The sequence below is a fragment of the Streptomyces sp. NPDC045998 genome (assembly GCF_056430285.1).
In genome coordinates this window covers 497268-554232 of sequence record NZ_JBWKLJ010000004.1, presented here as the reverse complement: position 1 = coordinate 554232, position 56965 = coordinate 497268, and the positions used below count along the sequence as shown (strand labels likewise).

General features: G+C 69.8%; 53 protein-coding genes, 2 tRNA genes and 1 pseudogene (2 of these 56 only partly in view). 34 read left to right on the top strand and 22 right to left on the bottom strand.

The genetic code is table 11. The features are described from left to right. A protein-coding gene (gene dnaB / locus AC07FJ_RS15610; RefSeq protein ID WP_361424136.1) for a replicative DNA helicase crosses the window boundary here: on the bottom strand, positions 1 to 95 show its 5' portion. 1396 nt of this gene lie to the left of the window's left edge; the window shows 95 of its 1491 coding nt (coding positions 1-95); it begins with the start codon at positions 93 to 95; the stop codon falls past the left edge of the window. A 423-nt stretch (positions 96 to 518) separates the two neighbouring features. Here dnaB and AC07FJ_RS15605 point away from each other — a divergent pair, with 423 nt between their 5' ends. Continuing rightward, a complete protein-coding gene (locus tag AC07FJ_RS15605) occupies positions 519 to 1856 on the top strand; it encodes an MATE family efflux transporter (RefSeq protein WP_479049251.1) in 1338 nt (445 codons plus the stop codon). Positions 1857 to 1947: 91 nt separating this feature from the next. Here AC07FJ_RS15605 and rplI read toward each other — a convergent pair whose 3' ends face one another. The 4 genes from rplI to rpsF form a co-directional block, all read right to left on the bottom strand. Further along, on the bottom strand, positions 1948 to 2394 hold the full coding sequence (gene rplI, locus AC07FJ_RS15600) for a 50S ribosomal protein L9 (RefSeq protein WP_361424142.1): 447 nt from the start codon (positions 2392 to 2394) through the stop codon (positions 1948 to 1950). Between the two features lie 18 nt (positions 2395 to 2412). Continuing rightward, entirely contained in the window at positions 2413 to 2649 is a 237-nt protein-coding gene (gene rpsR / locus AC07FJ_RS15595) for a 30S ribosomal protein S18 (RefSeq protein ID WP_005315025.1), read from the bottom strand. A 79-nt stretch (positions 2650 to 2728) separates the two neighbouring features. Beyond that, positions 2729 to 3307, bottom strand: coding sequence for a single-stranded DNA-binding protein (locus AC07FJ_RS15590; protein WP_468286016.1), 579 nt, complete (start codon positions 3305 to 3307; stop codon positions 2729 to 2731). A 71-nt stretch (positions 3308 to 3378) separates the two neighbouring features. Beyond that, positions 3379 to 3669, bottom strand: a complete 291-nt coding sequence (gene rpsF, locus AC07FJ_RS15585; RefSeq protein WP_003956532.1) for a 30S ribosomal protein S6 — start codon at positions 3667 to 3669, stop codon at positions 3379 to 3381. A 271-nt stretch (positions 3670 to 3940) separates the two neighbouring features. Between rpsF and AC07FJ_RS15580 the strand changes: the two genes are divergently transcribed. The 3 genes from AC07FJ_RS15580 (at position 3941) to AC07FJ_RS15570 (ending at position 6630) form a co-directional block, all read left to right on the top strand. Then, positions 3941 to 4255 (top strand): hypothetical protein, encoded by a 315-nt coding sequence (locus AC07FJ_RS15580; protein WP_479049249.1) that lies wholly within the window; start codon positions 3941 to 3943, stop codon positions 4253 to 4255. 152 nt (positions 4256 to 4407) lie between these two features. After that, on the top strand, positions 4408 to 5526 hold the full coding sequence (locus tag AC07FJ_RS15575) for a lipid II:glycine glycyltransferase FemX (protein ID WP_479049247.1): 1119 nt from the start codon (positions 4408 to 4410) through the stop codon (positions 5524 to 5526). A gap of 72 nt (positions 5527 to 5598) precedes the next feature. Beyond that, complete coding sequence (locus tag AC07FJ_RS15570; RefSeq protein WP_361424154.1) at positions 5599 to 6630, top strand: alanine racemase; 1032 nt, start codon at positions 5599 to 5601, stop codon at positions 6628 to 6630. A gap of 73 nt (positions 6631 to 6703) precedes the next feature. On the opposite strand, the gene AC07FJ_RS15565 is transcribed toward AC07FJ_RS15570, so the two are convergent. Both AC07FJ_RS15565 and AC07FJ_RS15560 read right to left on the bottom strand, forming a co-directional pair. Next, positions 6704 to 8212 carry a glycosyltransferase family 87 protein gene (locus AC07FJ_RS15565; RefSeq protein ID WP_479049245.1) on the bottom strand — a complete coding sequence of 503 codons (1509 nt, stop codon included), beginning with the start codon at positions 8210 to 8212 and terminating at the stop codon, positions 6704 to 6706. A 167-nt stretch (positions 8213 to 8379) separates the two neighbouring features. Then, the gene (locus AC07FJ_RS15560; protein WP_479049243.1) at positions 8380 to 10770 is read right to left on the bottom strand and encodes a transglycosylase domain-containing protein; all 2391 of its coding nucleotides are present in this window, start codon (positions 10768 to 10770) and stop codon (positions 8380 to 8382) included. A 24-nt stretch (positions 10771 to 10794) separates the two neighbouring features. Here AC07FJ_RS15560 and AC07FJ_RS15555 point away from each other — a divergent pair, with 24 nt between their 5' ends. From AC07FJ_RS15555 to AC07FJ_RS15540, 4 genes are all read left to right on the top strand, one after another. Continuing rightward, positions 10795 to 10947 (top strand): hypothetical protein, encoded by a 153-nt coding sequence (locus AC07FJ_RS15555; RefSeq protein ID WP_479049241.1) that lies wholly within the window; start codon positions 10795 to 10797, stop codon positions 10945 to 10947. Between the two features lie 510 nt (positions 10948 to 11457). After that, positions 11458 to 12150, top strand: a complete 693-nt coding sequence (locus AC07FJ_RS15550) for a PadR family transcriptional regulator (protein ID WP_479049239.1) — start codon at positions 11458 to 11460, stop codon at positions 12148 to 12150. Positions 12151 to 12200: 50 nt separating this feature from the next. Next, entirely contained in the window at positions 12201 to 13283 is a 1083-nt protein-coding gene (locus AC07FJ_RS15545) for an inositol-3-phosphate synthase (RefSeq protein ID WP_479049238.1), read from the top strand. Between the two features lie 89 nt (positions 13284 to 13372). Continuing rightward, complete coding sequence (locus AC07FJ_RS15540; protein WP_479049236.1) at positions 13373 to 14641, top strand: MFS transporter; 1269 nt, start codon at positions 13373 to 13375, stop codon at positions 14639 to 14641. A gap of 100 nt (positions 14642 to 14741) precedes the next feature. On the opposite strand, the gene AC07FJ_RS15535 is transcribed toward AC07FJ_RS15540, so the two are convergent. Then, on the bottom strand, positions 14742 to 16223 hold the full coding sequence (locus tag AC07FJ_RS15535) for a CCA tRNA nucleotidyltransferase (protein WP_479049235.1): 1482 nt from the start codon (positions 16221 to 16223) through the stop codon (positions 14742 to 14744). Positions 16224 to 16385: 162 nt separating this feature from the next. On the opposite strand from AC07FJ_RS15535, the gene AC07FJ_RS15530 reads away from it, so the two are divergent. The 7 genes from AC07FJ_RS15530 (at position 16386) to trxA (ending at position 25965) form a co-directional block, all read left to right on the top strand. Further along, complete coding sequence (locus AC07FJ_RS15530) at positions 16386 to 18692, top strand: DUF6049 family protein (protein ID WP_479049233.1); 2307 nt, start codon at positions 16386 to 16388, stop codon at positions 18690 to 18692. A 46-nt stretch (positions 18693 to 18738) separates the two neighbouring features. After that, positions 18739 to 20964, top strand: a complete 2226-nt coding sequence (gene murJ / locus AC07FJ_RS15525; RefSeq protein ID WP_479049231.1) for a murein biosynthesis integral membrane protein MurJ — start codon at positions 18739 to 18741, stop codon at positions 20962 to 20964. Between the two features lie 129 nt (positions 20965 to 21093). Then, positions 21094 to 22827, top strand: coding sequence for a protein kinase family protein (locus AC07FJ_RS15520; RefSeq protein ID WP_479049229.1), 1734 nt, complete (start codon positions 21094 to 21096; stop codon positions 22825 to 22827). A gap of 27 nt (positions 22828 to 22854) precedes the next feature. Further along, on the top strand, positions 22855 to 23562 hold the full coding sequence (gene sigM / locus AC07FJ_RS15515) for an RNA polymerase sigma factor SigM (protein WP_361424187.1): 708 nt from the start codon (positions 22855 to 22857) through the stop codon (positions 23560 to 23562). After that, positions 23559 to 24467, top strand: a complete 909-nt coding sequence (locus AC07FJ_RS15510; protein ID WP_479049227.1) for a hypothetical protein — start codon at positions 23559 to 23561, stop codon at positions 24465 to 24467. Before sigM ends, AC07FJ_RS15510 begins: the two co-directional genes overlap by 4 nt. A 126-nt stretch (positions 24468 to 24593) precedes the next feature. Then, a complete protein-coding gene (gene trxB / locus AC07FJ_RS15505) occupies positions 24594 to 25568 on the top strand; it encodes a thioredoxin-disulfide reductase (RefSeq protein ID WP_479049225.1) in 975 nt (324 codons plus the stop codon). A 49-nt stretch (positions 25569 to 25617) separates the two neighbouring features. After that, positions 25618 to 25965, top strand: coding sequence for a thioredoxin (gene trxA, locus AC07FJ_RS15500; protein WP_479049223.1), 348 nt, complete (start codon positions 25618 to 25620; stop codon positions 25963 to 25965). A 78-nt stretch (positions 25966 to 26043) separates the two neighbouring features. On the opposite strand, the gene AC07FJ_RS15495 is transcribed toward trxA, so the two are convergent. From AC07FJ_RS15495 to rpmH, 9 genes are all read right to left on the bottom strand, one after another. Further along, on the bottom strand, positions 26044 to 26661 hold the full coding sequence (locus AC07FJ_RS15495) for a GNAT family N-acetyltransferase (RefSeq protein ID WP_479049221.1): 618 nt from the start codon (positions 26659 to 26661) through the stop codon (positions 26044 to 26046). Between the two features lie 304 nt (positions 26662 to 26965). Beyond that, positions 26966 to 28072 carry a ParB/RepB/Spo0J family partition protein gene (locus AC07FJ_RS15490; RefSeq protein WP_479049219.1) on the bottom strand — a complete coding sequence of 369 codons (1107 nt, stop codon included), beginning with the start codon at positions 28070 to 28072 and terminating at the stop codon, positions 26966 to 26968. Further along, the gene (locus AC07FJ_RS15485; protein ID WP_361424344.1) at positions 28069 to 29145 is read right to left on the bottom strand and encodes a ParA family protein; all 1077 of its coding nucleotides are present in this window, start codon (positions 29143 to 29145) and stop codon (positions 28069 to 28071) included. Before AC07FJ_RS15485 ends, AC07FJ_RS15490 begins: the two co-directional genes overlap by 4 nt. A gap of 254 nt (positions 29146 to 29399) precedes the next feature. After that, the gene (rsmG, locus tag AC07FJ_RS15480) at positions 29400 to 30110 is read right to left on the bottom strand and encodes a 16S rRNA (guanine(527)-N(7))-methyltransferase RsmG (protein ID WP_355352183.1); all 711 of its coding nucleotides are present in this window, start codon (positions 30108 to 30110) and stop codon (positions 29400 to 29402) included. Between the two features lie 122 nt (positions 30111 to 30232). Continuing rightward, on the bottom strand, positions 30233 to 30745 hold the full coding sequence (locus tag AC07FJ_RS15475; protein ID WP_361424206.1) for a Jag family protein: 513 nt from the start codon (positions 30743 to 30745) through the stop codon (positions 30233 to 30235). Positions 30746 to 30759: 14 nt separating this feature from the next. After that, positions 30760 to 32004, bottom strand: a complete 1245-nt coding sequence (gene yidC, locus AC07FJ_RS15470; protein WP_479049216.1) for a membrane protein insertase YidC — start codon at positions 32002 to 32004, stop codon at positions 30760 to 30762. Positions 32005 to 32007: 3 nt separating this feature from the next. After that, entirely contained in the window at positions 32008 to 32334 is a 327-nt protein-coding gene (gene yidD / locus AC07FJ_RS15465) for a membrane protein insertion efficiency factor YidD (protein WP_361424212.1), read from the bottom strand. After that, positions 32331 to 32702 (bottom strand): ribonuclease P protein component, encoded by a 372-nt coding sequence (gene rnpA, locus AC07FJ_RS15460; RefSeq protein WP_479049214.1) that lies wholly within the window; start codon positions 32700 to 32702, stop codon positions 32331 to 32333. Before rnpA ends, yidD begins: the two co-directional genes overlap by 4 nt. A gap of 20 nt (positions 32703 to 32722) precedes the next feature. Beyond that, the gene (gene rpmH, locus AC07FJ_RS15455) at positions 32723 to 32860 is read right to left on the bottom strand and encodes a 50S ribosomal protein L34 (protein WP_018846094.1); all 138 of its coding nucleotides are present in this window, start codon (positions 32858 to 32860) and stop codon (positions 32723 to 32725) included. 369 nt (positions 32861 to 33229) lie between these two features. On the opposite strand from rpmH, the gene dnaA reads away from it, so the two are divergent. From dnaA to AC07FJ_RS15400, 11 genes are all read left to right on the top strand, one after another. Further along, positions 33230 to 34978, top strand: a complete 1749-nt coding sequence (gene dnaA, locus AC07FJ_RS15450; protein WP_479049212.1) for a chromosomal replication initiator protein DnaA — start codon at positions 33230 to 33232, stop codon at positions 34976 to 34978. Positions 34979 to 35890: 912 nt separating this feature from the next. Continuing rightward, complete coding sequence (dnaN, locus tag AC07FJ_RS15445) at positions 35891 to 37021, top strand: DNA polymerase III subunit beta (protein ID WP_355352164.1); 1131 nt, start codon at positions 35891 to 35893, stop codon at positions 37019 to 37021. Positions 37022 to 37195: 174 nt separating this feature from the next. Beyond that, on the top strand, positions 37196 to 38074 hold the full coding sequence (gnd, locus tag AC07FJ_RS15440; protein ID WP_468286076.1) for a phosphogluconate dehydrogenase (NAD(+)-dependent, decarboxylating): 879 nt from the start codon (positions 37196 to 37198) through the stop codon (positions 38072 to 38074). 84 nt (positions 38075 to 38158) lie between these two features. Beyond that, complete coding sequence (recF, locus tag AC07FJ_RS15435; protein ID WP_479049209.1) at positions 38159 to 39280, top strand: DNA replication/repair protein RecF; 1122 nt, start codon at positions 38159 to 38161, stop codon at positions 39278 to 39280. Positions 39281 to 39285: 5 nt separating this feature from the next. Then, a complete protein-coding gene (locus AC07FJ_RS15430; protein WP_479049207.1) occupies positions 39286 to 39882 on the top strand; it encodes a DciA family protein in 597 nt (198 codons plus the stop codon). A 766-nt stretch (positions 39883 to 40648) separates the two neighbouring features. After that, positions 40649 to 42721 carry a DNA topoisomerase (ATP-hydrolyzing) subunit B gene (gyrB, locus tag AC07FJ_RS15425; protein WP_479049205.1) on the top strand — a complete coding sequence of 691 codons (2073 nt, stop codon included), beginning with the start codon at positions 40649 to 40651 and terminating at the stop codon, positions 42719 to 42721. A gap of 41 nt (positions 42722 to 42762) precedes the next feature. Beyond that, a complete protein-coding gene (gene gyrA, locus AC07FJ_RS15420) occupies positions 42763 to 45408 on the top strand; it encodes a DNA gyrase subunit A (RefSeq protein ID WP_479049203.1) in 2646 nt (881 codons plus the stop codon). Between the two features lie 3 nt (positions 45409 to 45411). Continuing rightward, entirely contained in the window at positions 45412 to 46035 is a 624-nt protein-coding gene (locus tag AC07FJ_RS15415) for a DUF3566 domain-containing protein (RefSeq protein ID WP_479049202.1), read from the top strand. A gap of 94 nt (positions 46036 to 46129) precedes the next feature. Further along, a tRNA-Ile gene (locus AC07FJ_RS15410) sits at positions 46130 to 46203 on the top strand. Positions 46204 to 46358: 155 nt separating this feature from the next. Beyond that, the gene (locus tag AC07FJ_RS15405) at positions 46359 to 46493 is read left to right on the top strand and encodes a DLW-39 family protein (protein WP_003958712.1); all 135 of its coding nucleotides are present in this window, start codon (positions 46359 to 46361) and stop codon (positions 46491 to 46493) included. Between the two features lie 187 nt (positions 46494 to 46680). After that, positions 46681 to 47991, top strand: coding sequence for a hypothetical protein (locus tag AC07FJ_RS15400; protein WP_479049200.1), 1311 nt, complete (start codon positions 46681 to 46683; stop codon positions 47989 to 47991). A gap of 13 nt (positions 47992 to 48004) precedes the next feature. Here AC07FJ_RS15400 and AC07FJ_RS15395 read toward each other — a convergent pair whose 3' ends face one another. Then, positions 48005 to 49264 carry a serine/threonine-protein kinase gene (locus tag AC07FJ_RS15395; protein ID WP_479049198.1) on the bottom strand — a complete coding sequence of 420 codons (1260 nt, stop codon included), beginning with the start codon at positions 49262 to 49264 and terminating at the stop codon, positions 48005 to 48007. Between the two features lie 54 nt (positions 49265 to 49318). Beyond that, positions 49319 to 49867, bottom strand: a complete 549-nt coding sequence (locus AC07FJ_RS15390; protein WP_361424242.1) for a helix-turn-helix domain-containing protein — start codon at positions 49865 to 49867, stop codon at positions 49319 to 49321. A 151-nt stretch (positions 49868 to 50018) separates the two neighbouring features. Here AC07FJ_RS15390 and AC07FJ_RS15385 point away from each other — a divergent pair. After that, a tRNA-Ala gene (locus tag AC07FJ_RS15385) sits at positions 50019 to 50091 on the top strand. 195 nt (positions 50092 to 50286) lie between these two features. After that, positions 50287 to 51417 (top strand): annotated as a pseudogene (locus AC07FJ_RS15380) (glycosyltransferase 87 family protein); the annotation flags it as partial. Positions 51418 to 51458: 41 nt separating this feature from the next. Here AC07FJ_RS15380 and AC07FJ_RS15375 read toward each other — a convergent pair. Then, on the bottom strand, positions 51459 to 51890 hold the full coding sequence (locus AC07FJ_RS15375; RefSeq protein WP_361424245.1) for an arsenate reductase ArsC: 432 nt from the start codon (positions 51888 to 51890) through the stop codon (positions 51459 to 51461). 69 nt (positions 51891 to 51959) lie between these two features. Between AC07FJ_RS15375 and AC07FJ_RS15370 the strand changes: the two genes are divergently transcribed. The 3 genes from AC07FJ_RS15370 (at position 51960) to AC07FJ_RS15360 (ending at position 53916) form a co-directional block, all read left to right on the top strand. Next, complete coding sequence (locus AC07FJ_RS15370) at positions 51960 to 52268, top strand: ArsR/SmtB family transcription factor (RefSeq protein WP_361424248.1); 309 nt, start codon at positions 51960 to 51962, stop codon at positions 52266 to 52268. Beyond that, positions 52265 to 53350: an ACR3 family arsenite efflux transporter gene (gene arsB / locus AC07FJ_RS15365; RefSeq protein WP_479049195.1), complete on the top strand. Its 1086-nt coding sequence runs from the start codon at positions 52265 to 52267 to the stop codon at positions 53348 to 53350. The genes AC07FJ_RS15370 and arsB overlap by 4 nt, the downstream gene beginning before the upstream one ends. Before the next feature lie 197 nt (positions 53351 to 53547). After that, entirely contained in the window at positions 53548 to 53916 is a 369-nt protein-coding gene (locus AC07FJ_RS15360) for a DUF6344 domain-containing protein (protein WP_479049193.1), read from the top strand. A gap of 36 nt (positions 53917 to 53952) precedes the next feature. Here the strand turns inward: AC07FJ_RS15360 and AC07FJ_RS15355 are convergent, their stop codons facing one another. Continuing rightward, complete coding sequence (locus AC07FJ_RS15355) at positions 53953 to 54642, bottom strand: DUF5324 family protein (RefSeq protein WP_479049191.1); 690 nt, start codon at positions 54640 to 54642, stop codon at positions 53953 to 53955. 179 nt (positions 54643 to 54821) lie between these two features. Here AC07FJ_RS15355 and AC07FJ_RS15350 point away from each other — a divergent pair, with 179 nt between their 5' ends. Beyond that, on the top strand, positions 54822 to 55355 hold the full coding sequence (locus AC07FJ_RS15350; RefSeq protein WP_479049190.1) for a peptidylprolyl isomerase: 534 nt from the start codon (positions 54822 to 54824) through the stop codon (positions 55353 to 55355). Between the two features lie 77 nt (positions 55356 to 55432). Further along, the gene (locus AC07FJ_RS15345; RefSeq protein WP_479049188.1) at positions 55433 to 56296 is read left to right on the top strand and encodes a rhomboid family intramembrane serine protease; all 864 of its coding nucleotides are present in this window, start codon (positions 55433 to 55435) and stop codon (positions 56294 to 56296) included. A gap of 238 nt (positions 56297 to 56534) precedes the next feature. Here the strand turns inward: AC07FJ_RS15345 and crgA are convergent, their stop codons facing one another. Beyond that, complete coding sequence (gene crgA / locus AC07FJ_RS15340) at positions 56535 to 56792, bottom strand: cell division protein CrgA (protein WP_355352097.1); 258 nt, start codon at positions 56790 to 56792, stop codon at positions 56535 to 56537. 152 nt (positions 56793 to 56944) lie between these two features. Here crgA and AC07FJ_RS15335 point away from each other — a divergent pair, with 152 nt between their 5' ends. After that, positions 56945 to 56965 carry the 5' end (the start) of a DUF881 domain-containing protein gene (locus tag AC07FJ_RS15335; protein WP_361424269.1) on the top strand. The gene runs 747 nt beyond the window's last position, so the window shows 21 of its 768 coding nt (coding positions 1-21); it begins with the start codon at positions 56945 to 56947; its stop codon lies beyond the right edge, outside the window.

The window sequence follows — 56965 nt, the reverse complement described above, 5'->3', positions numbered from 1 at the left end:
CCGCGGGCATCGCTGCCGCGCTGGCGGGTGACGGGCAGACGGTCACCGGGACCGGCGTCGGCCCAGGGGTCGTCCAAGGGCTCGGGGATGTTCACCGGCCCACCTCCTCCCGTCCGCTCCGCGGACCTCGCCGTGCCACTCTTTCTACGGCACGGCACTGACAAAACGACGCGCTCGACTCCGCTTTTCGCGTGGCGAGCGCCGGACCACGTTAGGCCCGCGGGCACCGTCAGCCAATCTGGTTATCCACAGGGCCTGTGGGTGAAGAGCCAGATGCTGTGGAGAACCCCAGAGAACCTGTGCACGGAGCGGGGGACAGCCGTGTGGACAAACTCATAGCCACGCCTCGACAGTGCCGCTGACCTGGCATTTTTCCATCCACCGGCTGTGGGGGAGAAAAACTTTCCCCCCGCCGACAAGATCAGAACAAACGGCCCACAGCCGAAGCGACCACACCGTCGCAGGTAAGGATCACTTAGCCATTGCGCCTCTTACCTGTGGACGGTTAGATTGAAACCATGACCCAGGCCCCCGCGCCCCCCGGAAGCTCCCGCCGCCGACACGACCGCGAGATCATCGCGCTCGCCGTCCCGGCGTTCGGAGCGCTCGTCGCCGAACCGCTCTTCCTGATGGTCGACAGCGCCATCGTCGGCCACCTCGGCACCCCCCAGCTCGCCGGCCTCGGCATCGCGGCCGCACTGCTGGCGACCGCCGTGAGCGTCTTCGTCTTCCTCGCGTACGCCACCACGGCCGCCGTCGCCCGCCGCGTCGGCGCGGGAGACCTCCCGGCCGCCATCCGCCAGGGCATGGATGGCATCTGGCTCGCGCTCTTCCTGGGCATCACCGTCATCGCCGTCACCCTGCCGATGGCCCCCGGGCTGGTCGACCTCTTCGGCGCGTCCGACACCGCGGCTCCCTACGCCATCACCTATCTGCGCATATCCAGCCTCGGCATACCGGCCATGCTCGTCGTACTGGCCGCCACCGGCGTCCTGCGCGGCCTCCAGGACACCAGGACACCGCTGTACGTGGCCATCGGCGGATTCGCCGCCAACGCGGCCCTGAACGCGGCCCTGGTCTACGGCGCCGGTCTCGGCATCGCGGGCTCCGCCTGGGGCACGGTGATCGCCCAGTGCGGCATGGCCGTCGCCTATCTCATCGTCGTCGTACGCGGAGCACGCCGCCATGGCGCCTCCCTGCGGCCCGACGCCGCCGGCATACGCGCCAGCGCCCAGGCCGGAGTCCCGCTGCTGGTCCGTACGCTGTCGCTGCGCGCGATCCTGATGATCGCCACGGCCGTCGCGGCACGCCTCGGCGACGTCGAGGTCGCCGCTCACCAGATCATCCTCTCCCTGTGGAGCCTGACAGCCTTCGCACTGGACGCGATCGCCATCGCCGGGCAGGCCATCATCGGGCGCTACCTCGGCGCAGGCGACACCGAAGGGGCCCGCCAGGTATGCCGGCGCATGGTCCAGTGGGGCATCGTCTCCGGGCTGGTCCTCGGCGCGCTGATCGTGCTGGCGCGACGGCTGTTCATCCCGCTGTTCACGGGCGACGAGACCGTGCAGGACACGCTGCTGCCCGCGCTGCTCGTGGTGGCGCTGTCCCAGCCGGTCTCCGGAGTGGTCTTCATCCTCGACGGCGTCCTCATGGGCGCGGGCGACGGCCCGTATCTGGCGGGCGCGATGGTGGTGACACTGGCCGTCTTCGCGCCGGTCGCCCTGCTGGTTCCCGTCCTCGGCGGCGGCCTGACAGCCCTGTGGTGGGCCATGGCGCTGATGATGACCGTCCGCATGCTGACGCTCTGGCTACGGGCCCGTTCAGGGCGCTGGCTGGTCACCGGTGCCACCCGCTGAACGGCATGTTTCACGTGAAACACGACAGAAGGGCCGCACCCGACGGGGTGCGGCCCTTCTGCACTGCTGACGCAGAACGCGAACGCGTCGCTTAGGCGGCGACGATCTCCACGTTGAGCTTCGCGACGACCTCGGCGTGCAGACGCACGGAGACCTGGTGCGAGCCCAGCGTCTTGATCGGCGAGCCGAGCTCGACACGGCGCTTGTCGACGTCCGGGCCACCGGCAGCCTTGATCGCCGAGGCGATGTCGGCCGGAGTCACGGAGCCGAAGAGACGACCGGAGTCACCGGCGCGCACGGCGTGACGCACCTTGACGCCCTCGAGCTGGGCCTTGACCTCGTTGGCCTGCTCGATGGTCGCGATCTCGTGGATCTTGCGGGCGCGGCGGATCTGCGCCACGTCCTTCTCGCCACCCTTGGTCCAGCGGATCGCGAAACCACGCGGGACCAGGTAGTTGCGAGCGTAGCCGTCCTTGACCTCGACGACATCGCCGGCGGTGCCGAGACCGGACACCTCGTGCTTGAGGATGATCTTCATGATTCGGTCACCCTCTCCTTAGCGCGCGGTGGACGTGTAGGGCAGCAGCGCCATCTCACGGCTGTTCTTGACCGCCGTGGCGACGTCACGCTGGTGCTGCGTGCAGTTGCCGGTCACGCGGCGGGCACGGATCTTGCCGCGGTCGGAAATGAACTTCCGCAGCATGTTCGTGTCCTTGTAGTCCACGTAAGCGGTCTTGTCCTTGCAGAATGCGCAGACCTTCTTCTTCGGCTTGCGCACAGGCGGCTTCGCCATTGTGTATCTCCTGTGTGATCAAGAAGTTGTGGTGCGAGCCATGGCCCGTGAAGGCCTGGCCCCTCGAAGACCCGAGGGTCTAGAAGGGGGGCTCGTCCGAGTAGCCGCCGCCGGAGCTTCCGCCCCAGCCGCCACCGCCGCCGCCGGCACCCTGCTGGCCGCCACCGGCCGGCGCGCTGGTCGCCCAGGGGTCGTCGGCGGGAGCCGCGCCACCCTGCTGGCCACCAGCCGGGGCTCCGCCCCAGTTGCCGCCGCCCTGCTGGCCGCCGCCGTAGCCGCCCTGGCCACCGCGACCGGTGGTCTTGGTGACCTTGGCCGTGGCGTTCTTGAGGCTGGGGCCGACTTCCTCGACGTCCAGCTCAAAGACCGTGCGCTTGACGCCCTCGCGGTCCTCGTAGGACCGCTGCTTCAGCCGGCCCTGCACGACGACGCGCATGCCGCGCTGGAGCGACTCGGCGACGTTCTCCGCCGCCTGGCGCCAGACCGAGCAGGTCAGGAAGAGGCTTTCGCCGTCCTTCCACTCATTGGTCTGACGATCGAAGGTGCGGGGAGTGGACGCGACACGGAACTTCGCGACCGCCGCACCGGACGGGGTGAAGCGCAGCTCGGGGTCGTCGACAAGATTGCCGACGACCGTGATGACGGTCTCGCCTGCCATGGGGAACCTCTCGGCGGGATTGCTTCTGGCTGCTTGCTGCTACTCGAACCCGACGACCTCTGAGCGGATGCTCAGTGGGTCTCGGGGCGGAGGACCTTGGTCCGGAGGACCGACTCGTTCAGGTTCATCTGGCGGTCGAGCTCCTTGACGACCGCAGGCTCGGCCTGCAGGTCGATGACCGAGTAGATGCCCTCGGGCTTCTTCTTGATCTCGTAAGCGAGACGACGACGGCCCCAGGTGTCGACCTTCTCCACCTTTCCGTTGCCCTCACGGACGACGGAGAGGAAGTTCTCGATCAGGGGGGCGACAGCGCGCTCCTCCAGATCGGGGTCGAGGATGACCATCACCTCGTAGTGACGCATGTGGAACCCACCTCCTTTGGACTCAGCGGCCACGGTCGTTCCGTGGCAGGAGGGTCGTGATGCGTAAGCAACGGTATCCGCCACCACTGACAATCGCCCTCAGTGAGTGAGAGCTCGTGATCAGGGCATGGGCAGACACCGGCGCAGACCGTACAGAGTACCCGCACAGCGGCTTCCGGTTGAAATCCCGTGGTGAGGGGACGCAATCTGTACACATCGGGTGCGTGCGGCGCTACGATGCGCCGCCTTCGGCACAGCCAGGAGGTACCTCATGGCTCAGGCATTTCACCGTCATCCCTCCTCGTCCCTCTTCGCCACGGACGGCAAGCCCCATCCGGTCCCGGACACGCTGATGGTCGTGACCCTGGTCCTGGGCGCTCTCGCCTTCATCACCGCGCAGTTCCACAGCCTCCACCTGGTGAGCTCCTGGGCGGGGCTGGTGGGCATCCTCACCGGCGCCTACGGCCAGTACGTCTCCGAGACGACCCGTGAACGGACGCTGCTGATCATCGGTCTGGGAGCGTCGGCGGTCGGTTTCTTCCTCGGGATGGCGCGCGGAGGCCTGTTCGGCGGTGTCCTCGGCTAGCGCCGAACCGCCCGCGCGCACACGCTGATCCAGCCGTAGAGCGCGCACTCCACCTCCACCAATACGGGGCGCTCCCCGGTGCCAGTAGGCTTCGGCGCGAGAGCCGGAGCCCCTGATCCCATGGGGACACACCTGCCGAGGAGCGCCCCGCAATGAGCCTGACCCTGAGGACCATCAGCCGTGAGCAGCATCTGGCGTACATCCAGAGCCTGCCGTCGGCGAGTCACTGCCAGGTCCCTGCGTGGGCGGACGTGAAGACGGAGTGGCGCTCGGAGAACCTGGGCTGGTTCGACGCGAGCGGCCAGCTCGTCGGCGCCGGCCTGGTGCTGTACCGCCAGCTCCCGAAGATCAAGCGGTACCTCGCGTACCTCCCCGAGGGCCCGGTGATCAACTGGTACGCGCCGAACCTGGACGACTGGCTGCAGCCGATGCTGGCGCACCTGAAGAACCAGGGCGCCTTCTCGGTGAAGATGGGCCCGCCGGTCGTCATCCGCCGCTGGGACGCGGGCGCGATCAAGTCCGGCATCCAGGACCCGGACGTCAAGCGCCTGCGCGACGTCGAGGCCACCCACATCGAGCCGCGCGCCTTCGAGGTGTCGGACCGGCTCCGCAAGATGGGCTGGCAGCAGGGCGAGGACGGCGGCGCCGGCTTCGGTGACGTACAGCCCCGCTACGTCTTCCAGGTCCCGCTGGCGAACCGTTCGCTCGACGACGTCCTCAAGGGCTTCAACCAGCTGTGGCGGCGCAACATCAAGAAGGCCGAGAAGGCCGGCGTCGAGGTCGTCCAGGGCGGTTACCAGGACCTGGAGGAGTGGCAGCGGCTGTACGAGATCACCGCCGTCCGCGACCGCTTCCGCCCGCGGCCCCTCTCCTACTTCCAGCGCATGTGGACCGTCCTCAACAACGAGGACCCCAACCGCATGCGGCTGTACTTCGCCCGCCACAACGGCGTGAACCTGTCGGCCGCGACCATGCTCGTCGTCGGCGGCCACGTCTGGTACTCCTACGGCGCCTCCGACAACATCGGTCGTGAGTTCCGGCCGTCGAACGCGATGCAGTGGCGCATGCTGCGCGACGCCTACGCGATGGGCGCGACCGTCTACGACCTGCGCGGCATCTCCGACTCGCTCGACGAGACCGACCACCTCTTCGGCCTGATCCAGTTCAAGGTGGGCACCGGCGGCGAGGCCGTCGAGTACATCGGTGAATGGGACTTCCCGCTGAACAAGCTGCTGCACAAGGCGCTCGACATCTACATGTCGCGCCGCTGAGGCCCGCGTAGTCTCGTAAGCCTCGTACACACCGTCGATACACCGCAGCCACAGAAAGGTTCCGGGCCGGCCATGGCGCTCTCCCTCTACGTCGACACCGCTCGCTGGCGGGCGCACCAGAAGACCGTGATCGACCAGTTCCCAGGTCTGGTCCCGGTCTGCAAGGGCAACGGCTACGGCTTCGGCCACGAGCGGCTGTCGGACGAGGCGTCCCGCTTCGGCGCCGACATGCTCGCCGTGGGCACGACGTACGAGGCGGCGCGCATCAAGGACTGGTTCGGCGGGGACCTGCTGGTCCTGACGCCGTTCCGGCGCGGTGAGGAGCCGGTGCCGCTGCCGGACCGGGTGATCCGGTCGGTGTCGTCGGTGGACGGCGTGCACGCGCTGGTCGGCGCCCGGGTCGTCATCGAGTGCATGAGCTCGATGAAGCGGCACGGCATCGGCGAGCACGAGCTGGGCCTGCTGCAGAGCGCCATCGAGGACGTACGCCTGGAGGGCTTCGCGCTCCACCTCCCGCTGGACCGTACGGACGGCACCGACGCCGTCGAGGAGGTCATCGGCTGGATGGACCGGCTGCGGGCGGCCCGGCTGCCGCTGCACACCATGTTCGTCAGCCACCTGAAGGCCGAGGAGCAGGCGCGGCTCCAGCAGCAGTTCCCGCAGACCCGGTTCCGCGCGCGGATCGGTACGCGGCTGTGGCTCGGTGACCACGAGGCGACGCAGTACCGGGGCGCCGTCCTGGACGTGACGCGCGTGTCGAAGGGCGACCGCTTCGGCTACCGCCAGCAGAAGGCGGCGTCGGACGGCTGGCTCGTCGTCGTCGCGGGCGGTACGTCGCACGGGGTGGGCCTGGAGGCCCCCAAGGCGATGCACGGCGTGATGCCGCGCGCCAAGGGCGTGGCCCGCGCCGGTCTGGCGACCGTCAACCGCAACCTCTCGCCGTTCGTCTGGGCGGGCAAACAGCGCTGGTTCGCGGAGCCGCCGCACATGCAGGTGTCGATCCTGTTCGTCCCGTCCGACGCGCAGGAGCCGAAGGTCGGCGACGAACTGGTGGCCCACCTGCGGCACACCACGACGCAGTTCGACCGCCTGGTCGACCGCTAAGGCCTGATCCGGAAGACAGCCCCGGGGCCACCAGGCCCCGCGCACGGCCCCGCCCGGCCCTCGGAGCGGGGCCTCAGTCGCGTACGGCGTCCCGCCGAACGTCGCGTCCCACGCCCCACTCCACCCGCGGTCCCTCGACCGCGTGTGCCGCGTGCTGCGGGGGGTGCGCGGCGCGCCCCAGCGCGAAGACGTCCTCCGCGCCGTCCAGGACGCCGCCGGACGGGTCGTCGCTCCCGTCGCGGCGTACCGGGTCCCGCTCCGGCAGCAGGATGTCGCGTACGACCATGGCGCACAGGAACAGCGTCCCGACGAGGTGCAGGACGATCGCGAACTGGTAGCCCTCGGTCGGCAGCCCCTGCTTGTTGCCGCTCGACGTGTACGCCAGGTACATCCAGATCCCGAGGAAGTACATGACCTCGCAGCCCTGCCAGATCAGGAAGTCCCGCCAGCGCGGGCGGGCGAGGGCGGCGAGCGGGATCAGCCACAGCACGTACTGCGGCGAGTAGACCTTGTTGGTGAGGATGAACGCCGCGACCACGAGGAACGCCAGCTGCGCGAAACGCGGGCGGCGCGGCGCGGTGAGGGCCAGCGCGGCGATTCCGGCGCAGGCCAGCACCATCAGCAGGATCGCGTACGTGTTGACGGCCTCGACGTCGATGTCCACACCCGTGCGCTGCGTGATGATCAGCCAGAAGGAGCCGAAATCGATGCGGCGCTCCTGGCTGAAGGAGTAGAACTTCTTCCAGCCCTCGGGGGCCAGCACCATCACCGGCAGGTTGACCGCCAGCCAGGAGGCGGCCGTGCCCACCAGGGCGGCCGCGAACTCCCGCCACCTCCAGGCCCGCCAGCACAGCAGGAACAGCGGCCCGAGCAGGAGGAACGGGTAGAACTTGGCGGCCGTGGCGAGTCCGAGGAGCAGCCCGCACGCGAGCGCCCGCCCCCTGGACCACATCAGCATGGCGGCGGCGGTGAGGGCGACGGCGAGCAGGTCCCAGTTGATGGTGGCGGTCAGCGCGAGCGCCGGCGCCAGGGCGACGAGCAGCGCGTCCCAGGGGCGACGGCGGTGCGTGCGCGCGACGCAGACGGCGAGCACGGCCGCGCAGACCATCAGCATGCCGGCGTTGACCATCCAGTACGCCTGCTCGCGGGACTGGACGTCCCCTCCGAAGGGACCGGTGATCCACGCGGCGACCTGCATGAACAGCCCGGTCAGGATGGGGTACTCGAGGTACTCCATGTCGCCGGCGAGCCGGTCGAAGTAGGGGATCAGGCCGTCGGCGAACCCACGCGCCAGGAACAGGTGCGGGATGTCGGAGTAGCAGGCGTGGGTGTACTGCGAGCTGGTGCCCCGGAACCAGGCCCAGTTGTAGCAGGGCAGCTTCTGGACCATCCCCAGCGCGAACATCCCGATCGCGACGAGCGCGACGACCCGCACCGGTGTGAGCGGACCGCCACCGGACCGCGCCCAGCGGCCGAACGGTCCGCCGATCAGCTCGCTGCCGGCGGCCGCGACCTCGTCCCGCCGCGTCGGGGGCACGACGGGCAGGTCCGGGTGCACGTGCGTCTCCTGTGGGCTCGGCATGGGGGACATCCTGCCGTACACCTCTGTGGATCCGTGCGGCCTGTGGACAACCCTGGGCAACGGCGAGGGCCGCCGCACCCGCCCGCGTACGTCGTGTACGCGGCAGGTGCGGCGGCCCTCGCCCGGCCGGTCCGGCTGGTCCGGCTCGTCCGCGGGTTGGCCCGGCGCTAGCCGTCCACCCCGCCGAACCAGCCTCCTCCGTTGCCTTCACCGCCGTTGCCGTTGCCACCGTTGCCGTTGGTGCCGCCGCCTGTCGGCGGTGTCGGTGTGGGTGTCAGGCCACCGGTGGTACCGCCGTCGGTCGTTCCGCCGGTGTCCGTATCGCCGCCGCCGGTGTCCGTATCGCCGCCGCCGGTCTGGCCGCCGTTCTGCCCCTTGCAGTCCCAGTCGAGCGGGCCGCAGGAGTCGGAAGGCGTGGGGCTCGGGGACGGCGTGGTCTCCGACGGGGACGGGGACGGCGTCTCCGACGGGCTCGCCGACGGCGTCGGGGACGGCGTGGGCTTCGGGCTCTCGGCCCCGCCGCCCCACACGGGCTCGGCGCCCAGGTCCTCGGGCTCCGGGAACTTCAGGACCTTCTCGCCCTTGAGCGCCTCGGACATGTACTTCTGCCAGATCTCGGACGGGAACGAGGAGCCGTGGATCTTCTTCTGACCACCGGTGCCGAACATCTTCAGGAACTCGCGGTTCTTGTTCGACGCGTTGTCGTCCATCCGGTACATGTCGATGGCGGTCGACAGCTGAGGCGTGTAGCCCACGAACCAGGCCGACCGGTTGCCGTCGGTGGTACCGGTCTTGCCGGCGACGTGGCGGCCCGGGATGGCGGCGTTGTTACCGGTGCCGTCCGGGTGTTCCACGACGTCCCTCAGCACGTCGGTCACGTTGCTCGCGACGGCGGAGGAGAACTTCCGGGAGGCCTTGTCCTCGTGCTTGTAGACGGTGTGCCCGCTCTTCTTCACTTCCTTGACGGAGTACGGCTCGCGCTGCTCGCCGTTGGCCGCGAAGGTCGCGTACGCACCCGCCATGCGGATGGCGCTCGGGTCGGAGATACCGATCGAGAACGACGGCACGTTGCCCTTGGCGAGGCTCTCCGGCCGCAGGCCGGCATCGATGGCCGCCTGCCGCACCTGCGGGATGCCGACGTCCATGCCGAGCTGCACGAAGGGCGAGTTGGCGGAGTGGATCATGGCCTTGCGGAGGTTGATGTCGCCGTAGCTCTGATCACCGTCGTTGACCTGCAGCCACTCCTTGCCCTCTTCGTTCTGCCAGACGGTGCCGTCGTAATTCTTGATCTTGAGCTTGTTGTCACCGTTGTAGATCGCGGTGTCCGGGTCGATGATCCGGCGCTCGCTCTCGCCCTGATCGGCCGGCAGTTCCGGGTTCCGGACGCCGTCGCGCATCGCCGCGGCCAGCACGAACGGCTTGAAGGTCGATCCGACCTGGGCACCGGTCTGGTCGGCGTTGTTGGTGAAGTGCTTGGTCGCGTCGGTGCCGCCGTAGATGGCGACGATCGCACCCGTCTTGGGGTCGACCGAAGCGCCGCCGAACTGGACGTGCGTGTCCGTGTCCGGGCGCTTCTTGGGGTCGATGTGCTTGTCGTGGACGCTCTTGACGGCCGCTTCGAGCTGCTTGACCTTCTCCTTGTCGAAGGTCGTGTAGATCTCGTAGCCGCCCTCGGCCAGCTTCTGCGCCGAGATGTTCTGGTCGTTGTTGTTGATGAAGTAGGCCTTGGCCAGGTCGACCAGGTAACCGGTCTGGCCGCCCAGCGTCGCGCTCTTCTTCGGCGGCTCGATGTCCGGCAGCTCGGTGTACTTGGCCCGCTCGGCAGCGTTGAGGTGCCCGTCCTTGACCATCTCGTCGAGGATCCACCTCCACCGCTTGGTGGCGCGCTCGGTGTTGTCCTTCGCGTTCGCGGCCGGGTCGATCTCGGGGGCGCCGGCCGGGTCGTAGTACGTGGAGCCCTTCAGGAGCGTGGCGAGGAACGCGCACTGGTCGGGCTCCAGATCCTTCGCATTCCTGTCGAAGTACGTCCGGGCGGCGGCCTGGATCCCGTACGCCCCGCGGCCGTAGTACGAGGTGTTCAGGTAACCCGCCATGATCTTGGGCTTCTCGACCTCGTTGCCGACCTTTATGGAGATGAACAGCTCCTTGGCCTTGCGGCTCAGGGTCTGGGACTGGTCGTTGAGCATGGCGTTCTTGACGTACTGCTGGGTGATGGTCGAGCCACCCTGCGTCTGCCCGCCCATCGCCATGTTGACCACGGCGCGGCCGATACCCCTCGGGTCGATGCCCGAGTCGGTCCAGAAGGTCTTGTTCTCCGCCGAGATCACCGCGTTCCGCATGGCCACGGGGATCTGGTCGTACGCGATGATCTGCCGGTTGATCTCACCACCGGTCGCGGCCATCTGCGTGCCGTCGGACCAGTAGTAGACGTTGTTCTGCGCCTTGGCGATCTTGTCCTCGTCGGGCAGATCGACCCACGCGTACGCGATCGTCGCCGCGCCCATCAGCGCGCCCGCGAACCCGAGGAACAGCCCTGCCACGAGCTTCCAGGACGGCATCCAGCGGCGCCACCCGTACTTGTCGTGGCGGGGGTAGTCGATCAGGCGCTTCTTCCCGGGCTGCCCACCGGCGCCACGGCCTCCGCCCCCGCCGCGACCCCGCCCGCCACCGCGCTGGGCGGCGCGGCGGGCTTCGGCGCGGCCGCCGTACTGGGGCTCCGTACCGTACGCGTCTGAAGGGGACCCGTGACCGGCTCCCCGTGCTTGAGCCGCCCGGCGGCCTGAGGGCTGCTGGGCGGCTCGCCTGGCCGCGGCACGCCCGCCACCCTGTGGCTGCGGCGGTTTGCGACGGTGCTCGCTCATCGAACGACTACTCCTCGGGCAGGCGAGTACGCCTGGAAGCGGCAGTGAGTTCCGGTCCCCCCGAAATGACGACGGACCAGCCCTGGCTCGGGCTCATCCGCCATGCACAGAGTGCACTCAGGACGAGGACGCCCCCTGACGCCGCTTGGTTCCCGGTGCTGTGCATGCCGCACAGACTACGCACGGCCAAAACCCACCTAGAGGCGAAGTTCACCCCAAATCAGGCAACTCGTGTGCTGTGAATCAGTGATGTGACGCCGCTCACTATGACCTCACTTGTCGCGAGGAGATCACCGTTCTATCGTCTGGATGTATCGAGTCGATACATCAGCACGGCATAAGCAACGGCGTGAGCAAGCGTGACGGTGACGGAGGAGGCGACGCATGAGCAGGCGCTCCGGCATCCTCGAGTTCGCCGTCCTGGGCCTGCTCCGCGAGGCGCCGATGCACGGGTACGAGCTGCGCAAGCGGCTCAACACCTCGCTGGGGATCTTCCGGGCGTTCAGTTACGGGACGCTTTACCCCTGCCTCAAGACGCTGGTCGCAAACGGCTGGCTGATCGAGGAGCCGGGCAGCGCGCCCGAGGACGCCCTCGCCGCTTCGCTCGCGGGACGCCGAGCGAAGATCGTCTACCGGTTGACGGCCGAGGGGAAGGAGCACTTCGAGGAGCTCCTCTCCCACACCGGTCCGGACGCGTGGGAGGACGAGCACTTCGCGGCACGCTTCGCCTTCTTCGGGCAGACCGAGCGCGAGGTGCGGATGCGCGTGCTGGAGGGGCGCCGCAGCCGCCTGGAGGAGCGTCTGGAGAAGATGCGCGCCTCCCTGGCCCGTACGCGCGAGCGCCTGGACGACTACACGCTTGAGCTGCAGCGCCACGGCATGGAGTCCGTGGAGCGCGAAGTGCGCTGGCTGAACGAGCTCATCGAGAGCGAGCGGGCGGGGCGGGATCAGAGACGATCCGGCCCGGAAGCCCCGGGGGACGCCGCTCAGCAGGACAACACATCTGGAGAGACGGGCGGCCTGCCCCGGCACGGGGGCAGTACCCGGCCGGATCCGTCCGACGACACCGCTAAGTGAGGCCCTGCGACTTGCAGGGCCTCGTCGAGAACACACAGGGAGCAACCGGAATGGGTTCGGTTCGCGTAGCCATCGTCGGCGTGGGCAACTGCGCCGCCTCGCTGGTGCAGGGCGTCGAGTACTACAAGGACGCCGACCCGGCGGGCAAGGTGCCGGGTCTGATGCACGTCCAGTTCGGCGAGTACCACGTCCGGGACGTCGAGTTCGTGGCCGCGTTCGACGTGGACGCGAAGAAGGTGGGCCTTGACCTCGCGGACGCCATCGGCGCCAGCGAGAACAACACCATCAAGATCTGCGACGTGCCGTCGACGGGCGTGACCGTCCAGCGCGGCCACACCCTGGACGGTCTGGGCAAGTACTACCGCCAGACCATCGAGGAGTCCTCCGAGGCCCCGGTCGACGTCGTCCAGGTGCTCAAGGACAAGCAGGTCGACGTCCTCGTCTGCTACCTGCCGGTCGGCTCCGAGGACGCGGCGAAGTTCTACGCCCAGTGCGCCATCGACGCCAAGGTCGCCTTCGTCAACGCCCTCCCGGTCTTCATCGCCGGCACCAAGGAGTGGGCCGACAAGTTCACCGAGGCCGGTGTCCCGATCGTCGGTGACGACATCAAGTCCCAGGTCGGCGCCACCATCACGCACCGCGTCATGGCCAAGCTCTTCGAGGACCGGGGCGTCGTCCTGGACCGCACGATGCAGCTGAACGTCGGCGGCAACATGGACTTCAAGAACATGCTCGAGCGCGAGCGCCTGGAGTCCAAGAAGATCTCCAAGACGCAGGCCGTCACCTCCCAGATCCCCGACCGGGACCTCGGCGAGAACAACGTCCACATCGGCCCGTCCGACTACGTGGCCTGGCTCGACGACCGCAAGTGGGCGTACGTCCGCCTCGAGGGCCGCGCGTTCGGTGACGTCCCGCTGAACCTGGAGTACAAGCTCGAGGTGTGGGACTCCCCGAACTCCGCGGGTGTCATCATCGACGCCCTGCGCGCCGCGAAGATCGCCAAGGACCGGGGCATCGGCGGCCCGATCCTCTCCGCGTCCTCGTACTTCATGAAGTCCCCGCCGGTCCAGTACTTCGACGACGTGGCCCGTGAGAACGTCGAGAAGTTCATCCGTGGCGAGGTCGAGCGCTGAGGCGACGCCGAGCGCTGAGCGGCACCCGCTCTGTCGAAGGTCCCCGTGGCATCTGCCCGGGGGCCTTCGCCGTATGTGACCCTTGGGCCATGCCCGTCGTACGTGATCTACGCGTACTCCTCCGCCTCGCGGACTTCCGCCGCCTGCTCGCCGTACGACTGCTCTCCCAGTGCGCCGATGGTGTCTACCAGGTCGCCCTCGCCACGTACGTCGTCTTCTCGCCCGAGAAGCAGACCTCACCCGCGGCGATCGCCTCCGCCATGGCGGTGCTGCTGCTGCCCTACTCCCTCGTCGGCCCGTTCGCCGGCGTCCTGCTCGACCGCTGGCGGCGGCGCCAGGTCCTGCTGTACGGGAACCTCCTGCGGGCGGTGCTCGCCGTCGGAACCGCGTTCCTGATCCTCGCCTCCGTGCCGGACTGGCTCTTCTACGCCTCCGCGCTCTCGGTCACGGCCGTCAACCGCTTCGTCCTGGCCGGGCTCTCCGCCGCGCTGCCCCGGGTCGTCGACGCGGAGCGACTGGTGGTGGCCAACTCCCTGTCGCCCACCGCGGGGACCCTGGCCGCGACCGCGGGTGGCGGTCTCGCCTTCGCCGTGCGGCTGCTCATCGCCGACTCCGACGCCGCCGTGGTCGTGCTCGGCGCGCTGCTCTACCTGTCCGCGGCACTCGCTTCCCTGCGCATGGGGCGTGAGCTGCTCGGCCCCGACCCCGAGGTGGTGCAGCCGCGACTCGGGGCGGCGCTCGCCTCGACCGTGCGCGGCCTGGCGAGCGGGCTGCGGCATCTGGCGGAGCGCCGGGACGCGGCTCGGGCGCTGGCCGCGATGACCGTCATGCGCTTCTGCTACGGCGCGCTGACGGTGATGGTGCTCATGCTGTGCCGCTACCGCTGGGCCGCGACCGAGAAGGAAGGGCTCGCCCTGCTGGGGCTGGCCGTCGGGGTCTCGGGCGCCGGGTTCTTCGCCGCGGCGGTGTGTACGCCGTGGGCGATCGGGCGGGTGGGCCAGTACGGCTGGATGGCGGTGTGCGCCGGGTCGGCCGCGGTCCTGGAGCCTGCGCTGGCACTGCCCTTCGCGCTGGTACCGATGCTGATCGCCGCCTTCGTGCTCGGGCTCACTACGCAGGGGACGAAGATCGCCACCGACACGGTGGTCCAGAAGACGGTGGACGACGCCTATCGGGGGCGAGTCTTCTCCCTCTATGACGTGCTCTTCAACGTCGCCTTCGTCGGCGCTGCGAGCATGGCCGCCCTGATGTTGCCTCCGGACGGCCGGTCCGCCGCGCTGGTGACCGTGGTCGCCGCTCTGTACGCGTGCCTGGCCGCCCTGCTGCTGCGGTGGAAACGCGTGGGCGCCGCGCGCTGAGGTCCCCGCCTCCACAGGAGCGAGGGCGATGTTTCACGTGAAACATCGCCCTCGACTGTTGGTCGCTGTCGCCATGTTTCACGTGAAACATGGCATGCGGTCACGTGCGAGCAGTCTCGTCCTGATCCGCCCACCACTCCTTGAGCGCGGCTACGGCGGCGTCGTGCTCCATCGGTCCGTTCTCCAGGCGCAGCTCCAGCAGGAACTTGTACGCCTGTCCCACGGCCGGCCCCGGACCGATCCCCAGGACGTCCTGGATCTGGTTGCCATCCAGGTCGGGCCGGATCGCGTCCAGCTCCTCCTGCTCCTGGAGCTTGGCGATGCGCTCTTCGAGCCCGTCGTACGCCCGGGAGAGAGCAGCCGCCTTGCGCTTGTTCCGTGTCGTGCAGTCGGACCGGGTCAGCTTGTGCAGCCGGCTCAGCAGCGGCCCCGCGTCGCGCACGTACCGGCGTACGGCCGAGTCGGTCCACTCGCCGGTCCCGTAGCCGTGGAAGCGCAGGTGGAGCTCCACCAGACGTGCGACGTCCTTGACCATGTCGTTGGAGTACTTCAGCGCGGTCATGCGCTTCTTGACCATCTTGGCGCCGACCACCTCGTGGTGGTGGAACGAGACCCGCCCGTCGGGCTCGAAGCGCCGCGTGCGCGGCTTGCCGATGTCGTGCAGCAGCGCAGCCAGTCGAAGAACCAGGTCGGGCCCGTCCTCTTCGAGGTCGATGGCCTGCTCCAGCACGATCAGCGAGTGGTCGTAGACGTCCTTGTGCCGGTGGTGCTCGTCACTCTCCAGCCGCAGCGCGGGCAGCTCGGGCAGCACCCGGTCGGCGAGACCGGTCATGACCAGCAGGCCCAGGCCCTTGCGCGGGTTCGCGGAGAGGATGAGCTTGTTGAGCTCGTCCCGCACGCGCTCGGCGGAGACGATGTCGATGCGCTCCGCCATCTCCGTCATCGCGGTGATGACCTCGGTCGCCACGTCGAAGTCGAGCTGCGCGGCGAACCGTGCGGCGCGCATCATCCGCAGCGGGTCGTCCGAGAAGGACTCCTCCGGTGTGCCGGGTGTCCGCAGGACACGCGCGGAGAGGTCCTGAAGACCACCGTGGGGGTCGATGAACTCCTTCTCCGGCAGCGCGACCGCCATCGCGTTCACCGTGAAGTCCCGACGCACGAGGTCTTCCTCGATGGAGTCGCCGTAGGAGACCTCGGGCTTGCGGGAGGTCCGGTCGTACGCCTCGGAGCGGTAGGTCGTGATCTCGATCTGGAACTGCTGGTCGGCGTCCCCGACGCGGGCGCTCTTCTGCGCCCCCACCGTGCCGAAGGCGATCCCGACGTCCCAGACGGACTCCGCCCACGGCCTCACGATCTTCAGCACGTCCTGCGGACGGGCGTCCGTGGTGAAATCCAGGTCGTTGCCGAGCCGCCCGAGCAGCGCGTCCCGCACCGAGCCGCCGACGAGGGCAAGGCTGAACCCGGCCTCCTTGAAGCGGCGGGCGAGATCGTCGGCGACGGGGGACACGCGCAGTAGTTCACTGACCGCGCGGCGTTGCGCCTGGCTCAGGGCGGTCGGGTTCTCTTCGTTGGGGTTCGGCACAGCAGAAAAGGTTACGTGCCCTGGCCCGCCGGGGCGTCCCCGTTTCGGCCCGGGCATGTGGAGCACTCCGCGGCACTTAGCCCCAGCCGGTCTCGTTACCATGCGTGGACGCAGAATCCGACAACCACCAACGGCAACCAGACGACGAGGGACGGGCAGCGCGTGGCCGAGGCGGCAGACTTCCAGGGCACCCGCCCCTCCCCTGCCCGCCGGTGGCTGCGGCGTTCGGCCTCGGTGGTCGCTGCTCTGCCCCTGTTCGCCACCCTGCTGTACGGCCCCCTGGCCTCCTCCGCGCACGCCGACGAGAAAACTCCAGGATCACGGACCGTGGATGTGTCCCTGGACACGTTGGCCCCGAGCACGCCCACGGAGGGAGACACCCTCACCATCACCGGCTCGGTGACCAACCAGGGCAAGCAGACGGTCAACGGGGCGACGGTGGATCTGCGGGTGGGGTCCGCGCTGCCCAACCGGGGCACGATCGACGAGGTGGCCCAGCGCAAGGGCTTCACGCCCAGCAGTGACGGCACCGCGGTCGCCCCCGCCTACGCTTACCCGATCCCGACGCTCCCGGCGGGGACCACCCAGGAGTTCCGTCTCTCCGTGCCGGTCGACAAGCTCGGCCTCGGCAAGGCGGGCGTGTACCAGCTCGGGGTGTCGCTGACGGGACGGACGCCCAGCGACCCCTACAACCAGGTGCTCGGCATCGAGCGCACCTTCCTTCCCTGGCAGCCGGACGACACCGAGAAGAAGACCCAGCTCACCTATCTCTGGCCGCTGATCTCCTCGACGCGGCTGTCCGCGGAGACCGGCTCGGACGATCAGCAGACCCCGGTCTTCGAGAACGACGACCTGGCCGCCGAGCTCGCCCCCGGCGGACGGCTGGAGCGTCTCGTCTCCCTCGGCTCCGAGCTCCCGGTCACCTGGGTCATCGACCCCGACCTCCTCGCCACCGTGGAGGCGATGACCCGGAACTACCAGGTCAAGGACGGGGACACCGACGTCCCGGGCCGCAACCAGGCCGTCGCCAAGCAGTGGCTGAACTCCCTGGAGAAGGCGGTGGAGGGCGGCAAGGTGGTCGCGCTTCCCTACGCCGACCCCGACCTGGCGTCGCTCGCCCACCGCGGCAAGGACGTCTCCGGTTCCCTCAGCCATCTCCAGCCGGCCACCGAGCTCGCCGAGACCACCGTGGAGACGATCCTCCACGTGAAGCCGTCCGTCGACTTCGCCTGGCCGGTCGACGGAGCGCTCGACCCGTCCATCGTCGACATCGCCACCTCCGCCGGCGCCGACAAGGTCATCGCGCGCAGCGACAGCGTGCGCGACACCCTCCCGTACACGCCGACGGCCGCCCGGCCCATCGGTGGCGGCACCACGGCCGTGGTGGCCGACGAGGCGCTGTCCACCGCCTTCCACGGCGACATGACCAGGGCGGAGAACTCCACGCTGGCGGTCCAGCGGTTCCTCGCCCACACCCTGACCGTGACGCAGCAGCAGCCGGAGAAGCAGCGCAGCGTCGTCGTCGCGCCGCAGCGCATGCCGACCGCCGCCCAGGCCCAGTCGATGGCGAGCGCGCTGCGGGGCTTGTCCGCCCAGCGCTGGACGCTCCCCGCCGACCTGATCACCGCGGCGGCCGCCGAGCCCGACCCGCGCGCCACCACCCAGGTCCCCAACGCGTCCCGCTACCCGCAGAAGCTGCGCCGCCATGAGCTTCCCGTGCAGGCCTTCCAGGACATGAAGGCCACGCGGGAGACGCTGGACAACTTCAAGGTGATCCTCACCGCGGCCTACCGGGTGGTGACACCGGTGGGCAACGCGATCAACCGTGAGATGTCGACCTCCTGGCGGGGGCGGCCGGACGCGGTGGCGTACCGCAGCGGCGTGCTGACGCATCTGAAGAGCCTGACCACCGAGGTCAAGCTGATCGAGAAGTCCGACCTGACCCTCTCCGGCCGCAGCGCCACGATCCCGGTGACCGTGCAGAACAAGCTGCTGCAGGGCGTCGACCACCTGGTGCTGCGGCTGACGTCCTCCAAGCCGACCCGCCTGAAGCTCAACGGAAGCGACACCGTCTCCGAGCAGCCGGTGAGGATCGACGGCGGGCACAGCCAGTCGGTGAAGTTCACCGCCTCCGCCAACGCCAACGGCCCGGTCCCCATGACGGCGCAGCTGTACACGGAGGACGGCAGGCCGTACGGCAAGCCGATGCACTTCACCGTCAAGGTCTCCGAGATCACGCCGACGGTGATGCTCGTCATCGCGGGTGGTGTACTGCTGCTGGTCCTCGCCGGCGTCAGGATGTACACCCAGCGCAAGCGCGCCGCCGCCCGGGAGGCCTCCGCGGAGGAGGTCGCTGCGGAAGAGGCCGCCGCGGAAGAGGCCGATCCGCAGCAGCCGAGTGACCCTGCGCCGGACACCCGGGCGCAAAGCACCGAGCCGTCCGGCCCGGGTGAGAAAGTGGACCGTTGAGCGATGTCGTGGCCGGCCGGCCGGGGACGATGAGGTGGGGTTATCCATGAACGCGCCGTACGACGGTGACCGCGGCCAGGGCGCGGGTGGCGGCGGTACGCCTCCCGGCGGGACGCACGCGGCGCCCCCGGCGGACCAGGTACCGCCACCGGCGTCACCGCCTGCCCCGGATCCGTACGTCCCGGACCCCTACGTCCAGGACGCCTACGACCACGACCCGTACCGGTCGCACGACCTCTCCGCGCAGGACCCGGTGGGCGAGGCGCTCTACGACCGCGCCGCGCACCCGCCGCCCCCGCCCGGCACGTATCCGGAGCCGCAGCCTCTCTACCAGCAGCCCGCCGCTCCCGAGCACGCTCCCAATCCCCACGTCTGGGCACAGACCCCGCCGCCCGAGCCCGACGGCCCTTCCCGCCACCTTCCGTACGGTGACGATCCGCGGACCGTTCAGTACACCGGCGTCGACGACCTCGTCACCCGGGCCGGTGAGGAGGAGCCCACGCCGGACGCCTTCGCCCACCTCTACCGGGACCAGCAGGGCCACGGCCGCCCGCCCGCCGCAGGCCATCCCGGCCCCGGTGAGCCCGAGCCCGAGCCGGTGCCCGCGGCGGTGCCGGCCCCCGCCGCGCCGAAGAAGTCCGGCGGCCGCGCCTCCGGCCTGCTGAAGTCCAGCGCCGTGATGGCCGCCGGCACGCTCGTCTCCCGCCTGACCGGATTCGTCCGCAGTCTGGTCATCACCGGAGCACTGGGCGCCGCCCTGCTCGGTGACGCCTACACCGTCGCGGCGACCCTGCCGACGATGATCTACATCCTCACCGTCGGCGGCGGTCTGAACTCGGTCTTCGTGCCGCAGCTCGTCCGCTCGATGAAGGACGACGAGGACGGCGGCGAGGCCTACGCCAACCGGCTGCTGACCCTGGTCATGGTCGCCCTCGGCGTGATCGTCGCCCTCGCGGTGTTCGGCGCCCCGCTGCTGGTCCGCGCGATGTCGGACACCATCGCCGGTGACGCGGCCGCCAACAGCGTCGCGGTCACCTTCGCCCGCTTCTGCCTGCCTACGATCTTCTTCATGGGCGTGCACGTGGTCATGGGGCAGATCCTCAACGCGCGCGGCAAGTTCGGCGCCATGATGTGGACCCCGGTTCTGAACAACATCGTCGTGATCTTCACGTTCGGGATGTTCATCTGGGTCTACGGCACGTCCGCGGAGACCGGCATGCGTGTCGAGACGATCCCGGACGAGGGTGTCCGGCTGCTCGGCATCGGCACCCTGCTCGGCCTGGTCGTCCAGGCGCTGGCGATGATCCCGTACCTGCGTGAGGCGGGCTTCCGCTTCCGGCCCCGGTTCGACTGGAAGGGCCAAGGCCTCGGCAAGACGGTCAAGCTCGCCAAGTGGACCGTTCTCTTCGTCCTCGCCAACCAGGCCGGTGTCGTCATCGTCACGCAGCTCGCCACGGCGGCCGGCAAGGCCTCCGGCAAGGACGGGGCGGGCATCCTCGCCTACTCCAACGCCCAGCTGATCTGGGGCATGCCGCAGGCCATCATCACCGTCTCCGTCATGGCCGCACTGCTGCCGCGCATCTCCCGCGCCGCGCACGACAACGACCCGGGTGCCGTCCGCGACGACATCTCGCAGGGACTGCGGAACTCGGCCGTCGCGATCGTGCCGATCGCGTTCACCTTCCTCGCGCTCGGCCTGCCGATGTGCACCCTGCTCTTCGCGTCCGCCTCCGACGAGGCCGCGCGCGGCATGGGGTACATGCTCATGGCCTTCGGCCTCGGCCTGATTCCGTACTCGGTGCAGTACGTCGTGCTGCGCGGGTTCTACGCGTACGAGGACACGCGTACGCCCTTCTACAACACCGTCATCGTGGCGGCCGTCAACGCGGCCGCGTCCGGAGTCTGCTACGTGGTGCTGCCGTCCCGGTGGGCCGTCGTCGGCATGGCCGCCTCGTACGGGCTCGCCTACGCCGTCGGTGTCGGGGTCGCGTGGCGCCGGCTGCGCAAGCGGCTCGGCGGCGATCTGGACGGCTCGCACGTCGTACGGACCTACGCGCGGCTGTGCATGGCGTCCATCCCGGCGGCGATGGCCGGCGGCGCCGTCGGTCTCCTCCTGTTGAGGACGCTGGGCGCGGGCGCCCTCGGCTCTCTGGCGGCGCTCGTCGCCGGCGGGGTGGTCCTGCTCGGCGTCTTCTTCGTAGCGGCGCGGAAGATGCGGATTCAGGAGCTCAACGCCATGGTGGGCATGGTCCGCGGCCGTCTGGGCCGCTGACGATCCGGCACGAGCGGACCACCGGGGCAACCATCGTGGGCCACCGCGTGTCGTGCATGGCAGCGGACTGTGGGCACAATTGGCATGGCTGTTGGATATGGCGCAACGGATGGGGAGGCAGGAACGACGGTGGCGGAACGTAGCACGGCCGCCGTCGACGTGGCCGACAACAGCGGTGACGACCCGCTGACCGCGAAGGCGGACAAGGCCGCGGCCGACGGGGTGGCGGAAGCGCAGGACACGGCGGACGGATCCGCCGACAACACCGACGGCGAGCGGCGGACCGGCGGTCAGCCCTCCCGTGTGACACCCGAGCTGCACAGCGGCCACAAACTGGCCAGACGCTACCGGCTCGAGGAGTGCGTCACCCGTCTGGACGGCTTCAGCAGCTGGCGTGCCGTCGACGAGAAGCTGCGCCGCGCCGTGGGGGTGCACGTGCTCCCCGCGAACCATCCCAGGGCCCGCTCGGTGCTGGCCGCGGCACGTTCCTCGGCGCTGCTCGGCGACCCCCGGTTCGTCCAGGTCCTGGACGCGGTCGAGGAGAACGAGCTCGTCTACGTCGTCCACGAATGGCTGCCGGACGCCACCGAGCTCACCGCCCTCCTCGCGGCCGGGCCGCTGGAGCCGCATGACGCGTACCAGCTCGTCAGCCAGGTCTCCCAGGCCATGGCCGCCGCCCACCGCGAGGGGCTCGCGCATCTCCGCCTCACCCCCGGCGCCGTCCTGCGGACCTCCAGCGGCCAGTGGCGCATCCGCGGGCTCGCCGTCAACGCCGCCCTGCGGGGCATCAGCGCCGAGCGCCCGCAGCGCACCGACACGGAGGCGATCGGCGCCCTGCTGTACGCGGCGCTGACCCAGCGCTGGCCTTACGAGGACGACGCACACGGTCTGTCCGGGCTGCCCAAGGGTGTCGGGCTCATCGCACCCGACCAGGTCCGGGCGGGGGTGCACCGCGGCCTCTCCGAGATCGCCATGCGCGCCCTCGCCAACGACGGGGCGACGGCCTCCCGCCAGGAACCCGCCTGCACCACCCCCGACGAGCTCGCCAAGGCCGTGGCGGCGATGCCCCGCATCCGCCCGCCGGAGCCGGAGTTCCCCGCCCCGCCGGACTACCAGCGCACGACCTACCAGCAGGGCACCTACGGCCGGCCCAAGCCGCGCCCGGCCGCCACGGCCACCCAGCCGACGCCCATGCCGCCGCCCCCGCTGCAGAGCCGTACGGGCAAGGCACTCAAGTGGGCCGTGTCGGCACTGCTCATCGCCGCACTGGGCCTCGGCAGCTGGCAGGTGGCCGACAAGCTGCTCGACCAGCCCAAGGCCGCCGAGGACCCGAAGCCGAGGCAGACCACCTCCACATCCAGTGGTGGAGGTCAGCAGAAGACGAGGGTCCCCGTCCCGCTGAAGATCCAGGAAGCCAGGGAGTACGCCCCCGACGGCTCCCCGCAGAACGTCAATGACGTCCAGAAGACCTACGACAACGACAGCGGCAGCTACTGGCGGACGAACTACTTCCTCGACGGCCCAGAGCTCGAGCCCTCGATCAAGCAGGGCGTCGGCATCGTGTACGACCTCGGCGCGGACAAGGACGTCTCGAGCGTCTCCATAGGGCTGCGCTACGGCGGACCGCACACGACCATCACGCTCTACGCCGCCGATTCGCTGTCGCCGTCCGGCTCCGTGGACACCATGAAGAAGATCGCTTCCGGGCAGAGCAGCGGTACGAGCCTGCAGGTGTCCACCAAGGAGCCGGTGAAGAGCCGTTACGTGCTGCTGTGGATGACCGCGATGCCCTACTCGGCGAAGGACGGCTACAGCGGCGCGGGATACAAGCAGGCCATCACGGACGTGAAGTTCACCGGCTGACAGAGAGACGCGGGAGGGGGCGCACCGTTGGACGATGCCGAACTGGGCGGCACGAGCGACCAGGAACTACTGGCTCGCCATGTCAGCGGTGACCCTGACGCCTTCGGCGAGCTCGTGCGCCGCCACCGCGACCGGCTCTGGGCCGTCGCCCTGCGGACGCTGGGGGACAGGGAGGAGGCCGCCGACGCCGTCCAGGACGCCCTCGTCTCCGCCTTTCGGTCCGCCCACACCTTCCGCGGTCAGTCCGCCGTGACGACGTGGCTGCACCGCATCACCGTGAACGCCTGCCTGGACCGGGCCCGCAAAGCCGCATCCCGCAAGACCTCGCCCGTGGAGGACACCGAGCGGCTGGAGCAGCTTCTGGAGCCCCATGAGTCGGCCGAGGCGCCTGCCGAGCGGCACGACCTTCACCGGGAGCTCCTGGCCGCGCTGGCGACACTGCCTGCCGATCAGCGTGCCGCGCTGGTGCTGGTCGATATGCAGGGCTACCCCGTCGCAGAGGCCGCTCGCATCCTCGACGTACCCACGGGAACGGTGAAGAGCCGCTGCGCCCGGGGCCGGGCGAGACTGCTCCCCCTGCTCACTCATCTGCGTGGTGACACCGTGGGTAAGGGTGGGTCCGAAGGGGGAAGGAACCGGACGCCAGGGACATCCGTCCCACCTGCGTCGGGAGCAAGCCGTGATGCAGGACCCCAGGATCCTGCTGCTGTGAAGGGCGGAGGTGGACGCGCGTGACATCCACGGCCGACACGACTCAGCATCCGGATGTCTCGGAGATCTCCGACCTCACCGAGGGGCTGCTCTCACCGTCGCGTACCGCCGATCTGCGACGGCATCTGAACGACTGCGCACTGTGCGCCGATGTTCGTACCTCACTGGAGGAGATCCGCGGGCTGCTCGGCACGCTTCCCGGGCCCGCCCGCATGCCGGCCGATATCGCCGGGCGTATCGATGCCGCGCTGGCTGCCGAAGCGCTCCTGGACGCCACCGCTCCCGCTGCGAGTGAGCACGTTTCACGTGAAACATCGACCCCGTCGAAGCCGGCCGACCGGATCCCTGCGGACCGTCCGGCCGGGCCTTCCTCCGGGCGGCCTGCCGGCCGACCGAACACCGCCACGGGCCCCGGCCGCGCGGGTTCCGCGCGGCAGCGGCGCCGCAGGATGCTCCTCGGCACGGCCTTCGGCGCCGCGCTGGTCGCCCTGAGCGGACTGCTCCTCCAGGGGATCCAGTCGTCGGGGGACAAGGACGGCAACGCCCGGAAGGCCGACAGCCCGGTCACTGCCGCCGATACGGCGACCTTCTCCGGCGTCCCTCTCGACAACCATGTAGAGGCCCTCCTCGCCATGGAGACCTTCACCGCGACGCCCGAGAAGCAGGACCAGCGGAGCCTGGGGGCCAATACGGTGAAGCGCTCAGGTGACGTGGCCGTCCCGGACTGTGTCCAGGCGGGGACCGGCCGTACCGAGCAGGCTCTCGCCGCTGAGCTGGGGGAATACCAGGGCAGGAAGGCTTTTCTCGTGGTCCTGCCGCACTCCGCGGACGCCCGGCGGGTCGATGCGTACATCGTCGACGCGTCCTGCACCACGACGAAGGCCCCCAAGGGAGACGTGCTGCTCACGCACTCCTACCCCCGTCCCTGACATCACGCTGCCGTGCCGCCTGGGCGCTGCGGGAATGCGCGCCCCGTAGGATCCGTTGGGTGGGGTGAGAGTCCTTGACCCGGCCCCGTAGGCAGTAGGCAGTCTGCAGAGACGAGGAAGAAACCCGTGAGCGACGTCCGTAACGTGATCATTATCGGCTCCGGGCCCGCCGGCTACACGGCAGCGCTGTACACGGCGCGTGCCTCGCTGAAGCCGCTGGTCTTCGAAGGTGCCGTCACCGCCGGTGGTGCGCTCATGAACACGACCGAGGTGGAGAACTTCCCCGGTTTCCGTGACGGGATCATGGGCCCCGATCTCATGGACAACATGCGGGCCCAGGCCGAGCGCTTCGGTGCCGAGCTCATCCCGGACGACGTCATCGCGGTGGACCTCAGCGGCGACATCAAGACCGTGACGGACACCGCCGGGACCGTTCACCGCGCGAAGGCCGTCATCGTCACGACCGGCTCTCAGCACCGCAAGCTCGGCCTGCCGAACGAGGACGCGCTGTCCGGCCGGGGCGTCTCGTGGTGCGCCACCTGCGACGGCTTCTTCTTCAAGGACCAGGACATCGCCGTGGTGGGCGGCGGTGACACCGCGATGGAGGAGGCGACCTTCCTCTCCCGGTTCGCCAAGTCCGTCACCATCGTCCACCGCCGGGACACCCTGCGCGCCTCCAAGGCCATGCAGGAGCGTGCCTTCGCCAACCCGAAGATCAAGTTCGCGTGGGACAGCGAGGTCGCCGAGATCCACGGTGAGCAGAAGCTGTCCGGTCTGACCCTGCGCAACACCAAGACGGGTGAGACCTCCGAGCTGCCGGCGACCGGTCTGTTCATCGCCGTGGGCCACGACCCGCGCACCGAGCTGTTCAAGGGCCAGCTGGAGCTGGACGACGAGGGCTACCTCAAGGTGGAGGCTCCGTCCACGCGCACGAACATCACGGGCGTCTTCGCCGCCGGTGATGTGGTGGACCACACCTACCGCCAGGCGATCACCGCCGCCGGCACGGGGTGCTCCGCCGCCCTGGACGCCGAGCGCTACCTCGCCGCGCTCGGTGACAGCGAGAAGGCCGCCGAGCCGGAGAAGACCCCGGTCGTCTGACCGCACCCTGTTCCCCACTCCCACACCCCGTTGAAACAAGGAGGCTGCCGTGGCCGGCAACCTGCAGGACGTGACCGACGACTCCTTCGAGGCTGAGGTCCTCAACAGCGACAAGCCCGTACTCGTGGACTTCTGGGCCGCCTGGTGCGGTCCGTGCCGCCAGATCGCGCCGTCGCTGGAGGCCATCGCCGCCGAGCACGGCGAGAACATCAAGGTCGTCAAGCTGAACATCGACGAGAACCCGGCCACGGCGGCGAAGTACGGCGTCATGTCGATCCCGACGCTCAACGTCTACCAGGGCGGCGAGGTCGTGAAGACGATCGTCGGCGCCAAGCCGAAGGCCGCGATCGTCCGCGACCTCGACCCCTTCATCGGCGACGAGGTCAGCAAGGCCTGACGTCTCTGTTTCACGTGAAACAGTGAGCGGCCCCTCCCGGTCAGGGAGGGGCCGCTCACTTTTCTGCTCGCTTTTCTGTCACAGCGGGCGCAGCACCGGGTCCTTCTGGACCGCTCCTAGCAGGCGGTCGAGTGCCAGCTCGACGTCTTCCTTCCAGGAGAGTGTGGTGCGCAGCTCCAGCCGCAGCCGGGGATGGACCGGGTGCGGTCGGACGGTCTTGAACCCCACCGCCAGAAGGTGGTCGGCGGGCAGCACGCAAGCCGGCTCTTTCCAGCGGGCGTCCCCGAAGGCCTCGATCGCCTTGAAGCCGCGCCGGAGCAGGTCCTTCGCCACGGTCTGCACCATCACCCGGCCGAGCCCCTGGCCCTGGTACCCCGGCATGATCCAGGCCGTTATCAGCTGCACGGCGTCGGGCGAGAGAGGACTCGTCGGAAAGGCGGTCGAACGCGGCACATACGCGGGCGGCGCGTAGAGCACGAACCCGACCGGTACCTCGTCCACATAGACGACACGACCGCAGGATCCCCAGTCCAGCAGGACCGCGGAGATCCAGGCCTCCTTCTCCAGGTCCGGAGTTCCGGCCTTTATCGCGGCCTCTCCGCTGACTGGGTCAAGTTCCCAGAAGACACACGCTCGGCAACGCTTGGGGAGATCCGGGAGGTTGTCCAGCGTGAGCGGTACGAGCCGACGCCCCATGAAGGCTGTTCCTCACTTCCTTCGCGTGCCGCTCCGAGAGCGGCTGCCAGCGCGCTCCGTTCCCGGAGCAGGCTGCCGATGAACCCACCGACCGCACCCAGTCCCAGGCCTGCTGTCACCAGTCGGCCGCGGCTCACCTCTCGCATGCCCGGTTCTCCCTCCATAGTGGGTCAGGGGAATGCGCATACCAGAACGCATCGTATCGATCGGGCGATGACACGCATACGGGAAGACGGCAAAGGGCGGGCCGTGTTCCGGTGAACACCGGCACACGGCCCGCCCTCCTGGCTGCGGCGAACGGGGGTCAGCCCTGGTCGTCCTGCTGCTCCTGCTCCGCGAGGCCCTGCGCCAGAACGCGTCCTTCGCCAGGGGCCAGGGTCGACAGGATCCGGTCGAGATCCTCCATCGAGGCGAACTCGACGACGATCTTGCCCTTCTTCTGCCCGAGGTCGACCTTCACCCGGGTCTCGAAGCGGTCCGACAGCCGGGTGGCGAGCTTGTTCAGCGCCGGCGACACCCGGGCACCGGCCCGCGGCCCCTTCGGCTTGGCCGGAGCGCCGCTGGGCTCCGACTCCATCAGCTTCACGATCTCCTCGACCCCGCGCACCGAGAGGCCCTCGGCGACGATGCGGTACGCCAGCTTGTCCTGCGCCTCGGGGTCCTCCACCGACAGCAGCGCCCGGGCGTGCCCGGCCGACAGCACACCGGCGGCCACCCGGCGCTGAACGGGCGGCGACAGCCGCAGCAGCCGCAGCGTGTTGGAGACCTGGGGACGCGAGCGCCCGATCCGGTCGGCCAGCTGGTCGTGGGTGCAGTTGAAGTCCTTCAGAAGCTGGTCGTAGGCAGCGGCCTCCTCCAGCGGGTTCAGCTGCGCCCGGTGCAGGTTCTCCAGCAGGGCGTCCAGGAGCAGCTTCTCGTCCTCGGTCGCACGGACGATCGCGGGGATGCGCTCCAGCCCTGCCTCCCGGCAGGCCCGCCAGCGCCGCTCGCCCATGATCAGCTCGTAGCGCTCGGGGCCCAGCTGTCGTACGACCACCGGCTGGAGCAGCCCCACCTCCTTGATGGAGGTGACCAGCTCGGCCAGCGCGTCCTCGTCGAACACCTCACGCGGCTGGCGCGGGTTCGGCGTGATCGCGTCCAGCGGCAGCTCGGCGAAGTGCGCCCCGGCCGACGCCTCGCCCTCGGGTGCCGCCTCCGGCTCCGGCTGCGCTGAAAGCGCCGGTTCCACGGGCCCGGAGGCGTTCGGCAGCGTCGCGACCTTGGCGGCCGCCACCCCCCGCTCCGCCGTCAGTGCGGGAATGGCCCCCGGAGAGGTGGACCCGACTCCCACCGAAGGCGCCTGCCTCTCCTGGGGAGCAGCGGGGATCAGCGCACCGAGCCCACGCCCCAGTCCCCTACGTCGCTCGCTCACTGGATCCCCTCCGACATGCTGTGCTTGCTGATCTGGCTGCCCACGTGGGCGTGCTGTGGGTCGTAGTAGACACCAGCCCCCCGCAGGGCGATCTCGCGGGCCGCCTCCAGGTACGAGAGCGCACCGCTGGAGCCCGGGTCGTACGTCAGCACCGTCTGCCCGTAGCTGGGTGCCTCCGAGATGCGGACGGAGCGCGGAATGCTGGTCCGCAGCACCTCGTCACCGAAGTGGCTGCGCACCTCGTCGGCGACCTGCGAGGCGAGCCTGGTCCGGCCGTCGTACATGGTGAGCAGGATCGTCGAGACATGGAGCGTGGGGTTGAGGTGCCCGCGTACCAGCTCGACATTGCGCAGAAGCTGCCCCAGACCTTCCAGCGCGTAGTACTCGCACTGGATGGGGATCAGGACCTCCGCGCCCGCCACCATGGCGTTGACCGTCAGCAGGCCCAGCGACGGAGGGCAGTCGATGAGGATGTAATCCAGCGGCTGCTCATACGCCTGGATCGCCCGCTGCAGTCGACTCTCCCGGGCCACGAGCGAGACCAGCTCGATCTCCGCCCCGGCGAGATCGATGGTGGCCGGAGCGCAGAAGAGGCCTTCGACGTCCATGACGGGCTGGACCACGTCGGAGAGCGGCTTGCTCTCCACCAGGACGTCGTAGATCGAAGGAACTTCGGCATGGTGGTCGATCCCGAGCGCCGTGGAGGCGTTGCCCTGCGGGTCCAAGTCGATGACCAGCACACGTGCGCCGTGCAGAGCCAGAGAGGCGGCGAGGTTGACCGTCGTGGTCGTCTTGCCTACCCCGCCCTTCTGGTTGGCGACCACCATGATGCGGGTCTGCTGAGGGCGGGGAAGCCCCTCACCGGCACGGCCCAGCGCTTCCACCGCCAGTTGGGCAGCATGACCGATGGGGGTGTCGTCCATCGGGGGCGGTGTTTCACGTGAAACATCCTCCCCCGCCGATTCGGTACGGGGACCGGGGACCGGATCGGTCATCGGTCCCGCGATGTTGGCGTCGGACCGCAAGGATTCACTCTCCTCGGCTTCAGGCTCGCGATGGGGAGAGCCTGCCATGCTTTCGGGGTCGTGAACCAGCGAGGCCCGTGGTTCTGTGGACAACTCCACCTCTGTGGACATCCCTGTAACCCCCACGGGGGGCTTACGGTCGCGCGGCGTGGCAGCCGCGCGACCGCGGCTGATGATTCCCTGCAGCAGTGAGCGACGTTTCACGTGAAACATTGATGCACTCGCCGCCCAGCGCGGGCATCACGACACTCCGAAATGCGTACGTATGAGGATCGACAGCAGGAAAACCCCGCCGGTGGCCCTCAGCGACGACGACGGGACGTCCGCGCGGCCTTGGCGCGCTTGGCGGCGAACCGAACCCCACCGGGGCTCTCGCCGACCTCCACGCGTACGACCGTCGACATCGGGTCGACGATGCCCTCACCGACGTGCAGCACCGAGGTCTGGACGACACCCAGTTTGCTGAGCGCGGCGCGGGCACCCTGGAGTTCTTCCTCCGCGGTGTCGCCCTTCAGCGCGAGCATCTCGCCATAGGGACGCAGCAGCGGTACACCCCAGCCCGCCAGACGATCGAGCGGCGCGACGGCACGGGCGGTCACCACGTGAACCGGCGGCAGCTTGCCCAGCATCTCCTCGGCACGGCCGCGCACCACGGTCACATGGTCCAGCCCGAGCAGCTCGACGACCTCCTGGAGGAAGTTCGTACGGCGCAGAAGCGGTTCGAGAAGCGTGATCTTCAGGTCCGGGCGGACCAGCGCAAGCGGGATACCCGGGAGGCCGGCACCGGAGCCGACGTCGCAGACCGTGACACCCTCGGGCACGACCTCCGAGAGCACCGCGCAGTTCAGCAGGTGGCGCTCCCACAGCCGTGGCACCTCACGGGGCCCGATCAGGCCGCGCTTGACCCCCGCGTCCGCGAGAAGCTCGGCGTACCGGACAGCTTCCGGGAAGAACTCGCCGAATACCGTCCGCGCTTCTTGGGGCGCATGGGGAAGCTCTTCTGCCTCCGTCACGGGAACCGTCCTTCCGTACCGCATTGGCGCACCGCAGTGCCGAGCGGCAGTGCAGTGCTGAGTATCAGGCTGACAAAGATCGGCCCCGCCTGCGAACAGACGGGGCCGACATGAAGGGAGACTCAGGCAGGGAGCACGACGACGAAGCGCTGCGGCTCCTCGCCCTCGGACTCGCTGCGCAGGCCGGCGGCGGCCACCGCGTCGTGGACGACCTTCCGCTCGAACGGGGTCATCGGCTGGAGCTTCACCGGCTCACCCGTGCTCTTGACGTCGGCCGCGGCCTGGGCGCCCAGCTCGGCGAGCTCGGTGCGCTTCTTGGCCCGGAAGCCGGCGATGTCGAGCATGAGGCGGCTGCGGTCGCCGGTCTCCCGGTGCACGGCGAGGCGCGTCAGCTCCTGAAGCGCCTCCAGCACCTCACCGTCGCGCCCCACGAGCTTCTGCAGGTCGCGGCTGCCCGTGTCGCTGACGATCGAGACCGCGGCGCGGTCCGCCTCGACGTCCATGTCGATGTCGCCGTCGAGGTCGGCGATGTCGAGCAGACCCTCGAGGTAGTCAGCCGCGATCTCGCCTTCCTGCTCCAGGCGGGTCAGGGTGTCGACACCCTCGGCGGCGGCGGAGGTGGTGCCTTCCGTCACGGATGGACTCCTTCTTACTTCTTGGACGACGGGTGCTTGGGCCGCTGCTGGCCCTTGCGCTGTCCGGACTTGGCTTGGCGTGCGGAACCTCCGGCGGCCCCGCCCTCCTGCTTCGGCTTGGCGTCCTGCGGCTCGTCGGCCTTCTTCTCCAGGGACGTCTTCGCCGCACCCTGCGGGGTGGCGGGACCGGCCTGGCGCTTCGCCTTGGGCTGGCGCTTGGGCTGCTGGCGGCGGGCCGCCGCGGCGCTCTGCGCCTCGGCGACGGCCGGGTCCACCTTGGCCACGGTGCCGTCGGCCTGGGCCGAGAACCCGGCCTTGGCCAGGGCGCCGATGAACCGGCGCTCGTTGTCGTTGCGGTCCGGGCCCTTGGCCACGATCGTCTGGACGACGCTGCGGCGGCGGCGACCGCGGACCTCACCGTGCGAGGTGACGCTCTTCAGCAGGCGCTGCAGGTATTGGTCCTGGGCCTTGCTGCCCGGCGTGGGGTTCTGGTTGATCACGTACATCTGCTGGCCCATGGTCCACACGTTGGTGGTCAGCCAGTAGACGAGGACACCGACCGGGAAGTTGATGCCCATGACGGCGAAGATCACCGGGAAGATGTACATCAGCATCTTCTGCTGCTGCATGTACGGGGTCTTCACCGTCAGGTCGACGTTCTTCTGCATCAGCTGGCGCTGGGTGAAGAACTGCGACAGCGACATCAGAATGATCATGATCGCCGTGACGATGCGGACATCGCCCAGCGAGGCGTTGAGGGCCTCGACCTTGCCCGGGTCGTCCATGAACTTCGCGGCGATCGGGGCCCCGAAGATGTGGGCCTCGCGAGCGCTGTTCACCAGGTCCTGGTTCAGGACGCCGATGGTGTCACCCGAGGCGATCTTGCTCAGCACGTGGTACAGCGCGAAGAAGAACGGCGACTGCGCCAGGATGGGAAGGCACGAGGAGAGCGGGTTGGTGCCCGTCTCCTTGTACAGCTTCATCATCTCTTCGGACTGACGCTGCTTGTCGTTCTTGTAGCGCTCCTGGATCGCCTTCATCTTCGGCTGGAGCGCCTGCATGCCGCGGGTCGACTTGATCTGCTTGACGAAGAGCGGGATCAGGCAGATCCGGATGAGCACCACGAGGGACACGATGGACAGGCCCCAGGCCCAGCCGGTATCGGGACCGAAGATCGCCCCGTACAGCTTGTGGAACTGGACGATGATCCATGAGACGGGCGTGGTGATGAAGGCGAACAGACTGGCAATCGTGTCCACTAATCAGGCTCCTTGAGCATTGGGCGAGGTCTCTGCGGCCGGGCTCGGATCGGCGGAGTGCCCGCCCTTGCCACCGCGCAGCGCGGCACGCAGCAGTTCGTGCCAGCGCGGGCGCTTCCGTGGAGGGACATGGTCCACACCGCCCGGCGACCACGGGTTGCACCGCAGGATCCGCCAGGCGGTCAGGGCCGTGCCCTTCACCGCGCCGTGCCGGTCGATCGCCGTATATCCATAGTGGGAACACGACGGGTAGTACCGGCAGACAGGGCCGAGCAGCGGACTGATCGTCCACTGGTACAGCTTGATCAGAGCCAGCAGCGGGTACTTCATCGCGCGCCCCCTCCCAGCAACCGCTGAAGGGCGGCGTCCAGGTCTCGGGCCAGCTCTACGTGGTCGGCGTCGCCCGCTCCGGGCAGCGCCCGTACTACCACCAGGCTACCGGGGGGCAGGACGGGCAGCCGGTCGCGCATCAGGTGCCGCAATCGGCGCTTCACCTGGTTGCGGACGACCGCACCGCCCACGGCCTTGCTGACGACGAAACCCGCACGTGTCGGGGGAGCGCTCTCCCCTGACGCGTGCGGGTCCGTTGCACCGCTGCGTAGATGGACGACGAGGAACGGGCGGCCGGCCCGGCGTCCTCGGCGTACCGCGGTCGCGAAGTCCTCGCGCCGCCTCAGCCGATTCTCGGTAGGCAGCACGTCATGACCTGTTTAAGCGATCAGGCGGACAGGTTGGCGCGACCCTTGCTGCGGCGGTTCGCCAGGATGGCGCGGCCGGCACGGGTGCGCATGCGCAGACGGAAGCCGTGGGTCTTGGCACGACGACGGTTGTTCGGCTGGAAGGTGCGCTTGCTCACTCGGGGGCTCCAGAAATGATTCGTTGGTGGCGGGACATCGCCTGGCTGTCACCGTGCGCCCACGAGTAGCTCGCAATACGCCCGAGTGCACCGCTTCACGATCACTGACCGTGATCTTTGCCCATCGGAGGCAGGCGGCAGCAGCCATCGACAACTCGACCTGGTTACGGTACGCGCGGCTACGCCATCCGGTCAAACCGGCACCGCGCCGGGCCCCGCTGTGCACAGGCTGTGGACAACAACTTGAACCACGTGAGCCGCCACGACTACCGTGGCTGAACTCGGATTCTTTCCGTTGTGTCCTTGCCTGTCCGTCCCGTCCCGTCCCGAGAACCACACATTCGTGGGACCTGTGAGAGAGCGTGCCTTGTGGCTGACGTACCTGCTGATCTTGCCGCAGTGTGGCCACGCGTGCTCGAGCAGCTCCTCGGTGAAGGCCAGCAAGGCATCGAGCCCAAGGACAAGCAGTGGGTCGAGCGGTGCCAGCCGCTCGCGCTGGTGGCCGACACGGCGCTCCTCGCCGTACCCAACGAGTGGGGCAAGCGGGTCCTGGAGGGCCGGCTCGCACCGCTGATCAGCGACACGCTCAGCCGCGAGTGCGGGCGCCCCATCCGGATCGCGATCACCGTCGACGACTCCGCGGGCGAGCCGCCCGCGCCTCCGGCGCCCCCCGGCCGGCAGCAGCCGCGCTACGACGACTACGGCCACCGGCCGATGCCTGACGACGGGCTGCCGACCGCGCGCCCGGCCTACCCCGAGTACCAGCAGCACCGCCCGGAGCCCGGCGCCTGGCCGCGCACCCAGGAGGACCTGTCCTGGCAGCAGCAGCGCCTCGGCGGCTTCCAGGAGCGCGACCCGTACGCCGGCCCCCGCCCCCAGCAGCCGCACCATGACTACCGCGGCCCGCAGCGCTCCGAGCACGGGGCACCGTCGCCGTACGAGCCCCAGCGCGACGGGCGGCACGAGATGCCGGAGCCGCAGTCGCCGTCCCACCCGGGCTCGGCCGGCCCTGGCGGCTCGTCAGGCACGGGCGGCACCGGGCCCGGAGGGGGCGCGGGGGCCGGAGGCGGGCGGCCCGGTGAGCAGCACGCGCGGCTCAACCCCAAGTACCTCTTCGACACCTTCGTCATCGGCTCGTCGAACCGCTTCGCGCACGCGGCCGCCGTCGCGGTCGCGGAGGCGCCGGCCAAGGCGTACAACCCGCTCTTCATCTACGGCGAGTCGGGCCTCGGCAAGACGCACCTGCTGCACGCGATCGGCCACTACGCGCGGAGCCTGTACCCCGGTACGCGTGTGCGGTACGTGAGCTCCGAGGAGTTCACCAACGAGTTCATCAACTCCATCCGCGACGGCAAGGGCGACACCTTCCGCAAGCGCTACCGCGATGTGGACATCCTGCTCGTCGACGACATCCAGTTCCTGGCGAGCAAGGAGTCGACGCAGGAGGAGTTCTTCCACACCTTCAACACGCTCCACAACGCCAACAAGCAGATCGTGCTCTCCTCCGACCGGCCGCCCAAGCAGCTGATGACGCTGGAGGACCGGCTGCGCAACCGCTTCGAGTGGGGCCTGACCACCGACGTACAGCCGCCGGAGCTGGAGACGCGGATCGCGATCCTCCGCAAGAAGGCGGTGCAGGAGCAGCTCAACGCCCCGCCGGAGGTCCTGGAGTTCATCGCCTCCCGCATCTCGCGCAACATCCGCGAGCTGGAGGGCGCGCTGATCCGTGTGACGGCGTTCGCCAGCCTGAACCGGCAGCCGGTGGACCTGGTCCTGACCGAGAGCGTCCTCAAGGACCTCATCCCGGGCGGCGAGGACGCGGCACCCGAGATCACGGCCGGCGCCATCATGGCGGCGACCGCGGACTACTTCGGCCTGACGGTGGAGGACCTGTGCGGCTCGTCGCGCAGCCGCGTGCTGGTCACCGCCCGGCAGATCGCCATGTACCTGTGCCGGGAGCTGACCGACCTGTCGCTGCCGAAGATCGGCGCCCAGTTCGGCGGCCGCGACCACACGACGGTGATGCACGCGGACCGCAAGATCCGTGCGCTCATGGCGGAGCGGCGCTCGATCTACAACCAGGTCACCGAGCTCACGAACCGCATCAAGAACGGCTGAGGCACCGCTGGCGGCACCGCTGAGGTGCGGCTGAGGTGCGGCTGAGGCACCCCGCGGTCGCGGCCGCGGCGCACGGCTGCTGCGCGGGGCTGAAGCGCGCGGCTGAAGCGCGGCGGAAACCCCTTCCAAGGGCGCTCCTGGGACCCGTCCCGGGGGCGCCCTTCGTCATGCCCGCCCCTGCTGCGGACCCCCCGCTGTTCGAATACGTACGGCTCCGGGACCCTTCTCCACAGATTCGGGGGAGATCTTCGATCCACAGGGTGGGGATCGTCGAGTTGTCCAGACAGCGTCCACAGGCGAGCCTGTTGGTATCGCGTTCCCCCAGGTCAGCCGGTTGTGGAATTGTGGCCGAGCGCTCTCCACAGCCTGTGGACGAAGATTTCTTCCACAGGCGGTCGACGCGGTTGTCCACCGGCAGCCCACAGGTAACGGTCCATGGTCCACAGCTTCTCCACACCGCTGTCCACTGTTCGGCAACGCAACACCCGAGCTCACCGGCCGGAGTGAAAGCGGTCACACGAAGATGCCGGATTGGGCTGTGGGGAAGCTGGGTAAAACTGGGGACGGCGCTGGGGAGAACCCTGTGTGTGCTGTGCATCGCGTGTGCACAACTTCCGCGCGTCCACAGACGCCCCCGGTTGTCCACGGGTTCCACCCACAGGGGCGGTGGACAAAAAACGCGGCCTGACCTGCGCGGACGACGTTATCCACGGTTTCCACAGGCCCTACTACTACTCCCACTTAGAGTTACCGGGGAATTCGCTTCGAAGAGGGCCCTGTGCACAACTCGGCGCCGGAGCCCCAACCGCCTCATGGCTCGACTTGACCCCGAGCCGCACCGACTGTCCGCGGCGTGCGTCAGACTGGTTCTCGCAGTCGACGAAGAGCCAGCAACAGCAGGAGGCGGTTCCGGTGAAGATCCGGGTGGAGCGCGATGTACTCGCGGAGGCGGTGGCCTGGGTGGCCCGCAGCCTCCCGGCCCGTCCGCCGGCGCCCGTACTCGCGGGCCTTCTTCTGAAGGCCGAGGACGGCGCGCTCAGCTTCTCCAGCTTCGACTACGAGGTCTCCGCGCGGGTCTCGGTCGAGGCCGAGGTGGAGGAGGACGGCACCGTCCTGGTCTCCGGCCGTCTGCTGGCCGACATCTGCCGCGCCCTCCCCAACCGCCCGGTGGAGATTTCCACAGACGGTGTACGGGCGACCGTGGTCTGCGGCTCCTCCCGCTTCACCCTCCACACCCTGCCTGTGGAGGAGTACCCGGCGCTGCCGGAGATGCCGTCCGCGACCGGCACCGTGCCCGGCGAGGTCTTCGCCTCCGCCGCCGCCCAGGTCGCCATCGCGGCCGGCCGCGACGACACGCTGCCCGTCCTCACCGGCGTACGGATCGAGATCGAGGGCGACACGGTCACGCTGGCGTCCACCGACCGCTACCGCTTCGCCGTCCGCGAGTTCCTGTGGAAGCCGGAGTCGCCGGACGCCTCCGCCGTCGCCCTGGTGCCCGCCAAGACGCTGCTGGACACCGCGAAGTCGCTGACCAGCGGCGACACGGTCACGCTGGCGCTGTCGGGCTCCGGCAAGGGCGAGGGCCTCATCGGTTTCGAGGGCGCCGGCCGGCGGACCACCACCCGTCTCCTCGAGGGCGACCTGCCGAAGTACCGGACGCTCTTCCCGACGGAGTTCAACTCGGTCGCGGTGATCGAGACCGCGCCGTTCGTCGAGGCCGTCAAGCGTGTGGCCCTCGTCGCCGAGCGGAACACTCCGGTCCGGCTCACCTTCGAGCAGGGCGTCCTCATCCTGGAGGCCGGTTCCAGCGACGACGCACAGGCTGTGGAGCGCGTCGACGCGCAGCTGGAGGGCGACGACATCTCGATCGCCTTCAACCCGACCTTCCTGCTGGACGGCCTGAGCGCGATCGACTCCCCGGTCGCCCAGCTGTCCTTCACCACGTCCACCAAGCCCGCGCTGCTGAGCGGGAAGCCGGCGGTCGACGCCGAGGCGGACGAGGCGTACAAGTACCTGATCATGCCGGTGCGCCTCAGCGGCTGAGCGGGTCGAACCGCGGGCCGAACCGCGGGCCGAACCGCGGGCCGGACCCAGGGCAGGGGGGCCGCTCGGCCGAGCGGCCGAGTGAGCGCCCGACCCCACAGGTGTGCACCCGCGTCCGGGCGTAGTCTCGGACGCGGGTACGAACTCGGCACACAAACGATTGAGGAATGTCTGATGGAGCTCGGTCTCGTCGGTCTCGGCAAGATGGGCGGCAACATGCGCGAGCGCATCCGCCGCGCCGGTCACACCGTCATCGGGTACGACCGCAACCCGGACCTCGCCGATGTCCACAGCCTCGAGGAGCTTGTGAGCAAGCTCAAGGGCCCGCGCGTCGTGTGGGTCATGGTCCCCGCGGGCGCCGCGACGCAGTCCACCATCGACGAGCTCGCCGAGCTCCTCTCGCCCGGCGACGTGGTCGTCGACGGCGGCAACTCCCGCTGGACGGATGACGAGAAGCACGCCGAGGAGCTGGCCGCCAAGGGCATCGGCTTCGTCGACTGCGGCGTCTCCGGCGGCGTCTGGGGCCTGGAGAACGGCTACGCGCTGATGTACGGCGGCGACGCCGAGAACGTCGCGAAGGTCCAGCCGATCTTCGACGCGCTGAAGCCCGAGGGCGAGTTCGGCTCCGTCCACGCGGGCAAGGTCGGCGCCGGCCACTTCGCGAAGATGGTCCACAACGGCATCGAGTACGCCATGATGCAGGCCTACGCCGAGGGCTGGGAGCTGCTGGAGGCCGTCGACTCCGTCACGGACGTGCGCGAGGTCTTCCGCTCCTGGCAGCAGGGCACGGTCATCCGTTCCTGGCTGCTCGACCTCGCGGTCAACGCGCTGGACGAGGACGAGCACCTGGAGCAGCTGCGCGGCTACGCCCAGGACTCCGGCGAGGGCCGCTGGACCGTCGAGGCCGCCATCGACAACGCGGTGCCGCTGCCCGCGATCACGGCGTCGCTGTTCGCGCGGTTCGCGTCCCGGCAGGACGACTCGCCGCAGATGAAGATGATCGCCGCGCTGCGCAACCAGTTCGGTGGCCACGCGGTCGAGAAGAAGAACTAGCGAAGCAGCACCAGCACAAAGGCATCCACAGGCTGTGCACACCTCGGTGTGCACGGCCATGCCGGGGGAAGGTCGGCGCACATCATGCACGTCACGCATCTGTCGCTGGCCGACTTCCGCTCGTACGCCCGGGTCGAGGTCCCGCTCGAGCCGGGCGTCGGCGTTTTCGTCGGCGCGAACGGCCAGGGCAAGACCAACCTCGTCGAGGCGGTCGGCTATCTCGCCACGCTCGGCAGCCACCGGGTCTCGTCCGACGCTCCGCTGGTACGGATGGGGGCCGAGCGCGCCGTCATCCGCGCGGCCGTCCGGCAGGGCGAGCGGTCGCAGCTCGTCGAGCTGGAGCTCAACCCGGGGCGGGCGAACCGGGCCCGGATCAACCGGTCCTCGCAGGTCAGGCCGCGGGATGTGCTGGGCATCGTACGGACCGTGCTCTTCGCGCCGGAGGATCTGGCGCTCGTCAAGGGCGACCCGGGGGAGCGGCGGCGCTTCCTCGACGAGCTGGTCACCGCGCGCTCGCCGCGGATGGCGGGGGTGCGCTCCGACTACGAGCGGGTGCTCAAGCAGCGCAACACCCTGCTGAAGTCGGCGGCCATGGCGCGGCGGCACGGCGGGCGCTCCATGGACCTCTCCACGCTGGACGTGTGGGACCAGCACCTCGCGCGGACGGGCGCGGAGCTGCTGGCGCAGCGGCTCGACCTCGTCGCGACGCTGCAGCCGCTGGCCGACAAGGCGTACGAGCAGCTCGCGCCGGGCGGCGGGCCGGTGTCGCTGGAGTACCGGGGGCCGGTCGCCGCCGGGGTGCACGGGCGGGAGGCGCTGTACGAGGGGCTCCTCGCGGCGCTGGCCGAGGTGCGCAAGCAGGAGATCGAGCGGGGCGTCACGCTGGTGGGCCCCCACCGTGACGATCTGGTGCTCAAGCTGGGCGAGCTGCCCGCGAAGGGGTACGCCAGCCACGGCGAGTCCTGGTCCTACGCCCTGGCGCTGCGGCTGGCCTCGTACGACCTGCTGCGCGGTGAGGGCAACGAGCCGGTGCTCGTCCTCGACGACGTCTTCGCGGAGCTGGACGCGCGGCGGCGCGAGCGGCTGGCGGAGCTGGTGGCGCCGGGGGAGCAGGTGCTGGTGACGGCGGCGGTCGACGATGACGTGCCGGGGGTGCTGGCGGGTGTGAGGTACGCGGTGTCGGAGGGGACGGTGGAGCGGTTGTGACGGGCATGTCCGTACCCGGGCCCTCTTCCGTGCCCGGGTCTCCTTTGCCGGGGGCTTCTGTACCGGGGCCTCCTCTGCCCGGGCCTTCCGTGCCGGAGCCGTCGGGCGTCGACCTGGCGCGGGTCGCGCTGCGCGCGGCGAAGGAGCAGGCGAAGGCGCGCGGCGCGGCGGCGCAGCAGAAGAAGCAGGCGCGGCGGGGCGGCGGCCTGCGCTCGGGCGCGCGGGCGGACGGGCGCGATCCGCTGCCGCTGGGCGCCGCGATCAACCGGCTGATCACCGAGCGCGGGTGGGAGACGCCGGCGGCGGTCGGCGGTGTGATGGGCCGGTGGCCGCAGATCGTGGGCGAGGACCTGGCGAAGCACTGCGTACCGCTGCGGTACGACGAGGACCCGGAGGAGCGGGTGCTCACGGTGCAGTGCGACTCCACGGCGTGGGCGACGCAGCTGCGGCTGCTGGCGCCGCGGCTGGTGGCGCGGCTGAACGAGGACCTGGGGCAGGGGACCGTGCGGGTGATCAAGGTGCTGGGGCCCGGGGGGCCGCGGCGGGGGTACGGGCCGCTGCGGGCGCCGGGGAGCGTGGGGCCGGGGGACACGTACGGCTGACATGGCCGGCGCTTGTCCCCCACCCCTCCCCCCTACGCCTGACGGCGTGGGGGCCCGTGTCCCGTAACCGGGGGCTCCGCCCCCGGCCCCCTGGCCCGCGCCGCTGCGCGGCCGGGCCGGATGCCTCGCTGCCGCGAGGCGCCAAGCCGGGGGGTGCGCCCCGGACCCGGAGCCGCTCGGCCTGCGGCCCTGCCGGGCTGTGCGGCCGCCAGGGCGGCGCGGACTCCCAGCCGGAGCGCCCGGAGCCACGGCTGCGCCCTGGGCACCCGGGCCCCGGGCCCCGCTCGGGCGGCGCCACTCCCTGGCCGCCCGGCCTCGTCGGCGCGGCGGCCCCGGAACCCTGAGCGTCCGGAGCCCACGCCGGACCCCCTAGCCCCACCCCGCTCGCCCCCCCGGACCCCCTAGCCCCACCCCGCTCGCCCCCCCCCCGGGCGCCCGCCGAGCTGGCGTCGCGCCCGCTCTCACCGGGGTCACAGAGGTCACGCACCAGACCCCCGTGGCCCCCGCGACAGACGCGAAGAGTGAGGCCCCCGTCACCGTCGCTGGAGGTTGACAGGTCGAAGCGCTGAGTGGCGGCGTGAGCCTCTTGAAGCCCCTTCCCGGATATGGGGAGTAGGTGGGCGCCGGTTCAGGGCGGCACATGCGTACTCAGGTACCGGCAAACCCCCATGAGTGTCGGCGTCACCGGTACACTGGTAGGTAATCCCGCCCACTGCGGAACATGTCGAACGACGCAGCCGCTCCCGGACCCCCGGAGAGACGGCTTGTGCTGTGCCAGAAAGGGCGCTTCGTGGCCGATTCCGGCAACCCCAACGAGAACATTCCGTCCACTGCTGCCGGCGCGACGACGCCAACCTCGTCGTCGTACGACGCCAGCGCGATCACCGTCCTCGAGGGTCTGGACGCGGTCCGCAAGCGACCCGGCATGTACATCGGGTCGACCGGCGAGCGTGGACTGCACCACCTGGTGTACGAGGTGGTCGACAACTCCGTCGACGAGGCCCTGGCCGGGCACGCGGACACCATCGACGTCACCATCCTCGCGGACGGTGGCGTCAAGGTCGTGGACAACGGGCGCGGTATCCCCGTGGACATCCACCCCGTCGAGAAGAAGCCGGCCGTCGAGGTCGTGCTCACCGTGCTGCACGCGGGCGGCAAGTTCGGCGGCGGCGGTTACGCCGTCTCCGGTGGTCTGCACGGCGTGGGTGTCTCCGTCGTGAACGCCCTGTCGTCGCGGGTCTCCGTGGAGATCAAGCGGGACGGGTTCCGCTGGACCCAGGACTACAAGCTGGGCGTGCCCACCGCCCCGCTGGCCAAGCACGAGGCGGTCGAGGACTCCGGTACCTCGGTGACCTTCTGGGCCGACCCGGACATCTTCGAGACGACCGAGTACTCCTTCGAGACGCTCTCGCGCCGCTTCCAGGAGATGGCCTTCCTCAACAAGGGCCTGCGGATCTCGCTGACCGACGAGCGCGAGTCGGCCAAGGCGACGATGAACGCCGACGACCCCGACGCGGCGGAGACCGCCGAGGAGGCGCCGGCGCGCACCGTCTCGTACTACTACGAGGGCGGCATCGTCGACTTCGTGAAGTACCTGAACTCGCGCAAGGGCGAGCTCATCCACCCTACGGTGATCGCGGTGGAGTCCGAGGACAAGGAGCGCATGCTCTCGGTCGAGATCGCCATGCAGTGGAACTCGCAGTACACCGAGGGCGTGTACTCCTTCGCGAACACCATCCACACCCACGAGGGCGGTACGCACGAAGAGGGCTTCCGCGCCGCGCTCACCGGTCTGGTGAACCGGTACGCGCGCGACAAGAAGCTGCTGCGCGAGAAGGACGACAACCTCACCGGCGAGGACATCCGCGAGGGTCTGACGGCGATCATCTCCGTCAAGCTGGGCGAGCCGCAGTTCGAGGGCCAGACCAAGACCAAGCTGGGCAACACCGAGGCGAAGACGTTCGTCCAGAAGGTCGTCAACGAGCACCTGACGGACTGGTTCGACCGCAACCCCAACGAGGCCGCGGACATCATCCGCAAGTCGATCCAGGCCGCCACCGCCCGCGTCGCCGCCCGCAAGGCGCGTGACCTGACCCGGCGCAAGGGCCTGCTGGAGTCGGCGTCCCTGCCGGGCAAGCTGTCCGACTGCCAGTCGAACGACCCGTCCAAGTGCGAGATCTTCATCGTCGAGGGCGACTCCGCCGGCGGCTCGGCCAAGTCCGGCCGCAACCCCGAGTACCAGGCCATCCTGCCGATCCGCGGCAAGATCCTGAACGTCGAGAAGGCCCGGATCGACAAGATCCTCCAGAACACCGAGGTCCAGGCGCTGATCTCCGCCTTCGGCACCGGGGTCCACGAGGACTTCGACATCTCCAAGCTCCGCTACCACAAGATCATCCTCATGGCGGACGCCGACGTCGACGGCCAGCACATCAACACGCTGCTGCTGACCTTCCTCTTCCGCTTCATGCGGCCGCTGGTCGAGGCCGGGCACGTGTACCTGTCGCGCCCGCCGCTGTACAAGATCAAGTGGGGCCGGGACGACTTCGAGTACGCCTACTCGGACCGTGAGCGCGACGCGCTCGTCGAGCTCGGCAAGCAGAACGGCAAGCGCATCCGCGAGGACTCGATCCAGCGCTTCAAGGGTCTGGGCGAGATGAACGCCGAGGAGCTGCGCATCACCACCATGGACCAGGACCACCGGGTGCTCGGCCAGGTCACGCTGGACGACGCGGCCCAGGCCGACGACCTGTTCTCGGTGCTGATGGGTGAGGACGTGGAGGCGCGGCGCTCGTTCATCCAGCGCAACGCCAAGGACGTTCGCTTCCTCGACATCTGAGTCGGTCTCAGCTGACCGTACGAAAGGACTGAAGACCAGCAATGGCCGACGAGAACACCCCTGCCCCCGTGATGCCCGAAGAGGAGCCCGCCGTCCCCGGTGTGGGCCTGCGCGTCGAGCCCGTCGGGCTCGAGACCGAGATGCAGCGCTCGTACCTGGACTACGCGATGTCCGTCATCGTGTCCCGCGCGCTGCCGGACGTACGGGACGGCCTCAAGCCCGTCCACCGCCGCGTGCTGTACGCGATGTACGACGGCGGGTACCGCCCCGAGAAGGGCTTCTACAAGTGCGCCCGCGTCGTCGGCGACGTCATGGGTACGTACCACCCGCACGGCGACACCTCCATCTACGACGCGCTGGTGCGCCTGGCCCAGCCGTGGTCGATGCGCCTGCCGCTGGTGGACTCCAACGGCAACTTCGGTTCCCCGGGCAACGACCCGGCCGCCGCCATGCGGTACACCGAGTGCAAGATGATGCCGCTGTCCATGGAGATGCTCCGGGACATCGACGAGGAGACCGTCGACTTCCAGGACAACTACGACGGCCGCAACCAGGAGCCGACGGTCCTGCCGTCCCGCTTCCCGAACCTCCTGGTCAACGGCTCCGCGGGCATCGCGGTCGGCATGGCCACCAACATCCCGCCGCACAACCTCCGCGAGGTCGCGGCCGGTGCGCAGTGGGCGCTGGAGCACCCCGAGGCCACGCACGAGGAGCTCCTGGACGCGCTGATCGAGCGGATCAAGGGCCCGGACTTCCCGTCCGGCGCCCTGGTCGTCGGGCGCAAGGGCATCGAGGAGGCGTACCGCACGGGTCGCGGCTCCATCACCATGCGCGCGGTCGTCGAGGTCGAGGAGATCCAGAACCGCCAGTGCCTGGTGGTCACGGAGCTGCCCTACCAGGTCAACCCGGACAACCTCGCGCAGAAGATCGCCGACCTCGTCAAGGACGGCAAGATCGGCGGCATCGCGGACGTCCGCGACGAGACGTCGTCCCGGACCGGCCAGCGGCTGGTGATCGTCCTCAAGCGGGACGCGGTCGCCAAGGTCGTCCTCAACAACCTCTACAAGCACACCGACCTCCAGACGAACTTCGGCGCCAACATGCTGGCGCTCGTCGACGGTGTGCCGCGCACGCTCTCGCTCGACGCGTTCATCCGCCACTGGGTGACGCACCAGATCGAGGTCATCGTCCGGCGTACGAGGTTCCGCCTGCGCAAGGCGGAGGAGCGCGCCCACATCCTGCGCGGTCTGCTCAAGGCGCTCGACGCCATCGACGAGGTCATCGCCCTGATCCGGCGCAGCGACACCGTCGAGATCGCGCGCGAGGGCCTGATGGGCCTGCTGCAGATCGACGAGATCCAGGCCAACGCCATCCTCGAGATGCAGCTGCGCCGGCTCGCCGCCCTGGAGCGCCAGAAGATCGTCGCCGAGCACGACGAGCTCCAGGCGAAGATCAACGAGTACAACGAGATCCTCGCCTCCGAGGCGCGCCAGCGCCAGATCGTCAGCGAGGAGCTCGCGGCACTCGTCGAGAAGTACGGCGACGACCGCCGCTCCAAGCTGGTGCCCTTCGACGGTGACATGTCCATCGAGGACCTGATCGCCGAGGAGGACATCGTCGTCACGATCACGCGTGGCGGCTATGTGAAGCGCACGAAGACGGTGGACTACCGCTCGCAGAAGCGCGGCGGCAAGGGCGTGCGCGGTACGAAGCTGAAGGAAGACGACATCGTCGACCACTTCTTCGTGTCGACGACGCACCACTGGCTGCTGTTCTTCACCAACAAGGGCCGGGTCTACCGCGCCAAGGCGTACGAGCTCCCCGACGCCGGGCGGGACGCGCGCGGCCAGCACGTCGCCAACCTGCTGGCCTTCCAGCCGGACGAGAAGATCGCCGAGATCCTCGCCATCCGCGACTACGAGGCCGCGCCGTACCTGGTGCTCGCCACCAAGGGCGGCCTGGTGAAGAAGACCGCGCTGAAGGACTACGACTCGCCGCGTTCCGGTGGCGTCATCGCGATCAACCTCCGCGAGACGGAGGACGGCCGCGACGACGAGCTGATCGGCGCGGAGCTGGTGTCCGCCGAGGACGACCTGCTGCTGATCTCCAAGAAGGCGCAGTCGATCCGGTTCACCGCGACGGACGACGCCCTGCGCCCGATGGGGCGTGCCACCTCCGGCGTAAAGGGCATGAGCTTCCGCGAAGGCGACGAGCTGCTGTCGATGAACGTCGTCCGGCCGGGTACGTTCGTGTTCACCGCGACGGACGGCGGGTACGCGAAGCGCACCCGTGTCGACGAGTACCGCGTCCAGGGGCGTGGCGGCCTCGGCATCAAGGCTGCGAAGATCGTGGAGGACCGCGGTTCGCTCGTCGGCGCGCTGGTGGTCGAGGAGACGGACGAGATCCTCGCCATCACGCTGTCCGGTGGTGTGATTCGTACGCGAGTCAATGAAGTCAGGGAGACGGGCCGTGACACCATGGGCGTCCAACTGATCAACCTGGGCAAGCGCGATGCCGTCGTCGGTATCGCACGTAACGCCGAGGCGGGTCGCGAGGCCGAAGAGGTCGACGGGACCGAAGAGGTCGACGGGACCGAGGGTGCCGTCGAAGGCACCGAAGTGACGGCCGAAGTGACGGCCGAGGCCGCCGGCGGTACGGAGCCGCCGGCCGGGGAGCACGAGGAGTAAAGCGTGAGTGGAGCCACGGGCGCCGGATCGGCCGCTTCCGGAGCGAACGGTGCCCGTGGCCCTGCCACGGACTCCCAGGGGGTTACGGTGACCACGTACGACAACGGTCCACTGCCCGGAGAGCGGCCCGCCGGTCCGAAGAAGGCCGCGAAGGCGTCACAGCCGTACCAGCCGCCGCAGGCGTACGCCACCCAGCAGAACAGCGGCGGTACGGCCGGGGCGCGTCAGCCCCGGCCCGAGGCGAAGACCGTGCCGCGTACGCGCAAGGCGAGGCTGCGGGTGGCCAAGGCCGACCCGTGGTCGGTGATGAAGGTGAGCTTCCTGCTCTCCATCGCGCTGGGCATCTGCACGGTGGTGGCGGCCGCGGTGCTGTGGATGGTCATGGACGCCATGGGCGTCTTCTCGACCGTCGGCGGCACGATCAGCGAGGCCACCGGCTCCAACGAGAGCAACGGCTTCGACCTCCAGGCCTTCCTCTCGCTGCCGCGCGTGCTCATGTTCACGTCGGTGATCGCGGTCATCGACGTGGTGCTGGCCACCGCGCTGGCGACGCTGGGCGCGTTCATCTACAACCTCTCCGCGGGCTTCGTGGGCGGCGTCGAGCTCACCCTCGCCGAGGACGAGTGAGCGGGCCCTCCGGCGGGAGGTTCGCGGATTTGGGAACTCGCCGCTCCGTGCGCTAATCTTCAGAGGTCAGCGCGGGCGGCGAGTCCGACGCGGCGGGGCTATAGCTCAGTTGGTTAGAGCGCATCCCTGATAAGGATGAGGCCACAGGTTCAAATCCTGTTAGCCCCACAGTGACGGTGATCGGCCCGGTCGGAGAAATCCGACCGGGCCGATCGCGTTTCCCGTGCCTTCTTCGGCGGACGTAGGTCACCGTATGGTCTCGACCGGTGTGTATAGTCGGGCGCCATAAGGACTCCTACGTCAACGAAAGACGAGGTCGCGCGGTGAAGAAGCTTCTCCTGGTCGCACTGGCCGCCATCGGCGGGCTCCTCGTGTACCGCCAGATCCAGGCGGATCGCGCCGAGCAGGACCTGTGGACGGAGGCGACCGACTCCGTGCCCGCAGGTTCCGGTGTGTGAGACGACACGCAGTCTGCGTACGGGCCCCGGCCGCTGAAGCGGTCGGGGCCTTGTGCTGTCCATCGTTCCCGGTAGCGAATATTTCGGTTGCATATGCAAACCTCCTGAGGCGCGTGCAGACAGCGCGGGGACGGGCGGGGCAGGATGGTGCCCGCTCGGAGCTGGTACGCGTACGGAGGGGAAGAGCGTGAAGAGGCGGCGGGGCGGCGGCAAGGCGGCGGCCAGGGCGGTCGCCGGGGCGGCGGCGATGGGCGCCGTGGTGGTGCTGGGCGTGCAGACAGGGGCGGCCGGGCCGGCACGCGCGGCCGGGCAGCCGACGCCGTACACCTTCGCCGAGGGCGCCCGGCAGGTGAAGGGTGCCGCCAGCACCAGTGAGGCCCCGCGGTTGACCACCGGCGGGACGTACCGGGACACCATCGACCGCGGCGAGAAGCTGGTCTACCGGATCGACCTGGACGCGGAGCGGGACGCGTACGTCTCCGCCGTGGCCGTGCCCGGGCCGGGCACCGAAGTCGGCTACTCCGACGGCCTGGAGGTCTCGCTCCAGGACCGCGACGGATACGAGTGCAGCTCCAACGACGACCGGTTCCGCTCCGCCGAGTTCCCGCGCCCACTGGCCGCCTACGCGCACCGGACCATCGAGAAGGACCGCACCTCCTGCCAGAAGGCCGACTCGTACTACGTGGTCGTCGAGCGCACGACGACCGACGGCAAGGGCGGGGCCGAGCCGTGGGAGCTGGAACTCCGGCACCAGACCGAGCCCAAGGTGAAGGAGGTCGGCCCGACGGCCGCGCCGTCGGCCTGGCCCAGCGCCTCGCCCCCGACCCCGGCCGGCGGCCCTCGCGAACGGGCCGGCGGCGCCGGCTTCTTCGACGCGACCGGCCTCACCCAGGGCGAGTGGACCGACCGGATCGAACCCGGCCAGTCGCGCTTCTACCGGGTGCCGGTGGACTGGGGCCAGCAGATCTTCGCCAGCGCGGACCTCGGCAGCTCGGCGGGCGGCCAGGGCTTCGTCGGCAGCGCGCTCTCCATGAGGCTGTTCAACCCCATGCAGGGTGTCGTCGGCAGCGTCGACTCCGTCTCGTACGACGGCAAGCAGAAGGCGGCGGCGCTCGACCCGCTGCCGCCGGTGCGGTACGAGAACCGCTTCGACTCCAGCGCCAAGTTCGAGGACATGCGGTTCGCGGGCTGGTACTACCTGCAGGTCAGCCTCAGCCCCGAGGTGGGCGAGAAGTTCGGCAAGAAGCCGTACGGGCTGACGCTGCGCGTCAACGTCCGGGGCGAGGCGCGGCCGGCGCCCGCGTACGACGGGCCGGCCGGGATCTTCAGCGTCACGCAGGACGACAAGGAGCAGGCGGCGAGCGGGCAGAGCGGCCCGGAGGCGGAGCGCAGCGACACGATGAAGGCCGTCGCGGCGGCCGGGATCGGCAGCGGGACGGTGCTTGTGCTCGGGCTCGGGGTGTGGACGCTGCTGGCGCGGCGGCGCGCGGCGCTCTGAGCGGAGCGGGCGTTCAGATCTGGGTGAGCGCCCAGATCCCGACGGCGAAACAGAGCAGCGCGGTCAGCAGCACCGGTACCGCCACCTTCGCGGACGGCCCGGGCCGCTTCGGCACGGGGCGGGCGGCGGGCTGCGTGGTGGGCTGCGTGGTGGCCTGTGCGGCGGTGTAGGGGCGCGTCGGTGTCGCTTGAGCCGGCGGGGCGAGGTGGAAGCTCCCGGTCTCGGACGGCGTGGACGGCGTCGACGGCGCCGGCTGCGCGTACACAGGGGCCGTTACGGGCGCGGGCGGCACCGCGACGGCTTCGGGTGCGGGCGTGGGGGCGGGTGCCTGTGCGGAAGCCGGTGCCGGTGCCGGTGCGGGTGCCGGTGTCGGTACCGCGTCCGGAGCGGCCGTGGTGGGTCCCTCCGGGCCGAAACCGGGCGGGAGCGGACCGAGTTGGTCGAAGACCTCGACGGGCTCCTCGGTCCCGTCGGCTTCGGGCAGCAGCTCGACCGCCGCCGACAGCGCCTTGCGCGCGCCCGTCGCCGTACGGAAACGGATCTGCGGGTCGGGCTGGAGCAGGCCCGCCAGGACCTGCCACAGCGGCTCCGGGATGCCCTGTGGGGCGCCGGGCGTGCCGTGTGCCGTGAAATGGTCCACCAGCGCCTGTGCGTCCGGCTTCTGACCCTGCAGCAGGTACAGGGCGACCAGACCGACCGCGAACAGGTCGGCCGGGAAGTCGGGCTCCGCGCCCATCAGTTGCTCGGGCGCGAAGTAACCCGGCGTACCGACGACGTAGTTCGTCTCGGTCAGCCGGGGCTCGCCCTTGCGCATCGAGATGCCGAAGTCGGACAGCCGCAGATGCGGCCGTCCGGTTCCGGTCGCCTCCAGCAGGATGTTGGCCGGCTTGATGTCGCGGTGCACGACCCCCTCCGCGTGCACCGCGGCCAGTCCGGACAACAGCTGATCGAGCAGGGTGCAGACGAATCGGGGCGGCAACGGCCCGTAGTCCCCTATGACATGGGCCAGCGACCCACCGCTCACCAGGTCCATGGTGAACAGCACCTTGTCGTCGTCCGCGGCCCAGCTGGCCGGGGCGAGGACGTGCGGGTGGTCGATCCTCAGCGCCTGTTCGCGTACGAAGCGCAGCAGCGTGTGCGCGTCGCTCTGCTGGAGGACCTTGGCCGCGACGTAACGGCGCCGGCGGTGGTCCCAGGCGCGCCAGACGGCGCCCACACCACCCCGCCCGATCGGGTCGGCCAACTCGTACCGACCCGCGAAGACCTCACCCATCGCGCTGCGCCGCTCCCCGTCCGTCCGCTCCCGCTCGGCCTGCTGTCAGCTGTGTCAGCTCTGGTGCGACTCGTAGTGGGCGACCGCGTCCGCGGTGCGCCCGGCGCCGTACACCCGGAGGAACTCTGCCAGCTCCGGGTGGGTGGGTGCGAGCGAGTCGGCCGCATCGATGATGTCGCCGGCCGCCGAGACGGAGCGCAGCAGCGACTGGATCTCCCGGACCACGCGCTTGACCGTCGGCGCCCCCGAGCTGGCGGTCGTCTGGCTGGATCCGGTGAGCACCGAGCCTCCCTGGGACCTCTTGATCTCGTCCATCCGGTCGGTGGCCTCGGCGGCGCTCACGCTGCCGTCGGCGACCTGGCTCGCCAGCTCCTGGAGGGCCTGGACGCGCTGCACCACGGCAGGGTTGCCGATCTTGGCGCGCTGACCGCTCATCAGCTGGGAGAGCATCGGAGCCGACAGCCCGAGCACCGCCGCGAGACGGGCCTGGTTCAGGCCCAGATCGTCGATGAGCCGGCGGAAGAGCGCCCCCAGTGGCTCCCCGTACCAACTGCGCTGGAGCTCTCTGGCTCTCGCGGTCGCTTCCTGCTGTGCCGTATCCATATGCGTCTCCCCATCGCTGTGGTTCGCGGCTGCGAACCTGTCCAGCATCTTACGGAGAGTGGTCGTTCCGGGGGAGTCCCAATCCTTTTGCGGTACACCCCCCGGCACCCGGTACTCTGGTCTGCGGCACCGGCCGCTCGTCGGCCGGCGCGGGGCCTTAGCTCAGTTGGTAGAGCGCTGTCTTTGCATGGCAGATGTCAGGGGTTCGACTCCCCTAGGCTCCACACCTTTTGCGCCCCCTCCGACCTGCGGATCCGCCGGTCGGAGGGGGCTTTTCGTTGCCGTACGCCCCCAACCTCCGAGGACTGCCGTCGGCGCGTAGTACCGGGGGGTGATCCGGGGGATGCGACCCCCGTGTGACGACCTCAACGGCCTTTCGTCCGCAGAGTCGTGCGCTTCCGACCCGAGGAGGCGTACGCATGAGGGCAGACCGGTCGACCGTCCCGCCGCCGATGGCGGCTCGGGGGGTGGGGCCGCGTGGGGAGGCCGCGGCGTGGGCGGTGTGCGCGGTGTTCGCCGGGTTCCTCGCGCTGGTGTCGACGCTCGCGACGCATCGGCTGTGGGGCACCGCGGCGGCCGTGGGGTACGCGGTCGGCGCGGGCGCCGTCGCGTGCGGCCGGGTGCTTCCGGGGAGGCTGGCCGCGCTGGCCGGTGCCGTGGCGGTGCCGCTCGCCGTTCTCGTCGCGCGGGGGCGTGCGCAGCTGGAGGTCGACGTGGTGGAGCGCTCCGGGGCCCTGCTGCTGACCGGCGGCAGCCCGTACGTGGAGAACCCGCTCGGTGTGGAGGACTACAACCCCTACCTGCCCGGCATGGCGGTGTTCGGCCTGCCACGCGCGCTGTGGAGCGACTTCCCGCTCGCTGACGCGCGCTGGTGGTTCGCCGCGGTGTTCCTCGCGTCCATGGCCGCAGCGGCGCGGCTCACGGTGCGGGTTCCGGCGGTGCGGGTTCCCGGGGCGAGGCGGACATCGGCGGCGCGGGGTCCGGCGACCCGGCGGGGCCCGTACCTCGGCCGCGGTCAGGCGCTGGCGGTGCTCGCCGCCGTACCCGCCGTGGCGCTGCCCCTGGCCGTCGGCGGTACGGACCTACCGGTCGTCGGTCTCATGTGCCTCGCGCCGGCGCTCGCCTCGCGGGGCGCGGCCGCCCGTGCGGGGCTCGCGATGGGTGTCGCGGCGTCGCTCAAGTGGACGGCGTGGCCGCTGTTGCCGGTGGTGCTGGTCCTGCTGGTCTCGGTACGCGGCGGCCGGGCCGCCCTCCGCGCGGCGGGTGTGGCCGGCGGGGTGCTGCTGGTGGCGGTCGCGCCCGTGGCGGTGGCGCACCCCGCCGCGTTCGTGGAGCAACTCGTCCTCTTCCCGCTGGGCCGGGGCGGCGCGGCCTCACCGGCGGCGAGCCCGCTGCCCGGTCACCTGGTCGCCTCGCTCGTGCCCGGCGGGTTCGTGCTCGCGACCGGAGCGCTGCTGCTCGCCGCAGTGGCGGTGGGTGTCCACCTCTTCAGGCGGCCGCCGCGTGACGCGCGCGCGGCGGGGGACCTCCTGGCGGTGGGGCTGCTCCTGGCCATGTGCCTGGCTCCGGCCACCCGCTTCGGGTACCTGCTCTACCCGTTCGTGCTGGCCGGCTGGTTCCGGCTGGCGTCGATCTCCTCGACGAGCCCTTCGACGAGCTTCCTGATCTCGTCGCGGATGGGGCGTACGGCTTCGACGCCCTGGCCGGCCGGGTCGTCCAGCTTCCAGTCCAGGTAGCGCTTCCCGGGGAAGACCGGGCAGGTGTCACCGCAGCCCATGGTGATGCAGACGTCGGACGCCTTGACCGCGTCGACGGTGAGGATCTTGGGCGTCTCGGCGGACATGTCGATGCCGACCTCGCGCATGGCCTCGACGGCGGCCGGGTTGACGGCGTCGGCGGGGGCGGACCCGGCGGAGCGCACCTCGATCCGGTCCCCGGCGAGGTGGTGCAGCCAGGCGGCGGCCATCTGGGAGCGGCCCGCGTTGTGCACGCAGACGAACAGCACGGAGGGCTTGTCGGCCATCGGGGTCTCTCTTCGCACGGACCAGCCGTCGGCACGTATCAGCCGTCGGTGATGTGAGAGTATCAGTCCATGATGACGTCAGTCGACACTGATCTGATTCGGGTGCTGGCCGACCCGCTGAGGCTCCGGATCGTGACCCTGCTCGCCCGCGAGACCCTCTGCACCACCCACCTCGTGGAGGAGACCGGGGCCCGCCAGACGAACCTCTCCAACCACCTGAGAGTGCTGCGGGAAGCAGGGGTCGTGGACACCGAGCCGTGTGGCCGGTTCACGTACTACAAGCTGCGCCCGGACGTCATCGCGCACCTCGCCGACCGATTCGCCGAGCTGGCCGCCACCGCTCGTACCGCCGCCGACAACAAGAGAGCCTGTCCGTGACCCGTACCGAAGCGCCCGCGACCACCACCACCGGGGAACCGTCCGTCGTCGCGAGACTCTCCACGCTCGACCGCTTCCTCGCCGTCTGGATCCTCCTCGCGATGGCCCTCGGGCTGGGCCTGGGCCGCGCGATCCCCGGACTGAACGACGCGCTCGCGAAGGTGGAGATCGGCGGAATCTCGCTGCCCATCGCCGCCGGCCTGCTGATCATGATGTACCCGGTCCTCGCGAAGGTCCGGTACGACCGCCTCGACGCGGTCACCGGCGACCGGAAGCTGATGCTCTCGTCGCTGGTCGTCAACTGGGTCCTCGGCCCGGCAGTGATGTTCGCGCTGGCCTGGGTCTTCCTGCCGGACCTGCCCGAGTACCGCACCGGCCTGATCATCGTCGGCCTCGCCCGCTGCATCGCGATGGTCGTCATCTGGAACGACCTCGCCTGCGGCGACCGCGAGGCAGCGGCCGTGCTGGTGGCGCTCAACAGCGTGTTCCAGGTCCTGGCCTTCGGTCTGCTCGGCTGGTTCTACCTGGACCTGTTGCCCGGCTGGCTCGGCCTGGGCGATGGGGAGTCGCTGGACATCTCCATGGGGGGCATCGCCCTCAACGTCGTCATCTTCCTCGGTGTGCCGCTCCTCGCGGGCTTCCTGACCCGCCGCATCGGCGAGAAGAAGCTCGGCCGTGAGGCGTACGAGTCCGGCTTCCTGCCGAAGATCGGCCCGTGGGCCCTCTACGGCCTGCTCTTCACGATCGTCATCCTCTTCGCCCTCCAGGGGAAGACCATCACCTCGCAGCCGCTCGACGTCGCCCGGATCGCGCTCCCGCTGCTCGTGTACTTCGCGGTGATGTGGTTCGGCACGTTCCTGCTGGGCAAGGCCATCGGCCTGCCCTACGACCGCACCGCGACGCTCGCCTTCACCGCCGCCGGCAACAACTTCGAGCTCGCCATCGCCGTCGCCATCGCCACCTTCGGCGTCACCTCCGGCCAGGCCCTCTCGGGCGTCGTCGGCCCGCTCATCGAGGTGCCGGTCCTCGTGGCGCTGGTGTACGTCTCCCTCGCCTGGCGCAGGAAGTTCGCCGCAGCGTGAGGCCGCGTGAGGCCGCGTGAGGCCGCGCGAGGCCGCAGGGGCCCTGCCCGAGGCCGCGGGCAGGGCCCAACTTTTATTGCTCCGGACGAGTGCAGTTCATCGGAAGATCTGCCGGGGCGCGGCGCCGGTGCTCGCGCTTTCGGGACACATACACATCATGAGAAAGGTATGCAAATCGCCCAAGAAAGCGAGGGGCCATGGCCGCCGTCAGCTTCACGTCGTACGTCCGGACGCTCATCTCTCCACTGATCGCCCTGCTGACCGCACTCCTCGGAGCCCTGGGCTTCGGCCCCGGCACCGCGGCGAAGGCGGCGAAGACGGCACCGGCGCTCCCGGCCGCCTCCGCCTCCGCCTCCGCCTCGGCCCCGGCTTCGCTCTCCGCCTCCGCCGTCGTGCCCGTGCAGCGCGCCGCGTCGTCACCCGTACGCGTACGGCCCCGGGCCCTGCCGCCCACGATCAAGCAGCGCATCCACGCCGAGGCGCACGGATCGTCGCCCTCCGTGCGCCATCTGCCGGCTGCCGCCCCCGCTGAGCCCGACCTGACGGACCTGGCCCTCGCGGCCTGAGCCGTCGTGGTCCTAGCGGCCTAGCGGCCTCGTGGTCTAGCGGTCCTCGCGGTTCCGGTCGGACGCCTCGCTCTCCGCCTGCTTGGCCTCCACCTCCGGGTCCAGCGGTGCCACACTGCCGTCGACCGACGTGACCGGGCCCTCCGAGACCTCGGTCGCAGCCGGCGGCTCCACCAGCCAGTCGGGGTTGGCCTGCTTGTCCCACCACTTCCACGCGGCGAACGCGGCACCCGCCAACACCCCCGTAAGCGCCACACCCTTGAACATCCGCCCGGCCTTCGCCCGGCGCTCGTGCCTCCGGACGAGCCGCTGGATCTCCCGGGCCGTCACCTGGCCCCGCAGCGCGGCCACCGCCGCGGCCGAGCGGTTCATCGCCTCGGCCCGTACGGGCTGGGCCGCCGCCATCGCCTTCTCCATGCGCGGCGCCGTGTACCGCGCCGCCTCGCGCGCGGCCTTGCGGGTCTGCGTCATCGCACGCTGCGCGGCCTTGTCGAGCTTCGGCGGCACATGCGGCGCGACCATCGAGTCGTACTGGGCACGCGCCTGCGTACGGGCCTGATGCGCGGCCATCGAGACCTTCGGCGCGACCCTTACGCGCGCTTCGTTCGCGTAGTGCACGGCCGAGTCCTTCGCCGTGCTCGCGTAGGGCGCCACCACTTCCGCGGCGTGCCGCACGCTGTCCATTGCCGAATCGGTCGCGGCGCGCACGCTGTCCTTGCGGGTCACGGGATCCTCCTCCTCGGTGGCGGGGTCGCTATTCGCCTTTCCGTCCTTTTTGAAATCATGCCTGCCGCCCTGTTCCTCGGCATGCGGTACGGGCATCCGGGGCATCGGCCGCCTCCCGTGGGAGGATCGGCGGACGTCGGAGCAGACCGACGTCAGACCAGACTTACGGAAGGCACACCGTGGCCGAGCAGCTTTACGCCACCCTGAAGACCACCATGGGCGACATCGCGATCCGGCTCCTGCCGTTCCACGCCCCGAAGACGGTCAGGAACTTCGTGGAGCTCGCCAAGGGCGAGCGCGAGTGGACCAACCCGGCCACCGGTGTGAAGAGCACGGACCCGCTCTACGACGGCACGGTCTTCCACCGCGTCATCAGCGGCTTCATGATCCAGGGCGGCGACCCGCTCGGCAACGGCACGGGCGGCCCCGGTTACGAGTTCGCGGACGAGTTCCACCCGGAGCTGGGCTTCACCAAGCCGTACCTGCTGGCCATGGCCAACGCCGGGCCGGGAACCAACGGCTCGCAGTTCTTCATCACGGTCGCCCCGACGACCTGGCTGACCGGGAAGCACACCATCTTCGGCGAGGTCGCCGACGACGCGAGCAAGCGGGTCGTGGACGCGATCGTCGCCACCCCGACCAACCCGCGCACCGACCGTCCGCTGACGGACGTGGTCATCGAGTCCGTCGTGATCGAGTCCCGCAAGAGCTGAGGCCTGACCGGGCACTTTTCGCCCCGCCCCGTCCGTCCCTAAGGATGGACGGGGCGTCGCGTTGAGAGGGGAACCCCATGGAGCAGGCGCAGGCGCCGAGCTGTTATCGCCATCCGGGCGTGGAGACCGGCATCCGGTGCACCCGCTGCGAGCGGCCGATCTGCCCGGACTGCATGGTCGAGGCGTCGGTCGGCTTCCAGTGCCCCGAGTGCGTGCGCGGCGGGTCCGGCACCGGCCACGCGCCGTCGGACAGCCGGCCGCGCACGGTCGCGGGCGGGGTGATCACGGCCGGCGACCCCCAGCTGATCACCAAGATCCTCATCGCCGTGAACCTGGCGATGTTCCTGGCCGTACGGGCCAAGCCGGAGCTGCTGCACCAGCTGGACCTCATCGGGCTCGCCTTCGTGCCGCAGCTCGGCGAGGTGGTCGGCGTCGCGGACGGCGAGTGGTACCGGCTGGTGACGGCGGCGTTCCTGCACTGGGAGATCTGGCACATCGGCTTCAACATGCTCGGCGTGTGGTGGCTCGGCGGCCCCCTGGAGGCGGCGCTCGGGCGGGTCCGCTACCTCGCCCTCTATCTGCTCTCCGCGCTCGCGGGCAGCGCCTTCACCTACCTCGTGGCGGAGCAGAACTCGCCCTCTCTCGGGGCGTCGGGCGCGGTCTTCGGTCTGCTGGGCGCGACGGTGGTGCTCATGCGCCGGCTCAAGTACGACATGCGGCCGGTGATGACGCTGCTCGTGCTGAACCTGGTGCTGACCTTCTTCTGGGACAACATCGCCTGGCAGGCGCACATCGGCGGCCTGGTCGCCGGCGCGGTGATCGCGTACGGGATGGTCGGCGTCCCGCGCGAGCGGCGCCGGGTGACCCAGTGGGCGGCCTGTGGGCTGATCGTCGTGTTGACGCTGGCGGCTGTGGTTCTGAGGACCGCCGCGCTCAGCTGAGCACAAGCTTTCCCCATCGTTGTCCACAACGGGTGGCGGATCTTGTGCACCGGGTGGGGAACGTCTGTACCCCTCGCCTTTGACCTGCGGTTTTACGCGGCGGGGCGAGGGGTGCGCGCAGTCACATCGGCGTCAACATCGTGGAGGTTATCCACAGATCGTCTGACCTTTTTCCACTGGCCTGTGCACAACGCTGTGGATAACCTCTGGGTACGGCTTGACGGCTACGCCGAAGCCGTCACTTCCACTGGGTGGAGACGCCGAAGCCGCCGGCGATGAAGCCGAAGCCGACCACGATATTCCAGTTGGTGAGCGACTTGATGGGCAGCGAGCCGTCGGTGACGTAGAAGACGACGATCCAGGCGAGCCCGATGGCGAAGAGCGCCAGCATCACCGGTGCCACCCAGCTGCGGTTGGTCAGCTTGATGGTGGTCGCCTGCTTCGCGGCCGGCGGCGGCGTGAAGTCGGCCTTCTTGCGGATACGTGACTTCGGCACGAGGGACTCTCCTGTCGATGCGCTGCGTGACCGCGCAGGGAACTGTGGCGTGTGTGCTGCTGTCGCCGGGGCTGAGAGCGAGGGGGACCACTGCCTCACCCGGGCGTCCGTTAGCGTAGTGCTTCCGCGGCGCTGAAGGAGATAAGGGTACGTTGAGCAATTCCGCCGACTCT

What these genes read in the sequence shown, in the direction of transcription:
- AC07FJ_RS15605 (WP_479049251.1), top strand. Translation starts at nt 519, where the DNA reads ATGACCCAGGCCCCCGCGCCCCCCGGAAGCTCCCGCCGCCGACACGAC.
- rplI (WP_361424142.1), bottom strand. Translation starts at nt 2,394, where the DNA reads ATGAAGATCATCCTCAAGCACGAGGTGTCCGGTCTCGGCACCGCCGGC.
- rpsR (WP_005315025.1), bottom strand. Translation starts at nt 2,649, where the DNA reads ATGGCGAAGCCGCCTGTGCGCAAGCCGAAGAAGAAGGTCTGCGCATTC.
- AC07FJ_RS15590 (WP_468286016.1), bottom strand. Translation starts at nt 3,307, where the DNA reads ATGGCAGGCGAGACCGTCATCACGGTCGTCGGCAATCTTGTCGACGAC.
- rpsF (WP_003956532.1), bottom strand. Translation starts at nt 3,669, where the DNA reads ATGCGTCACTACGAGGTGATGGTCATCCTCGACCCCGATCTGGAGGAG.
- AC07FJ_RS15580 (WP_479049249.1), top strand. Translation starts at nt 3,941, where the DNA reads ATGGCTCAGGCATTTCACCGTCATCCCTCCTCGTCCCTCTTCGCCACG.
- AC07FJ_RS15575 (WP_479049247.1), top strand. Translation starts at nt 4,408, where the DNA reads ATGAGCCTGACCCTGAGGACCATCAGCCGTGAGCAGCATCTGGCGTAC.
- AC07FJ_RS15570 (WP_361424154.1), top strand. Translation starts at nt 5,599, where the DNA reads ATGGCGCTCTCCCTCTACGTCGACACCGCTCGCTGGCGGGCGCACCAG.
- AC07FJ_RS15565 (WP_479049245.1), bottom strand. Translation starts at nt 8,212, where the DNA reads ATGCCGAGCCCACAGGAGACGCACGTGCACCCGGACCTGCCCGTCGTG.
- AC07FJ_RS15560 (WP_479049243.1), bottom strand. Translation starts at nt 10,770, where the DNA reads ATGCCGTCCTGGAAGCTCGTGGCAGGGCTGTTCCTCGGGTTCGCGGGC.
- AC07FJ_RS15550 (WP_479049239.1), top strand. Translation starts at nt 11,458, where the DNA reads ATGAGCAGGCGCTCCGGCATCCTCGAGTTCGCCGTCCTGGGCCTGCTC.
- AC07FJ_RS15545 (WP_479049238.1), top strand. Translation starts at nt 12,201, where the DNA reads ATGGGTTCGGTTCGCGTAGCCATCGTCGGCGTGGGCAACTGCGCCGCC.
- AC07FJ_RS15540 (WP_479049236.1), top strand. Translation starts at nt 13,373, where the DNA reads ATGCCCGTCGTACGTGATCTACGCGTACTCCTCCGCCTCGCGGACTTC.
- murJ (WP_479049231.1), top strand. Translation starts at nt 18,739, where the DNA reads ATGAACGCGCCGTACGACGGTGACCGCGGCCAGGGCGCGGGTGGCGGC.
- AC07FJ_RS15495 (WP_479049221.1), bottom strand. Translation starts at nt 26,661, where the DNA reads ATGGGGCGTCGGCTCGTACCGCTCACGCTGGACAACCTCCCGGATCTC.
- AC07FJ_RS15485 (WP_361424344.1), bottom strand. Translation starts at nt 29,145, where the DNA reads ATGGCAGGCTCTCCCCATCGCGAGCCTGAAGCCGAGGAGAGTGAATCC.
- yidD (WP_361424212.1), bottom strand. Translation starts at nt 32,334, where the DNA reads ATGAAGTACCCGCTGCTGGCTCTGATCAAGCTGTACCAGTGGACGATC.
- gnd (WP_468286076.1), top strand. Translation starts at nt 37,196, where the DNA reads ATGGAGCTCGGTCTCGTCGGTCTCGGCAAGATGGGCGGCAACATGCGC.
- recF (WP_479049209.1), top strand. Translation starts at nt 38,159, where the DNA reads ATGCACGTCACGCATCTGTCGCTGGCCGACTTCCGCTCGTACGCCCGG.
- AC07FJ_RS15430 (WP_479049207.1), top strand. Translation starts at nt 39,286, where the DNA reads ATGTCCGTACCCGGGCCCTCTTCCGTGCCCGGGTCTCCTTTGCCGGGG.
- gyrA (WP_479049203.1), top strand. Translation starts at nt 42,763, where the DNA reads ATGGCCGACGAGAACACCCCTGCCCCCGTGATGCCCGAAGAGGAGCCC.
- AC07FJ_RS15395 (WP_479049198.1), bottom strand. Translation starts at nt 49,264, where the DNA reads ATGGGTGAGGTCTTCGCGGGTCGGTACGAGTTGGCCGACCCGATCGGG.
- AC07FJ_RS15390 (WP_361424242.1), bottom strand. Translation starts at nt 49,867, where the DNA reads ATGGATACGGCACAGCAGGAAGCGACCGCGAGAGCCAGAGAGCTCCAG.
- AC07FJ_RS15375 (WP_361424245.1), bottom strand. Translation starts at nt 51,890, where the DNA reads ATGGCCGACAAGCCCTCCGTGCTGTTCGTCTGCGTGCACAACGCGGGC.
- AC07FJ_RS15370 (WP_361424248.1), top strand. Translation starts at nt 51,960, where the DNA reads ATGATGACGTCAGTCGACACTGATCTGATTCGGGTGCTGGCCGACCCG.
- AC07FJ_RS15360 (WP_479049193.1), top strand. Translation starts at nt 53,548, where the DNA reads ATGGCCGCCGTCAGCTTCACGTCGTACGTCCGGACGCTCATCTCTCCA.
- AC07FJ_RS15345 (WP_479049188.1), top strand. Translation starts at nt 55,433, where the DNA reads ATGGAGCAGGCGCAGGCGCCGAGCTGTTATCGCCATCCGGGCGTGGAG.